Genomic DNA, 56,255 nt, shown 5'->3' on the forward strand with positions numbered 1-56,255 from the left:
GGCGCTGCGGGTGCCGCAGCGGCTGACCGTCATGCAGGCCACGCTGTGGCTCGCCGCGACCGTCCTGTTCACCACGCTCTCGCTCGTGCTCCAGCCCGAGCGTGCGCTGAGCACGGGCCTCGCCGTCGGCATCGCCGGCCTCGTGGCCTGCGGCATCGCCTTCCTGCTCACCGACTTCGTGATGCGGCCGGTCTCCGCGCAGGCCCTCGACGGGCTGCCGTACGACGATCGCCCGCGGGGCGCCGGGGTCGGCGGCCGGATGGTGCTCTTCTGGTGCCTGGGCACCGGCGCCCCCGTGGTCGGGATGGTCGTGGCCTCGATCGTCGCCGCCGCCGGTGACGACGACTCCCGCTCCCGGCTGCCCTACACGGTGCTCGCGATCGGTGCCGTCGTGCTGGTCTTCGGTCTGCTGACCACCGTGCTCAACGCCCGTTCGGTCGTGGCCCCGGTCGTCTCGGTGCGCGACGCGTTGCTCGACGTCGAGCGCGGTGACCTCGACCGCGAGGTGGTGGTCTTCGACGGCACCGAGCTCGGGTCGCTGCAGGCCGGCTTCAATGCGATGGTCTCCGGCCTGCGGGAGCGTGAGCACCTGCGCGACCTGTTCGGGCGGCACGTCGGCCACGACGTCGCCCGCGCCGCCGCGGACGACGGCGTCGCGCTGGGTGGCGAGGTGCGGGTCGTCTCGGTGCTCTTCGTCGACCTGGTCGGGTCCACGTCGTACGCCGCCGAGCACGACCCCGCGGAGGTCGTCGACACCCTCAACCGGTTCTTCGGGGTGGTCGTCGAGGAGGTCGACCGGCAGCGCGGCCTGGTCAACAAGTTCATCGGCGACGCGGTGCTCGCGGTCTTCGGGGCACCGGTCGACCACCCCGATCATGCCGCCGCTGCGCTCGCCGCCGCGCGCACGATGGCCGACCGGCTGGCCGCCGAGGTGCCCGAGATCGGCGTCGGCATCGGCGTCGCGACCGGCGAGGCTGTGGCCGGCAACGTCGGCAGCGCCAGTCGACTGGAGTACACCGTGATCGGCGACGCGGTGAACAGCGCGGCGCGGCTGACCGACCTCGCCAAGCAGGTGCCCGGGCAGGTGCTGGTCGCCGCGCAGACCGTCGAGGCGGCGCATCCCGACGAGACCGCGCACTGGCGCGCGCACGAGCCGGTGGTGCTGCGCGGCCGGACCTCCCCGACCGAGACCGCGATCCGCACCCCGTGAAACGCCGAGGGGTCACAGATTCCCGCGTTTTCGCGGCGTGTCGGTGAACGATCGACCACTCGTCGACGCTCCGCCCGGTCAGCTGACGGTCGTCGCCGGTGGCGCGACCCCCGGCAGGTCGGAGAGGCCCGGGATCGGGTCGGCCGACGTGCCGGGTAGTCCGACGGGCAGCCGATCACGACCCTCGACCGCCTGGCCCCACCAGGTGCCCGCGACGACGATCGCAGAGCCGAGCAGCACCAAGGAGGTCAACGTCTCCCCGCCGACCGCGGCGGCGCAGGCGACTGCCCACACCGGCTCGGTGCCGAGCAGCAGGCTGGCCCGCGAGGCCGAGGTCTGCTGCACCCCCCAGGTCTGGGCGAGGAACGCGAAGACGCTGCAGCCCAGGGCGAGGTGCAGCACGCAGGCCCAGGCCAGCGGCGAGCCGCCACCTCCGCCGGGGCCGGCGTCCCCGAGCGACGCGATGCCGAGCGGAGCGAAGACGAGGGTGCCGACGCCGAGCTGGACCGTGGTGAGCGACAGCGGCCGGACGCTGTCCCGTGACGCGAGCCGGCCGACCAGGACCACGTGCCCGGCGCGCACCACGGCCGCTGACAGCACCAGCAGGTCGCCGGAGCGGGGGCCGGACCAGCCGTCGCCGCTCATCAACAGCGCCACCCCGACCACCGACACCCCGCAGGCGGCGTAGAAGGACGGGGGCAGCCGACGTCCCAGGACGACCGCCTCCAGGCCCGGGGTCATCAGGATCGTGAGGCTGATCAGGACGCCGGCGCTCGCGGCCGTGGTGCCCGCCACGCCCCAGGTCTCCAGGGCCAGGATCGCGGCTTGGGTGACGCCGAGCAGGACGCCGAGCCGCCACTCGGTGGCGGTGGGCCGGCCCCGGTGGGTGGTCCGGAGCAGCATCACGCAGGCGGCGAACGCCAGGCCGTAGCGGCCGAGCAGCACCACCGGGACGGCGAGGTCCTCGGTGGCGACCTTCGCCGCCAGGTAGCTCGACCCCCAGACGGCGGCGACGCCGAGGAGGGTCAGGTCGACGGTGCGGGTGCTCACGACGCACCAGCCTGGTCGCCCGGGACGGTTCAACCAAGGACCAGTCTCTGAAGAAACAATTCAGTATCGCTACATTGAGTTGCGTGGACGAACGGCAGCTGCGCATCCTGCGCGAGCTCGAGGCGCTCGGCAGCCTGCGTGCGGTCGCCGAGGCGCTGCACGTGACGCCGTCCGCGGTGACCCAGCAACTGCAGGCGCTTCAGCGCGGCGTCGGCGTACCGCTCACCGAGCGTCGGGGCAGGACCTTGGGCCTGACCGAGGCCGGATCGGCGCTCGCGGCCGCCGCGGTCGACGTCCACGTCGCACTCGCCCGAGCTCGGGAGGTCGCCCGCGGGGCCACCGACCGGCCCCGCGGCGAGGTGTCGGTCTCCGGCTTCAACAGCATCGCCCTCACGCTCTTCCCCGCTCTGGTGCAGCGGTTCGGCCGCGGTGAGCCGGTGGCGGTGCGGCTCTTCGACGAGGACGTCGCGCAGGAGGCGTTCCCCCGGCTGGCGGGCCGCTACGACCTGGTGCTGGCGCACCGGCTCGACCACACCCCGGCCTGGCCGGGCACGGTGCGCGTCACTGCGCTGCTGCACGAGCCGCTGGACGTCGCGCTGCCTCCGGAGCATCCGTTGGCGGCGAAGCGGCGGCTGTCGCCCTCCGACGTCGCCGACCAGCCGTGGATCAGCACCCACGAGGGCTTCCCCGTCGTCGCCACGGTCGACGCGATCGCCGCCGCCGCCGGGCACCCGGTCGACATCGTGCACCGGGTCAACGAGTTCTCGGTCGCGGCCGAGCTGGTCCGCGCGGGCTGCGGGGTCGCGCTGGTCCCGCGCTGGACCGTGCCGCGCCCGCGTGGTGTGGTGCTGCGTCCCCTGGCGCGGATCCCCGCGCGCCGCCACGTCGACGTGCTGTGCCGGCCCGAGCAGCTCACCCGGGCAGCGGTCCGGGCCGTGCTCGCGCAGCTGCGGGTGCTCGCCGACGACCTGCGCGAGCGCTCCGAGGTGGGTGAGGCCGACGCCTGATCCGTGCAGCCCCGACCGCTCAGGCCGAGGCGACCTCGGCGTCCATCTCCGCGAGGTAGTCGCGCTTGACCCGGCGCCACGCCTCGTCGGTCATCGTGCGCCGCCAGTACGGCGAGCAGGACATGTCGGCGCGCGCCACCCGGCGGTCGACCAGGAGGTGGCGGCGGATCGCGCGAACCTCGTCGGCCTCCCCGTGCACGAACACGTGCACCCGGCCCGGAGGGAACACCAGGCCGCGCAGCGCCTCCGCCAGCAGGTCGGCGTCGGCGTCGTCGCCGCGACGGTGCAGCCACGCCACGTCGAGCCGGCCCGGACTGGGCAACGGCACCTCGTGCTCGGGCCCGTCGCAGACCAGCCGGACCACGGCCGGTGCCCCCTCGGGCAGCGCCTCCAGGGAGGCGGCGATCGCGGGCAGCGCGGACTCGTCGCCGACCAGCAGGTGCCAGTCGGCCTCGGGGTCGGGTCGGTAGCCGCTCGACGGCCCCTCGAGCACCAGCACGTCACCGGGCTTCGCGGCCGCCGCCCAGCGGCCCGCGACACCGTCGTCGCCGTGCACGACGAAGTCGAGGGTCAGCTCGCCGGCACCCTCGTCCCAGCGCCGCACCGTGTAGCGGCGGCGCGCCGGCCACTGCTCACGGGGGTGCTGCTCACGCACGGCGGCGGGCTCGAAGACCGGACCGTACGGCGCGCCGGCGGGCGCGAAGGCGAGGTTGACGTAGGCGTCGGTGCCGGTGGGCGTCGCGAACCCGTCGAGGCCGCTGCCGCCGAGCACCACCCGGACCAGCGCCGGGGTCAGCCGCTGCGTGCGCAGCACCGTGCCGTGCATCTCCACCTCCAGGCGTCTCGGGTTAGGTGCACCTAACCTAGCGGGCGGGTGTCGTCGGGACCGAACCGCGCACCCCCTCCTAGGCTGCGCTCATGACCTCGCTGCTGAACGCGCCGCCCACCTCCCGGCCCCGCTCGATCGCCCGCCGCGCGCTCGGTGCGGTGCTGGTCTTCGCCGGCGTCAGCCACCTGACCTTCGCTCGGGAGGAGTTCTCCGCCCAGGTGCCCGGCTGGTTCCCGGTCGACGACGACCCGGTCGTGCTGGTCTCCGGCGTCGCGGAGATCAGCCTCGGCGCCGCCCTGCTGGCCTGGAGCCGCGGCCGGGTGCCGGTCGGGCTGGTGGTCGCGGCGTTCTTCGTCGCGATCTTCCCGGGCAACATCGCCCAGTACGTCGAGGGCAACGACGGCTTCGGCCTCGACACCGACACCAAACGCCTGGTGCGGCTGTTCTTCCAGCCGCTGCTGGTCGTCTGGGCGCTGTGGGCCACCGCCGCCTGGCGGGACCGCCCGCGGCGCTGAGCGGGCGGGGCGGGGGCCTCAGGCCACCACGTCGGGCCACCCGGCGGCCAGGTAGTCGATGAAGGCCGGGCCGACGGCCTCCTCGCGCAGCTGCTCGCGGGTGAGCGGCACCGGCCGGGCCACGAACGCGTCGTCGGCGAGCACCCGCGCGGCGAAGTCGTGGTGGCGGATCGCGCCCATCCCGACGGTGACCAGGTCGGCGCCCTGCTCGAGGCACCACCGGGCGTCCGCGGCCGAGAGCACCTTGCCGGCCACCCCGAGCCTGGTCCCACCGCGGGGCAGGTCGGTGAAGTGCTCGATCAGCAAGCCCGGGGCCCCGCCGCGGGGCCTCATGAAGACGTCCCACAACGACATGTCGAGGTAGTCGAGCAGGCCGGAGGCCAGCACCAGACGGGCCGTCTCGCGTCCCTCCTCGAGCGTGATGCCGTTGCCCTCGGGTGTCAGCCGCAGCCCGACCTGGAACTCCGGACCGGTGGCCGCGCGGATGCCCTCGAGCACCTCGACGACGACCCGCTGCCGGTGCTCGAGGGAGCCGCCGTAGCCGTCGGTGCGCTGGTTGCGCGCGTCGAGGAACTGCCCGAGCAGGTAGCCGTGGGCGCCGTGCACCTCCACGCCGTCGAAGCCGGCGCGCTCGGCGCGAACGGCGGCGGCCACGTAGTCGGCGACCAGCTGCTCGACCTCGCCGGTGGTCATGGCGACCGCGTCCTTGGCCGGGTCGTCCCAGGGGCACTGGTTGGGGCGGCCGGTCAGTGCCGGGTCGGCGCGCCGGCCGCCGTGGTGCAACTGCACCGACGAGACCGTGCCGGTGGCGCGGAGCCGCTCGGCCAGCCGGGTGAGGCCGGGCAGGTGGAGGTCGGAGGCGATCCCGAGCTGGCCGGGCCAGGGCTGGCCGGCCGGTGCGACGTACGCCGCCGCGGTCATCACGAGGCCGAACCCGCCTCGCCCACGGGCCTCCAGCCAGGCCGTCTCGTCCTCCGAGAGCGTGCCGTCGGGGTTGCTCTGGGTGTTGGTCAGCGGCGCCAGGGCGAGCCGGTTGCCCCAGGCGGGGCCGTGGGTCAGGGACAGCGGGTCGGAGAGGGAGGTCACCAGGCCATTGTCCGGCTCGGCCCCAGGGCACGGCGCGGGGCCGGCCTCTCGGGTGGTTTCCGGCGCGCGCTGCCGGATCATGCAAGCAGGCATGGATCGCCGCGGAGAAGGGCATGACCAGCCCGTGACCCCGTCCATCCCCTGCTCCGCTGTCGCTCGACACCGCTCGGCCCGCCGTCTTCTGGCGATCGGTCTGGTCGCCCTGCTCGCGACGCCGCTGCTCGCGGCCTGCACGGGTGACGACCCGGATCCCGATGGGGCGGAGGCCGAGGGCACGGCCGCGACGGCGCCCTCGCCGGCGCCGCTGGAGGAGTTGTGGCTCAGCGGCAGGGTCTCCGATGCCACCAGCCTGACGCTGCGACCGGGGCCGGCCGACGCCTCGATCCTCGTGCTCAGTGACGATCGTGACCGGGTGGTGGGCCTGGACGCCGAGACCGGCGAGCAGCGATGGCAGTGGAGCTCGAGTCCCGACCGGGTCTGCCAGACCTCGCCGCGGGTCAACCGCGCCGGAGTGCTCGCCGTGCTCACCGACCGTGGGCCGGGGGACTGCACGCAGGTGGTCGCGCTCGACACCACGACCGGGGAGGAGACCTGGCGTCGGCGGGTGCCCGGCCGGCCGCCGTACCTGTCGGCCAGCGCGGTCGCCGTGAGCCGGCGCACGGTGCTGGTGGAGGCGTTCTGCGACGAGGTCCTCCGGTACGCCGCCGGCAGCGGCCGCAGCCTCGACACGCTCGCCCCGAGGGACCGCAAGTGCGCGATGGAGTCCGCGCTCGGCGACGGTCTGGTGGCGGTCATGAACGACCCCGAGACCGCGTCGACGCCCGACGACCACGGCACCGGCTGGATCCCGGCGACGACCGATCGGGTGACGCGCGACCTCTACGACGCCGACACCGGCCGGCTGCTCTGGCGGGCACCGATGTCCAACGCAGGGGGAAGCATCGACCAGGTGGTCTCCACCGACCCGCTGGTCCTGGTCTGGACCCGGCGTGGGCAGCAGGTCGGGCAGGTCTTCGACCGCCGCGGCCGGCCCCGTGCCGTGGTCGGGCTCAGGATGCCCGGCCAGACGGGAGGGCTGGTGGCGGTCGGCGAGCACGACGGGGTCCTCGCCGTGCAGCACACGAGCCTGGTCGGGTCGAGCGCGCCCCGCCCCTACGCCACGACCACCTACGCCTACGACGTCGCGACCGGGGAGGAACTGTGGCGCCAGGAGCCGGAGCTGGGGGTGCCGGCCGGGGTGGTCGACGGCAGCGTGGTGTTCGCCCGCGTCGTCCAGGTGCTCGATCCGGACGCCGCGACCGGCCGGCGTTACGAGATGTGGCTGACCGCGCGCGACCTCGCCGCACCCGAGGGTGCTGCGGGTGCGGTGCGCACGCTGGGCTCGGTGGCCGTGCGAGGTGCCGCCTCGACGGTGGTCGGACTCGCCGGCGACGCCCTCCTGCTCGCCGACGACGAAGGAGTCCACGCCGTGCCGGTGGACGGGGACGGCGAGGAGCGCGTCTACGCCGCGCCGGCCGACCCACGATCCGTCCCGGAGTCGGAGTGGGCCGAGGGTGAGGTGCGTCCCGAGGACGCGCGCGACGTCTGTCGGGCGGTCGACCGGGAGACGCTGGCCGGGCTCGGCTTCCGGGCGCTGGAGCTGCCGGCGCCGGTGGACTGCTCCTGGAGGGAGCTCCACCACCCGCGGTACCTCACCCGGGTGCTCGACGTCCACGTGACGGTGCTCGAACCGGGGCCCGAGCCGGGCGCCGAGGAGATCGTCGGCGCCACCGAACGGGCGCAGCGGTACGCCGAGTCGGTGGTGCAGGGTTTCGCCGACGACGAGGGCTCCGGCCGGGAGCGCAGCACCGGTTGGTCCGTGGACGCGGGCGTCGAGGGAGGTCCGGGTGAGGTCACCTGGTCGGCCCTGGCCCTCAGGTACGGCCTCGAGAGCGTCGCCGTGACCCGCTGGCGCAACGTGGTCGTCCAGGTGAGGGCCGGGCAGGAGGTCGATGTCGAGGAGCGGCGTCCGGCGAGCGTCCCGGGCTCGGCTCTGTCCTGGGGGGTCCGGGCCGCCGTCGACGACGTCCTCCGCGAGCTGGGTGCCGAGGACCCTGCCGCGCCGTCCCCGGTCGTCGCTCCGTGGACGGAGGTGCCCGACGTGTGCACCGTGCTCGGGGCCGAGGCCGAGGCGCTGGTCGGTTCCGGCGGCCAGGACACCTCCCCCAGGATCCAGGATCCGGCCCCCGCGTCGTACTGCCAGTGGGGAGCCCGACTCGGGTCGCCCTCGGTCAAGGCGGCGGTGCAGCTGTTCGCCGACGACCCGCTCGACGGCGCGGCCGCCTCCGAGGTCGCCGCCGAGCGGTTCGGCCTGGCCGCCCGTGGTCGGAGGGTGCCCGGGTTGGGCGACCGCGCGGTCGTCCGCGCCGACGGCTTCGGTGGCCAGAACCCTGCGCTCGGACTCCTCGTGCGCGACCAGAACGCGGTGATCCAGGTCGACTTCTGGCGGGTGCCGGGCATCGCCGACGAGCGGGACGCGGTCGCCCGGGCGACGGCGATGGCCCGGCGCCTGCTGCGCGAGCTGCGGGGCTGACCCGTCCCGGGCCAGCCTCCGCGCCCGGTGGCAATCTTTGGATCCGGTGAGGATCTCGGGCGTCGGGGTCGTCGGGTCTGGCGGCCGACGTGGCGGGCGTCACATCCTCTCCTCCTCGACCCACCGAGGAGGACCCATGACCGTGACGAACGCGCGACCGGAGGCGACGACAGGAGCGGAGCGGCCCCGCTGGCGGCTGATCGGGCCCGGGCTGGTGGTGGCGGCCACCGGAGTCGGCGCCGCCGACCTGGTCGCGACGATGATCGCCGGCAGCAAGTACGGCTACGCGCTGCTCTGGGCGGTGGTCGTCGGCTGCCTGATGAAGGTGGTCCTCGTCGAGGGCGCCGGACGCTACAGCCTGGCGACCGGCCGCACGATCTACGAGGGATGGAGCAGTCTCGGCCGCTGGACCCACGTCTACTTCGCGCCCTACCTGGTGATCTGGGGCTTCGTCTACGGCGCGGCTGCGATGGCCGGCACCGGTCTGGCCCTGCATGCCCTCTTCCCGGCGCTCGGCGTCATCGCCTGGGGCATCGTCTCGGGCGTGATCGGGCTGGTCCTGGTCTGGTCGGGCCGGTACGCGCTGTTCGAGAAGACGCTGAGCGTGCTGGTGCTCCTGATGTTCGTCTCGATGGTCGTCGCCGCCGCGGTGACCCTGCCGAACCTGCCCGACCTGGCGGCCGGCCTGGCGCCGCGCATCCCCGACGGCGCGATGCTCAACGTGCTGAGCGTGGCCGGGGGCGTGGGCGGCACGATCACCCTCGCGGCGTACGGCTACTGGCTGCGCGAGAAGGGCTGGAGCACGCCCGCGTTCATGCGGGTGCCTGGTCGGTGGTCGCCGCCGGGCACGCACAGCGACTCCGGCTGGACCCGGTGGAGGGTCCCGACGCCTCGGTGCCTCGAGAGGACCTCGAGCAGGTGCTGGACGTGCTCCTCGACAACGCGACCCGCTATGCCGGCGAGGGCGCGACGGTCGTCGTCACCGCGCAGGTGCGCGGCGACGAGGCCGTCGTCCGCGTCGAGGACGACGGGCCGGGCGTGCCCGACGACGACTGGGACCGGGTCACCGAGCGGTTCTGGCGTGGGTCCAGTGCCGAACCCGGGTCGGGCCTGGGACTGTCGATCGCCGCGGCTCTCACGGCCGCGCGCGGCGGCGAGCTCCGGCTCGGCCCCCGGCCGGGCGGCGGCACCCTGGCCGAGGTGCGGCTCCCGGTGCCCGAGCGCCCCGGCATCGGGCCGTCGGTCGCCCCGCCAGGCGGCTCGGGGGTGTCGCCGTGAGCGCCCGGTGTGGCCGCCGGGCCGTGCTCGGCGGGATCGTGGGCGCGGTGGCGGCCGGCCTGGTGGCGGCCGGCTGCGCCGCCGACGAGCGGCGTCTTCGGGTGGCGGCCGGCGACCCGGGCGGGATCTACGCGGCGTTCGGCGGGCTGCTCGCACCGCGCCTGGAGGCGCGAGTGGGTGGGTTGCGCGTCGAGGTGCAGCAGACCGCCGGCTCGGTGGACAACCTGGGCCGGTTGCGGGCCGGCGAGGCCGACGTGGGCCTGGCGCTCGCGGACAGCATCGGCGCGGCCGAGGCCGGCGCCGGCGTGCTGGCCCTGGCCCGCACCTACGAGAACTACCTTCAGCTGCTGGTGCGGGTCGACTCGGGCATCGAGGAGCTGGCCGAGCTGCGGGGGCGGGCGGTGGTCCTCGGGGCCGCCGGGTCCGGCGCGGCGTTGAGCGGTGCGGTCCTCCTCCGTGCGGCCGGTCTCGGTGCCGGTGCCGTCGAGGTCCGGCACGCCTCGCTCGGGGACTCGCTCGCCGCGCTCGGCGCCGGGGAGGTCGCTGCTGTCCTGTGGTCGGGCGGCCTGCCCACCCCGGCGGTCGCCGCGCTGCACCGGGATCGCCCGCTGCGGATGATCGACCTCGGTGACCGGGTCGCGGCCATGCGCTCGCTGTCCGGCTACGAGTACCGCGCCCGGCGGGTCCCCGAGGTCGGGTACGGCGGCGGCGCGGCGCGCACGGTCGGCGTACCCAACCTGCTGCTGGCGCGGCCCGGGCTGCCCGGTGACCTGGCCGGCGCCGTGGTCGAGACCCTCACCCGGGACGCGGCGGCGCTGGTGCCGGAGTATGCGCTGGGGGTGCAGTACCTCGCGCCGCCCACGATGATCCGCACCGGCGCCGTGGACCTGCACCCCGGTGCCGTCGCGGCGTACCGGCGGCTCCACGGGTGAGCCCGCGGGGCGGACCACCGGGCGGCCGGGACGGGCTCGCGAGGCCCGGGCGAACAGCACAGCCCCCGCCGTCTCCGGCGGGGGCTGTCCTCGCAGGTGGAAGCCCTGCGTGCTCGTGGGCAGGGGCGGGGTCGAACCGCCGACCTTCCACTTTTCAGGCGGACGCTCGTACCAACTGAGCTACCTGCCCGAGCGACCGACACCTTACAGGAGCGGTCGGGCAGGGCCGAATCCGGTGGCCGATGTGGTTTGGAGGCGGGTCGGCGGGCCCCCTATGCTGTGCGGGCAGTCCGGCCCCCATCGTCTAGCGGCCCAGGACCCCGCCCTTTCACGGCGGTAGCACGGGTTCGAATCCCGTTGGGGGTACGACGTCCACGCGTGTGGGTGGCCTCGATCGGCCCCCGGACGGCTCGATTGGGAGTCGTCGGCATCCGTGGGTTAGAGTTCCATCGCTCCGCACGAGTCGTGTGAAGCACGAGGCCCCGTAGCGCAGTTGGTTAGCGCGCCGCCCTGTCACGGCGGAGGCCGCGGGTTCGAGTCCCGTCGGGGTCGCCAGCCAAACAGCGCCCCGGACCACCAGGTCCGGGGCGCTGTTCGCATTTCGCCGAGTCGGCGCGTGTGCGGGCGTGGGGGCGCGGCCGACGGTCAGCTCACCGGCCGTGGGTGAGAATGGCCGGGTGCCGATCGACCCCGCCGCCGTGGACAGCGAACGCTTCGACGCCCTCGTCGACCGGGCGCTCGACCAGATCCCCGACGAGCTCGCGGCGCTGGTGCGCAACGTCGTCGTCCTGGTCGAGGAGGAGCCGCCCGAGGGCGAGCCCGACGACCTGCTCGGGCTCTACGACGGGGTGGCGCTGACCCACCGCGACAGCACCCAGCCGGTGGTCCTCCCCGATCGCATCTTCATCTTCCGCGGTCCGCTGCTCGACATGTGCTCGACCGAGGAGGAGCTGGTCGAGGAGGTGCGGATCACCGTCGTCCACGAGATCGCGCACCACTTCGGCATCGACGACGATCGCCTGCACGAGCTGGGCTACGCGTGAGAAGCGCGTCGATCACCGGATATCCGGCGGTCCTCCGCCCGCCTCAGCCCAGCCAGAACCCCAACGCACAGGCCGCGGGCGCCAGCAGCAGCGTGAGAGCGGCGTACGCCGTGCCGACCCGCGGGCCGCGCTCGACGGCCTGCACCGCGAACGCCGAGTAGGTGGTGAACCCGCCGCAGAACCCGACGCCGAGCAGAGCGGTCGCCGACTCCGAGAGCGACAGCGCCGTGAGCACCCCCAGCACGAACGAGCCAGCGACGTTGACCAGCAGAGTGCCCCAGGGCAGCTCGCGGTCGAGCCGGGTGGCGACCAGGAACCGCGACGACGCGCCCACGGCGGCGCCGAGCGCCACCAGCAGGCCGCTCACTCGTCACCGCCCTCGACCGCGAACTCGGCGCGCTCACCGGCAGTGGCCAGGCGCGAGGCCAGCGCCACCGCGGCGAGGCAGGCGACCAGCGTGCCGAAGAGGTACGCCGCGGCGACCGCGGCCTGCCCGTCGTGCAGCAGCGCGCGCGACTGCTCCGACCACGCGGAGAGCGTGGTGAACCCGCCGAGGAGCCCGGGGCCGAGGCCGACCGCGAGCACCTGACGCTCGCGGACCGCCGCGAGCAACGGCAGCAGGGCCAGCAGCAGCGAGCCGGCGAGGTTGATCGCGAACGTGGTCCACGGGAAGCCGGAGCCGTCCGGGACGGCCTCGCCCAGCCACCAGCGGGCCAGGGCCCCGAGCGCACCACCGACCGCGACCGCCGCGACCAGCCGCGGCGGCGCGGGGCGCGCGGCCCTCACGACACGTTGCTCTGGGAGACGCTGCCCTCGGGGCGCCCGAGCTCGGGTCGCCAGGCGCTCGGCTGCTCGCCCTGGCTCTGCCGGACCAGCTCGCCGAGGAACCAGCGCTGGAAGTGTCGCTGCTCGGCGGTGCGCGCGAGCGAGAGCAGCCGCTCCTGGCGGCAGAAGTCGTCGGCCAGGTCGAGCAGGTCGACGAACCGGTCGATGGTGGTGGCCGCATCACGCGGCATCGCGATGCGCAGGTCGGTGGTGGGCCGGCCCTCGACGAGCGCGGACTCGATCTGGGAGACGCCGATGCCGTCGCGCAGCGACCGCTCGAGCGACCCGAAGAGGTCGGAGAGGCTCTTCGCGAGCGGGTAGTCGCTCTCGTGGGCCAACGCCAGCAGCCGCACCTCACGACGCAGCTCGCGGTAGTGGCGCTGGAACTCCAGATAGGTGCGCAGCGGGACGCCGAGGATCTGGGCCTCGAAGTGGTCTTCGCCGGCCGGCTGCGCCTCGCGCGCGTCGGCGCCGGTGATCACGCCCTCGACGCCGTCGTCCTCGGCGAACTCGGCGGCGGGGTTGAACCAGACCGTCTTGCCGTCGTCCTCGACGTCGGCTCCCCAGGCCTTCGAGCAGCGCGCCACGATGGATAGGCCGCGGCCGAAGGTGAGCAGCAGGTCGTCCTCGTCGTCGTGGTTGTGCGGGAGGGCCGGCGGCTCGACGGAGGCGTCGCGCACCTCGACCCGGGGGTGCTCACGGGTGCCGCGCACCCGCACGGTGATCGGCGGCTCGCCGTGGAGCAGCGCGTTGGTGACCAGCTCGGAGACGCCGAGCTCGGCGCACTCGATGAGGTCGGTGCGGTCGATGTCGGTGCAGGTGGTGACCACCCAGCGGCGTGCGTCCTGCACGCCGCGGGGCCCAGGGCCAAGGGACAGGGCCGGCCGGTTCAACGGCAACGGAGAACTCCAGAACATGCGAGTTGGCGGGCGGTCTCGGAAGGAGTACCCGGCGCCCCCGAGCGACAAACCTGGTCGACCGACACCCTGATCGTTCACCTTTCTACCGTCTCGGTCGGGGCGCGGCCAGCAGCCGCGCTGACCGGCGGGTCGGATTCCGGGCATCGGTGCAGGTCAGCGCCGGGTCCCAGACCGATCAGCGGGCTCGCGCTCGCTGCCCGTCGCCGCCGGACCGCCCGCCTGGAGCCGCCCGGAGAGCGGCGTACGTCACGCTCGCCGCAGGTGTGTCGCAGGTGCATTCGGGCACCGGAGCCCCGGGCCGGGAGAATGCCTGGCGACCAGCCACCCGCGGCCATCAGGAGGTTCCCCGTGGCAGCCGCACAGTCAGCCGCACAGGGCAGCACCGACCGGTTCGCCGAGCGACGCAGCGACCGGCACCAGGTCGTCGTGGTCGGCTCCGGCTTCGGTGGGCTGTTCGGCACCAAGGCGCTCCGCCGGGCCGACGTCGACGTCACCATGGTCGCCAAGACCACCCACCACCTGTTCCAGCCGCTGCTCTACCAGGTGGCCACCGGTATCCTCTCCGAGGGCGAGATCGCGCCGCCGACCCGCGAGGTGCTCAGCGGCCAGCGCAACGCGCAGGTGCTGCTCGGCGAGGTCACCGGCATCGACCTGGACCGCCGCACCGTCACCTCCCAGGTGCTCGGCCGCGAGACCGTGACGCCCTACGACTCGCTGATCGTGGCGGCGGGCGCCGGGCAGTCCTACTTCGGCAACGACCGGTTCGCCGAGTTCGCGCCGGGCATGAAGAGCATCGACGACGCCCTCGAGCTGCGCGGCCGGATCTTCGGTGCGTTCGAGCTGGCCGAGCTGGGTGCCAGCCGCGGCGAGAACGTCGACCACCTGCTCACGTTCGTGGTCGTCGGCGCCGGACCCACCGGCGTCGAGATGGCCGGACAGATCGCGGAGCTCGCCCACCGCACCCTGCGCCGCGACTTCCGGGCGATCAACACCCGCGAGGCCCGGGTGGTGCTGATCGACGCCGCCCCCCAGGTGCTGCCGCCGTTCGGCGCGAAGCTGGGCGAGAAGACCAAGCGCGAGCTGGAGAAGCTCGGGGTCGAGGTGGTGCTCGGCGCGATGGTCACCGACCTCGACGAGCGCGGCCTCGAGATGAAGTTCAAGGACGGCCGGGTCGAGCGGCTCGAGGCGGTCACCAAGATCTGGGCCGCCGGTGTCCAGGGCAGCCCGCTCGGCAAGCTCCTCGCCGAGCAGTGCGGCGCCCCGCTGGACCGCGCCGGCCGGATCGGCGTCAACCCCGACCTGACGCTGCCGGGCTATCCCGAGGTGTTCGTGGTCGGCGACATGATCTCGCTCGACAACCTCCCCGGTGTGGCGCAGGTGGCCATCCAGGGCGCGAAGTACGCCGCGAAGACGATCGTGGGCCGGCTCGAGGGCAAGCCCCCCAAGGAGCCGTTCAAGTACTTCGACCGCGGCTCGATGGCGATCATCAGCCGGTTCCGTGCGGTGGCGCTGATCGGCAAGCTGCGGGTCACCGGCTTCCTGGCCTGGCTGATGTGGCTGGCCCTGCACCTGATCTACATCACCGGCTTCAAGAGCCGGGTCACCGCCCTGATGCACTGGGCGGTCTCGTTCATCGGCCGCGGCCGCTCCGAGCGCACCACCACCGAGCAGCAGATCTTCGCCCGGGCCGCGCTGGCCCGGCTCGACCACGGCGCCGCCGACCTGGTCTCCGACCCCGGCGCGTACGACGCGCAGGCCGACGCCGCGGAGCGCTCCCGGCGCGAGGAGCTCGAGGCGACCGCGCGCGAGGAGGCCCGGCTCACCGACGCCCGCGAGCGCGGCACCCGCACCGCCTCCGAGCGCGTCTGAGACCGTCGTACCGCGACGGACACAACGCTCCGGCGCTCGGCGGTCCCCCGCGGGAGGCCGGGTGCCGGCGCGGGCTTGGGTCCGTCGAGTTCCGAGCCTGTCCTGCTCCTACTCGAAGCGGGACGGCGCCCCGGACCTGCCGGCCTTGTTCTCGGCGTGCTTGTCGAAGTCGGGGCGCGCCCACTTGGGCAGGATGAAGATGCCCTCGGCCTCGACCGTGGGTCCGTCGGCGTCGGCCAGGTGACCCTTGACGATGGTCTTGACCCCCTCGACCCGGTCGATCCAGGCCTCGCCGCGCAGGTCTCCGAGCGGCGTGCCGCGGCGGTACCGCAGCGTCAGCGTGCCGGTCATGCCGGGCTTGCCGCCGGCCGCGGCGGCCTCGCCGAGCAGCTGGTCGAGCAGCAGCGCCGACACGCCACCGTGCACGAGGCCGGGTGGGCCTTCGTACGCCGCGCCGAGGTGGAAGCTGGACCAGGCCCGGCCGGCGGGGTCGTTCTCGATGGTCAGCGGCGGCGCGACCGCGTTGCGGAGACCGACCACGGCGTTGCCCCAGGGCCGGCTGGTGCCGTCGGAGTTGAACCGCACGCCGAACGAGGCGGGGATCTGCTCCTTGCGCAGCCGGGCGGTGGCCTCGGCGATCGCGGCCCGCGCCTGCTCGACGTCCTCGCCGTCGACGGTGCTGCGGATCGTCGCGTCGATGAGCTCGCGCACCTCCTGCGCGAGAGCCCCGTAGAGGTCTCGCTGCCGCTCGACCTCCGCGGTGGGCAGCTCCTCGTGCACGTAGTCACTCACCGCGCGAGCATAGGCCAGGACGGTCGGCGGGCCCGACGAGACGGTCCCGCTGGTTCGGAGGCGGCCGCCGGTCGCTCACTCGGGGCGGTAGTGGCGCAGCACCGCCATGAACGCGTGCGGGTCGACGACGGAGGAGTCGATCACGAACGGGCTCATGCCGCGGCGCAGGAACAGCACCTTCCAGCCGCGCCGCCCGGGCTCGCCGACGACCTCCACCGGGGTGTAGCGGCTGGTCAGGTCGAACAGGAACCGGCCGCCGCCACGGTGCACCTCCAGCATGCCGCCGCGCACGACGAGCCGGGTCACTCCGGTGCTGGCGAGCACTCCCCACACGACCAGGGTCAGCACGCCCAGGGTGACCGCGAGCGCGATGTTCAGCTCGGTGCGCTCGGCGTACGCCGCCCAGCCGGCCACGGCGGTCGCGGCCAGGCAGGCGAGCAGCAGCACGGCGGTGAGGCGGCGGACGCCGGTGCGAGGGGCGAACTCGACGACCGGCGGGACGCTCGTGGACGGCCCCGCGTCTCCTGCTGCGATGTCGCCCGCGATGTCGCCCGCGATGTCGGAGGAGGTCTCGGCCTGCTCGGCGGGCGGGGTGGCTTCGCGGTCGACGAACGACGAGGCGAGCATCGCCCGGGCCACGTCGGGCGCCACCGGTCCGGGTCGGGGCGCCGGCGGGTCGGCGGCCTCGGGCCGGCCGGAGCGGCGCGGCTGGCGCGGCTGGCGCGGCCGGGGCCTCGGTGGGGCCGGCGCTGCCGGGGTCGGCGCGTCGAGGGCCTCGACCACGGCACGAGCGGGGTCGGCCGCTGGGGTGGTGGTCAGTGGGGTCACCGCTGCTGGGGTGGCGGCCGGGGGTGCTGGCGGTTCCTCGGCCGGGGCGGGGGGCTCGGCTGCCGTGCCATCGTCGTCGGCAGCCGCGTCGGGTGCGGGTGGACCGGCGAGCTCGGCGAGCACCGCGCGGCCGGCGTCGAGGTGACCGGCCGGAGCAGGCTCGGTCGGCTCCTCGGTGTGTGGCCGGCTGGTCGGTTCCGGACCGCCGTCGGCGGCCTGGTCGCCGCCACCGCCTTCGGCCGGGAGGTCGGGTCGGCCCCGGAGGCGGTCAGCCGCGGCCTGCTCCCGGCGGCGGGCGGACGCGGTCAGCACCGGCTCGAAGTCGGGCGGGGTGACCGGCTCCGCCGGGCGGGGTGGGGCGACGCCGAGGGCCTCCTCGACGACCTGCTCCACGACGGTGGGCTCTGCGTCGTCCGCGACGAACGACTCGTCGAAGAGCGGGTCGACCGGGGCCTCCACGACCAGAGGGGTCGCGGGCCCCGGTGGCTCGGCGGTCTCCTCAGGCGGGCCCGGCACTGCCTCGTCCGCGGACTCACCGGCCGGCGCGGCCGGCTCCTCGGCTCGCCCGGTGCGGCTCAACCAGCGGTCGAACAGGTCGGCGGCCGGCTGCCCGGGCTGCCCGGGCTGCTCGGGCTGCTCGGGTCCGCTGGGCTCCATAGCGGTAGAAGGTACGCCCGACGGGCCGCGGTCGTCGGCCCTCTCGCCAGTCGGCGCGTGGCCGGCGGCGCCGACGCGTCGATCGTTCCTCGCGACACGGCGTGTCCGCGGGAATCAGTGACGGGTCGGCGAGCCCAACGCGGCCGTGAGGGCGCGCACCTGGTCCAGCGGCGCGTCGTACCCCGGGAAGTAGACGCAGACCCGCTCGGCCACGTCGCCGAACCGCCGCCGGATCTCGGCCGCGCACTCCTCGGGGGTGCCCCGGACCGCGAGCGTGGCCAGCATCAGATCGTCGACCAGCGCGAACATCTCGGCGAACCGGCCCTCCTTCGAGAGCCGGTTCAGCTCGGGCTGCACCGCCTCCCACCCCTCCACCTCGAGCACCGAGCGGTAGGCGGGGGTCGAGCCGTAGAACGCCAGCAGGGCCCGGACCCCCGCGTCCGCTGCCTCCTGCTCCGCCGCGGTGCGCCCCATCGCGACGATCGCCTGCGGCGCGATCTGCAGGTCGCCCGGCTCGCGGCCGGCCCGGTCCAGGCCCTCGGCGACGGCGGGCAGCGTCCGCTCGCGGAAGTGCCGATGACTGTGGAACGGCATCACCAGCAGCCCGTCGGCCACCTCCGCCGCGGTGCGGGTCATCACCGGCCCCAGCGCGCCCAGCAGCACCGGCGGGACGCCGTACGGGTTCGGGCCCGGCACGAACGTGGGCGGCATCAGCGTGTGCCGGGTGAACTCGCCGCGGAAGTCCAGCGGGGTGCCGTGCTGCCACGACCCGAGGATCGCCTTGACCGCGGCCACGATCTCGCGCATCCGCGCCGCCGGCTGCGACCAGGTGGCGCCGTAGCGGTTCTCGATGTGCGGGCGGATCTGCGAGCCGAGCCCCAGCCGGAAGCGCCCCCGGGAGAGCAGGTGCAGGTCGTACGCCGTGTGGGCCAGGTGCATCGGGCTGCGCGGGATCGCGATCGCCACGTTCGTCATCAGGTCGGTGTCGGTGACCGCGGCCGCGGCGGCCAGGGGGAGGAACACGTCGTGCGGCCCCTCGAAGGTGAACAGCCCGGCGACCCCGGTGTCGGCCAGCTCGCGGGCCCGGGCGGCGGCCTGGTCGGGTCGCCCGTCGAGCTGCACGTCGGTGAGCAGGGGGGAGCCGGGCGGTCGCGTGGACAGCGGGCCGGGCTCAGGGCCGGGCTGGGGATCGGGCAACTCGACACCTCCGTCGGGGCAGGTGCGCGGGGCACCGCGCCCCGAGCATGACGGCCGTTCCCCGGCCGCGCGACCCTCGTCCCGGTCGATGGAGCGGGTCGTGTGCCTGTGGACGCGTCAGGGCGCGTTCTCGGGCACACGACCCCGCGCGACGCCGGGCGCCCCTTCCGCTCGCGGAGGGCCGATGCTAGTTTCGGCGGTCAGTAGAACGTGTTTCAGTTCTGGCGATGCCGGACCAGGGAGGACTCATGACCGCTCGTGCTGTCGAGCGCACCGTCGTCGACGAGCCCGGGGTCGGGTCGAGCGCCGGGCCGCGTGAGCTGCCCACCTCGATCGTCGAGCGGATGACGCTGGTCTTCGACGCGTTCGCCGACCCCCGCGGCCGGCTGACCCTGGAGCAGATCGCCCGGGCCACCCACCTGCCCCGCTCCACCGCACACCGCATCGTCGACCAGCTGGTGCGGCTGCAGTGGCTAGACCACAGCGCCCTCGGCTACGGGCTCGGCCGGCGCTCCCGCGAGCTCGCCCGCGGCGACGGCGGCCAGATCGAGCTGCGCGGCGCCGCCGCGCCGCACCTGCACGAGCTGATGCTGCGCACCGGCCTGGTCGTGCATCTGGCTGTGCTCGACGGCCCCGAGGTGGTCTACCTCGACAAGGTCGGCGGCCGCTTCGCCGCCGCGGTCCCGTCGCGGGTGGGCGGCCGGGCGCCGGCGCACGCCACCGCGCTCGGCAAGGCGATGCTGGCCTGGCTCGACGGCGAGCACGTCGACGCGCTGGTCGGCCCGCACCTCGGGCGGCGTACGCCGCACACGATCGGCGAGCTCGCCGCGCTGCACCACGAGCTGCGTCGGGTCCGGGAGCGCAAGGGCCTGGCCTTCGAGCGGGGCGAGAGCTTCCCCGACATCGCGTGCGCGGCCGTCGCGGTGCGCGGCGCGGACGGGCCGGTGGCCGCCGTGTCGGTGGTGGGCGACGCCAGGGCGCCGCTCGAGCGGGCGGCTCCGGTGCTGGTCGAGGCGGCGCGCCGGGTGCGCTGCGAGATGTTCGGTGACGACGCGCCACTCCCGCCGCGGCGGCTGCGCGCGGTCGGCCGCCCCGGGCGCTGAGCTCGGAGGTCGCGAGCCCTGGGCGGGCTCAGCCTCCGGGGAGCCGGGCGGGGGCGGTGCCGGGCGCTCCGGCGGGGATCGGCACCCCGGTCTCGCGCAGCCGGCCGGCGCGGCGCAGGGCGTGCACGACCAGGGCGGCGACGAGGGCGCCGATGGTGCCGAGGGTGAGGTCGCCCAGCGTGTCGGTGTAGGCGTGGCGGCGCTCGGAGGAGTTGGCCAGGAACGCGGCGTACTCGGCGAGCTCCCACACGATCGCGCCGGTGGCCCCGACCGCGAGCGCGCGCTCGATGGTGGCGCCGAGCCCGGCGGTCCAGTGCTGGGTGAGGATCAACGCGGCCGCGGCGAGCAGGCCGGTGTTCATGAGGTGCATCCAGTCGTCGAACCAGACGATCGCGTCGTAGAGGTCGAGCCGGTTGCCGAGGATGTCGGTGAAGCAGGTGACCGTGATCAGCAGGTCCGCCAGCCAGGGGAAGCCCTTGCCGCTGCGCCAGCCGAAGGCCCACAGCAGCGGGAGCATGAACGACAGCAGCGGGTAGGCGACCGCGCGGGCGCCGGCGCCCTTGCCCTCGAGGTTGCCCCACTCGGGGTTGAGCAGCACCATCGCGAGCATCAGCACCAGTGCGCTCTTGCCCGCGACGTCGAGATGTCGGACGAGGGCGCCGGCGGGTTGGCCGGTGGTTGCGCTGCTGCTCACCTCTCGATGGTAGTGCGCGGAGGTCGCTGCTCGGGCCGGCTCCCCCGGATGGGCCGGGATCGGCTCTTGCCACGAGGCGAGAACTTGTTCTAGTTTGGACACGTGTCCAGTCACGTGTCCGTCGCGCCCCGCCAGGGCCTCAACGCCCGGCAGACCGAGACCGTCGAGCGGCTGCTGACCGCCGGCGTCGAGGAGCTCGCCGCGGTCGGTCACGAGGCGCTGACGATCCGCACCGTCGCCGCCCGCGCCGGGGTCTCGACCGCGACGGCCTACACCTACCTCGCCTCCAAGAACCACCTCTACGCCGAGCTGTTCTGGCGCCACCTGCGCACCCACCCGATGCCCGCCACACCCGCCGGCGTCGACGCGACCCAGCGGCTCACCGAGCTGGTCAGGTTCATGGCCCGGCTGCTCTCGGACTCCCCCGAGCTGGCCGCCGCCGCCACCCGCTCGCTGCTGGCCACCGACCCCGACGTCGACCGGCTGCGGGCCCAGATCGGGGCCGAGTTCGTCGCCCGGTTCCGCACCGCCCTCGGCGACGACACCCCGGCGGACACCCGCCCGGCCGTGCTGGAGGCCCTGCAGCTGGCCTTCTCCGGCGCGATGCTCCAGGCCGGCATGGGCTTCTACAGCTATCTCGAGATGGGCGAGCGGCTCGCCGACGTCGTCGCCGCCGTGATGAAGGGGAACGCATGACCCTCACCGACCAGCACGCCGCCCTCGAGCCGCTCGTGTTCGACCCCTACGACTACGCCGTCCAGGACGATCCCTACCCCGTCTACGCGCGGCTGCGCGCCGAGGCGCCGCTCTACTACAACCCCACCCACGACTTCTGGGCGCTCAGCCGGCACGCCGACATCGCCGCGGCGGTCCGCGACGACGACACCTTCTCCAACGCGATGGGGGTCTCGCTCGACAAGAGCGCGTGGAACAAGGACGCCCACCGGGTGATGTCGTTCCTCGCGATGGACCCGCCGCGTCAGGTGCGGCTGCGCTCGCTGGTCTCCCGGGCCTTCACCCCACGCCGGGTGCGCGAGCTGGAGCCGCAGGTGCAGGCCCTCGCCGACCGCTACCTCGACGCGGCGCTGGCCTCCGCCCCCGAGTTCGACTGGATCACCGAGTTCGCCGGCCGGCTCCCGATGGACGTCATCTCCGAGATGATGGGCGTGCCCGAGGCCGACCGCGACGAGGTACGCCGCCTCGCCGACCTCGTCGTGCACCGCGAGGACGGCGTCTTCGACGTGCCGGCCGCCGGCATGGAGGCGGCGCTCACCCTGGTCGGCTACTACGCCGAGATGCTCGCCCAGCGCAAGCGGCAGCCGACCGAGGACCTCACCTCCGCGCTGCTGGCCGCGGAGATCGACGGCGACCGGCTCGAGGACTCCGAGATCATCGCGTTCCTGTTCTTGATGGTGGTCGCCGGCAACGAGACCACCACCAAGCTGCTCGGCAACGCGCTGTTCCACCTCGCCGCGCACCCCGACCAGCTGCGCCACGTCTTCGCCGACCCCGGCGACCCAGCCCCGGCGGTCTCGCCGTGGATCGAGGAGACCCTGCGCCACGACACCTCCAGCCAGATGGTGGCCCGCCACCTCAAGCGGGACCTCGCCCTGCACGGCGTGGTCGCTCCCGCCGGGTCCAAGCTCCTGCTGCTCCTGGGGTCGGCCAACCGCGACGAGTCGGTTTTCGCCGACCCGACCCGCTTCGACGTGCACCGCCCCAAGGACGAGCTCGGCCGGATCCTCAGCTTCGGCGGCGGCCGCCACTTCTGCCTCGGCGCCAACCTCGCCCGGCTCGAGGCGCGGGTCGCGCTCGACGAGCTGGTGCGGCGGGTGTCGTGGTTCGAGGTCGACCGCGACCGGGCCGTGCGGGTCCACTCCACCAGCGTGCGCGGGTTCGCCTCGCTGCCGATCTCGGTGGTGGTGCGCTGATGGTCTCGGCAGGCTCGACCACCGGGGGCGGTTCGGCCACCGGGGGCGGCAAGTACGCCCGTCCCGAACGCCGCCCCGCGGTGATCACCGGCGCGTCGTCGGGCATCGGCGCGGCCACCGCGCTGACCTTCGCGGCCGCGGGCTACCCGGTCGCGCTCGGCGCCCGGCGTACCGACAGGTGCGAGGAGCTCGCCTCCCGGATCCGCGAGGACGGCGGCGAGGCGGTCGTCGCCCACCTCGACCTCACCGACCCCGACTCGGCCAAGGCCTTCGCCGAGGAGGTCACCGCCGCGCTCGGCGACATCGAGACGGTGGTGTCCAACGCCGGCGCGGTCGCCCCCGGCACCACCTACGAGGTCGACACCGAGCGGTTCGCCCGCGAGCTCGACCTCACGGTGGTCGGCGCGCACCGCCTGGTCCGGGCCTTCGTGCCCGGCATGGTCGAGCGGCGCCGCGGCGACCTGGTCTTCGTCTCCTCCGACGTCGCGGTCCGGGCCCGCCCGTTCATGTCGGCCTACGCCGCGGGCAAGTGGGGCCTGGAGGGCATGGCCCACGCCCTGCAGATGGAACTCGAGGGCACCGGCGTGCGCGCCAGCATCGTGCGGCCCGGCCCCACCTGGAGCGAGATGGGCTCCGACTGGGACCCCGACGAGGCCGCGTTCGTGCTCGAGCAGTGGGTGCGCTTCGGGCTCGCCCGCCACCCGCACTTCATGAAGCCCCAGGCGATCGCCGACGCGATCGCCGCGGTCGTCGCGGCCCCCCGCGGCGTCCACCTGAACCTGATCGAGGTCAGCCCCGAAGCCCCCGTCCAGTCCGTGGAGGACCGATGACAGTCTCGACAAGCTCGACCACCGATGGCGGGTCGGCCGCCGATCTCACCGCGATCCCCGAGGTCTCCTACGCGGTGCCCGACGACGGCCACGGCCACCTCGCCGAGCTGCGCACCGACCCGATCGGCCTGCTCGAGCGGGTCCGCGCCGAGTGCGGCGACATCGGCCGCTTCCGGCTGGCCGACCGTGACGTCGTGATGGTCTCCGGCGCGGTCGCCAACGAGCAGTTCTTCCGGGCGCCCGACGAGACCCTCGACCAGGCCGCGGCGTACCCGTTCATGACCCCGATCTTCGGCAAGGGCGTGGTCTTCGACGCCTCGCCCGAGGAGCGCCAGCAGATGCTGAAGAACCAGGCGCTGCGCGGCGACATGATGCGCGGCCACGCCACCACGATCGAGGCCGAGATCCGGCGGATGGTCGCCGGCTGGGGGGAGGAGGGCGAGATCGACCTGCTCGACTTCTTCGCCGAGCTGACGATCTACACCACCTCGGCGTGCCTGATCGGCAAGCCGTTCCGCGAGGAGCTCGACGGCCGGTTCGCCAGGCACTACCACGACCTGGAGAAGGGCACCGACGCGATGGCGTACGTCGACGCCTACGCCGACCTCCCGTCGTTCCGGCAGCGCGACGCGGCGCGGGTCGAGCTGGTCGCGCTGGTGCAGGCGATCATCGACAAGCGGGTGGCGCGCGGGCCGGTGCCGAAGGAGGAGCGCGACCTGCTCGACGTGCTGATCTCGATCGGCATGGAGTCCGACTACATCACCGGCATCTTCATCTCGATGATGTTCGCCGGCCACCACACCACCTCCGGCACCGCCTCCTGGGCGCTGATCGAGCTGATGCGCCACCCCGACGCGATGGGCGAGGTGATCGCCGAGCTCGACGAGCTGTACGCCGACGGGTCGGAGGTCTCCTTCCAGGCGCTGCGCTCGATCCCGCGGCTGGAGGCGGTGCTGAAGGAGACGCTGCGCCTGCACCCGCCGCTGATCGTGCTGCTGCGGGTCGTCGCCGAGCAGATCGAGCTGGGCGGCCACCCGATCCCCGTCGGCACGATGGTCGCGGCGAGCCCGCGGGTCTCGAACCGGATCGGCACCGACTTCCCCGACCCGGAGGCGTTCGACCCGGGCCGCTACATCGACCCCCGCCAGGAGGACCTCGCCAACCGCTGGACCTGGATCCCGTTCGGCGCCGGCCGGCACCGCTGCGTCGGCAACGCGTTCGCGATGATGCAGATGAAGGCGATCTTCTCGGTGCTGCTGCGCGACTACTCCTTCGAGATGGCCCAGCCCTCGGAGAGCTACCGCGACGACGTGTCGAAGATGGTCATCCAGCTCGAGCAGCCCTGCCGGGTGCGCTACCGCCGGCGGGTCTCGGCAAGCTCGACCACCGGGGCGGCAAGCTCGCCCTCCGCGGCGGTGGTCGAGCCCGCGTCCTCGGCGGCCGAGGCTGCCGAGACCCCGCCCGCCGGCTGCCCGGCGCACGCCCCCGGGAACGGCGCGTGAGATGCGCGTCGTCGCCGACCTCGACCTCTGCCAGGGCCACCAGATGTGCACCGGGGAGGCGCCCGACGTCTTCGGCTTCGACGCCGACGCCGACCGGGTCGTTGTCCTGCAGGAGAACCCCGACGAGTCGCTGCGCCCGCAGGTGGACGCAGCCGTGAAGTACTGCCCAGCGATGGCGCTGGCGATCAAGGAGGACTGATGGTCTCGACAGGCTCGACCACCGCAAGCGCAGGCTCGACCACCGGCGGCTCGACCCCGGCCGACACGTTCACCCGCGCCGAGCTCGAGGAGTTCTGGGGCCGCTGGCAGGAGGCCAACCGGGTGGCCGAGCGCGACCAGGACTGGGGCCCGCTCGCCGACTTCTACGCCGAGGACGCGACGTACGGCTGGATGTACACCCCCGACGAGCACTTCATGGCCGTGGGCCGCGAGGAGATCCGTCGCTACGCGCTCGGCACCGAGATGGCCGGTCTCGACGGCTGGCACTACGACTACATGGCCACGGTCATGGACGAGAAGACCGGCATGGTCGTCGGGTTCTGGAAGCAGAAGGCCGGGATCACCGACGACGCCACCGGCGAGGAGTACCAGATCCTCGGCATCGGCGGCAGCTGGTTCGGCGTCGGCCGTGGACCCGAAGGCCTGCACCTGGCCTGGCAGCGCGACTGGTTCGACCTGGGGTCGACCGCCCACACGTTCCTGGCGATCCTCAAGTCGGGCAAGGCACCGCAGGGGCTGCAGGACCGGATGTCGCTCAACGGCATGGAGCAGCCCGGCCACTACCGGCTGCGCGACCTGCCGTCGTCGGTGTGGCCGCCCCCGGTCGAGGCCGGACGGTTCGTCACCCAGGGCGCCGCGCACACCGCCCAGGAGACGCCGGCGTGACCGCGCCGCTCGCGAGCCCACCGGCGCAGCTGCTGGTCGACGGCAAGCTGCTGCCGGCGAGCGACGGCGCGACGTACCCGATCCTCAACCCGGCGACCGGGGCCGAGATCGGCCGGGCGCCCGACGCCACCGCTGCCGACGTGGACGCCGCGATCGCCGCCGCCCGGCGCGCCTTCGACGAGACCGGCTGGTCGACCGACGTCGCGCTGCGGGTGCGCTGCCTGCGCCAGCTGCACGCCGCGCTGGTCGAGGAAGGGGAGGCGTTCCGCGCGCTGACCACGGCCGAGGTCGGCATGCCCGGGTTCATGATGGGCGCGGCCGGCTTCGACGTGCCGGTCGAGGGCCTGGCCTGGGTGGCCGACCTGGCCGAGCGCTACGACTACGAGACCGACCTCGGGGTGGCCGCGCCGATGGGCATCGCGACCCGCCGCACCGTGCGCCGCGAGGCGGTCGGTGTGGTCGCGGCGATCACGCCGTGGAACGTGCCGAACCAGATCAACCTGGCCAAGGTCGGCCCCGCCCTGGCCGCCGGCTGCAGCGTGGTGCTCAAGCCGGCCCCCGACACTCCGTGGGTGGCCTGCGAGCTGGGCCGGCTGGTGGCGGAGCGCACCGACATCCCGGCCGGGGTGCTCAACGTCGTCACGCCGTCGTCGAACGAGGTCGCGGCGGCGCTGACCAGCGATCCGCGGGTCGACATGGTCTCGTTCACCGGCTCCACCGCCACCGGCCGGGCGATCATGGCCGCCGCCGCACCCACCCTGAAGCGGGTCTTCCTCGAGCTCGGCGGCAAGTCGGCCGCGATCGTGCTCGACGACGCCGACGTGGCGGCGAGCGCCGCGGCCACCGCGTTCACGGCCTGCATCCACGCCGGCCAGGGCTGCGCGCTCACCACCCGGCTGGTGGTGCCGCGCGACCGCTTCGACGAGGCGGTCGAGTCGGCCGCCGCCACCATGGCCTCGATCGGTGTCGCCGACCCGGCCGACCCGGGCGCGATCTGCGGGCCGGTGATCTCGGCCGCGCAGCGCGACCGAGTCGAGTCCTACCTGCGGCTGGCTCGTGAGGAGGGGCACCGGATCGCCACCGGCGGCCGGGTGCTCGACGATCGCGACGGGTTCTGGGTCGAGCCGACCGTGGTCGCGCTGCCCGACAACTCCTCGCGGCTGGCCCAGGAGGAGATCTTCGGCCCGGTGCTCGTGGTGATCCCGCACGACGGCGACGACGACGCGGTCCGCATCGCCAACGACTCGGCGTACGGCCTCTCGGGGTCGGTCGAGTCCGGTGACGTCGAGCGCGCCAAGGCGGTCGCCCGCCGGATCCGCACCGGCACGCTCGCGGTCAACGGCGGGGTGTGGTTCAGCCCCGACGCGCCGTTCGGCGGCTACAAGCAGTCCGGGCTGGGTCGTGAGATGGGCGTCGCCGGCTTCGAGGAGTACCTCGAGACCAAGACCATCGCGGAGCCCGCGTGAGAGGCGGGCATGCACTCCCGCCGGTCGAGCCGGAGGCGCCCCGGCGCCGACGAGTCGAGACCCCGTGAGGCGAGCGCCGACCGCAACCACGCAGCCCCGCCCCGCAACGAGATAGGACACCGATGAGCAGGTTCGAGAGCAAGGTCGCCGTGGTCACCGGCGCGGCGCAGGGCATCGGCGAGGCCTACGCCCGGGCGCTCGCCGCCGAGGGGGCCGCGGTGGTGGTCGCCGACCTCAACGAGGACGCCGGCGGCAAGGTCGCGGCGTCCATCGAGGAGGCCGGCGGCCGGGCGATCTTCGTGCGCACCGACGTCGCCTCCCACGAGTCGGCGGCCGCGATGGTCGACCGGGCCGTCGCCGAGCTCGGCGGCATCGACCTGCTGGTCAACAACGCCGCGATCTACGGCGACATGGCCTTCGACCTCCTGATCAGCGTCGACTGGGACTACTACCGCCGGTTCATGAGCGTGAACATGGACGGCGCGCTGGTGATGACCCGCGCGGTCTACCCGCAGATGCAGCGGCGCGGCGGCGGCGCGATCGTGAACCAGAGCTCCACCGCGGCCTACCTCTACTCCGGCTTCTACGGCCTGGCCAAGGTCGGCGTGAACGGGCTGACCCAGCAGCTGGCCCACGAGCTGGGCGGCATGGGCATCCGGGTCAACGCGATCGCCCCCGGCCCCACCGACACCGCCGCCACCCGCACCCAGGCCGGCGACGCCGCCAAGGACCTCGTGAAGGGCCTGGCGATCAAGCGGATGGGCCAGCCCGAGGACATGGTCGGCGCCTGCCTGTTCCTGCTCTCCGACGAGGCGTCCTGGGTCACCGGCCAGATCGTCGCGGTCGACGGCGGCCAGGTGTTCCGTCCGTGACGCTGCGCAGGGTCGGGTTCGTCGGGCTCGGCAACATCGGCAGGCCGATGGCGCTGCGCCTGGCCGAGGCGGCGCAGCGCGGCGAGCTCGAGCTGAGCGTGTACGACGTCGCGCCCGGGCCGGTGGCCGAGCTCGAGGCGGCGGGGGCGAAGGCGGCCGGCAGTGTGGCCGAGCTGGCCGGCCGGGTCGACGTGCTCTGCGTGATGGTGCGCGACGACGACCAGGTGCGCGAGGTGCTCGGCGAGGCGCTCGGCGTCGCGGGCGACCGGTTGACGGTGGCGATCCACTCCACGGTGGCGCCGGCGACGCCGGCGGCGTTGGCCGACACGGCGGCGCGACACGGGGTGAAGGTGGTCGACGCGCCGGTGAGCGGCGGCTCGATGGGTGCGGCGGCGGGCACGCTGGCGATCATGGTCGGCGGCACCGACGAGGCGTTCGAGGCGGCGCGTCCGGCGCTGGAGCTGATGGGGTCGAAGGTGGTGCACGCGGGCCCGATCGGTGCCGGCACCAGCTTCAAGCTGGCCCGCAACCTGATGCACTTCGTCGCGTTCACCGCCGCCACCGAGGCGCAGCGGCTCGCCGAGGCCGCGGGCCTGGACCTCAAGGCGCTCGGCGAGGTGGTGCGCCACACCGACGCGATCACCGGCGGACCGGGCGCGATCATGCACCGAGACACCGCGGCACCGCTGGACCCCGACGACTTCTGGTTCGCCGTGTTCGACCACGTGCGGGCGCTCGGCGAGAAGGACCTGGGGTTCGCCGTCGACCTCGCCGACCGGCTCGGCGTCGACGTCCCCCTGGCTCGCGAGGCGCTGGCCCGGCTCGCCCCCGGCCTGGGCCTGCCCACTACCGAGGAGCACTCATGAGCGACGCCCCAGACACCGGCACCGACAAGTTCGCCGACCTGCCCGAGGCCCGCCGCCGGGGCCTGCGGAAGATGGAGCAGGTCTACGGCTTCGACCTGACCGACGGCGACGGCGACTTCTTCCGCTACACCGCGGACCACCTCTTCGCCGACATCTGGCAGCGGCCAGGCCTCTCCGACCGGGACCGCCGGCTGCTGCTGATCGGCATGCTCGTGGCCGACGGCGCCGCCGACGTGCTCGGCATCCAGGTGCCCGCGGCGTACGCCAACGGCGAGCTCGACGACGACGCCCTGCGCGAGATCGTCGTGTTCGTCTCCCACTACGCCGGCTGGCCGAACGGCGCCCGGCTCAACTCGATCGTCGAGGAGACGATCGCGAAGGCCCGCCGGGCCCGGGAGCGCTGACGCGAGGGCGCGCGGCGCTGGATCCGCAGCCCGTCGTGGCCGAGGAACCCTAGTCTGTGCTCCTGTGAAGGTGAAGGATCCGTCCGGTCAGACCTGGCGCGTGACCCGCCGCTGGGTGCCGTGGCGCCGCCGGCTCAAGGGCGTGCTCGACTCGATGCCGTCCGGTCCGGGCGGCTTGGGCGACGACCCGGTCAGCCTGGTGATCGGCCTGGTCTTCCTCGTGATCATGCTGCCGTTCCTGATCCTCGGCGTCGTCGCGCTGATCGAGTTGCTCTCGCTCCTGCTCGTCCTGCCGTTCGCCCTGCTCGCCCGCGTGCTGTTCGGGCGGCACTGGACCGTGGAGGCCCGTCGCGGCTTCACGATCTGGTACGACGAGCCGGCCGGCGACTGGCAGGCCAGCGGGCTGCGCATCCACGCGCTCGCCGACGAGATCCGTCGCGGACAGCTGCCCCCGGCGTCGGTGTCCGGCGAGGCGGCGGCCTGATCGTCCTCGCCGACTCGAGGGGAGTGATCGCGGGGGTTCACCGTCGCAGTGACCTTTTGATAGAAGGGTCGTTGAGAATGTGTGATCCGGACCACTCTCGGAGGAACGATGGCCACGATCCCGCCGCTCACCCGATCTCTGCCGGCGCGCCGCCCGCACCGACTCCGCAGGCAACGCCCGGTGCGAGGGCTGCGGCTCGCGGCCTCGGCGCTGCTGGTGCTCGCCCTCGCCGCGTGCGGCTCCCAGCTCGAACCCGAGACCGTGGCCCAGGCCGGTGGCGCGCCCGTCGGTGGCGCGGGCGTCCCCGGCGAGGAGGGCCTGGCCGCCGACGGCTCGGTGCCCGGCGGTGACGACACTGTCCCCGGGGGAGCCGCCCCGGGAAGCACCTCGACGGGACCGGGCGGCACCGCATCCGGAGGTGACGCCGGCGCGGACACCGGTGGCGGCGGCACCGAGGGCAGCGGTGAGAACGCGGCCGACGGCGGGGTCGAGGCGGGCAGCTGCGACGGGTTCGAGAACACCACCGGCATCACCGACGACAAGATCGTGCTGGCCAACATCTCCGACATCTCCGGCCCGGTCCCCGGCATCTTCGAGTCCGCCCAGCAGGCCACCCGCGCCTACGCGGCGTACTTCAACTCCGGCGGCGACATCTGCGGCCGCAAGCTCGAGGTGCTCGCGCTCGACAGCCGCTCCGACGCCGGCGGCGACCAGCAGGCCTACGCGAAGGCCTGCGACGGGGCGTTCGCGGCGGTCGGCTCGATGTCGGCCTTCGACTCCGGCGGCGCCGGAACCGCGGAGTCCTGCGGCCTGCCCGACATCCGCTCCACCGCGGTCACTCCCGAGCGCAACGGCTGCGCCACCTGCTTCTCCGCGCAGTCCGTCAGCCCGAACCTGGTGCCCAGCTCGATGCCGAAGTACTGGCTGGGCAAGGCGAAGCAGGCCACCCAGCACGTCGGGCTGGTCTACATCAACGTCGGCGCGGCCGCGGTCAACGCCCAGAGCTGGCAGAAGGCCTGGACCGAGGCGGGCTGGAAGATCGACTACTTCGAGGGCATCGACGTCTCGGAGTTCAACTACGCCCCCTACGTGCAGCAGATGAAGGACAAGGGCATCGAGATGGTCGTCTACACGGGGCCCTACCAGAACACCATCAAGCTGCAGCAGGCCATGAAGCAGCAGGGCTTCGAGCCCGAGATCTTCCTCCAGGACGCCACCATCTATGACGCCAACTACGTCGAGCAGGCCGGCGCCGACGGCGACGGCGCCTACGTCTACTCCACCACCGCGCTCTTCGACGACATGAGCATCGAGGAGATGAAGCTCTACCGCTCCTGGCTCGATCAGGTCAGCCCCGGCGCGGTGCCGAACTACTACGGCCTCTACGCCTGGTCCGCGGCCCGGCTCTTCGTGCAGCAGGCGGTCGCCCTCGGCGGGCGCCTGGACCGCAAGAGCCTGGTCGAGGGCTTGAGCAAGGTGAGGAACTGGACCGGCAACGGCCTGCATGCCCCCCAGCAGGTCGGCGCGAAGACCACCACGAACTGCGTCTCGATCATCCGACTCGAGGGCGGCACGTGGTCGCAGGTCTCGCCCGGCGGCTTCCTGTGCGGCCCGCTGATCGACAGCGGGGTCGGTGGTTAGTCGCCGACCCGTCACCGATTCCCGCCGTTTCGCGGCGTGTCGGGGAAGGATCGACGGCTCGACCGCCAACCTGCGCTCAGGCGGTGGTGCCCGGTAGCAGCCGGGCACCCGCCGGCAGCCGGGTCGACACCCGGGAGTCACGGCCCACCAGGGGGATCGCGTCGGGGTCGGCCAGGTCGACGTCCGAGCCGCCCACGTCGGCGCCGTCGAGCAGCTCGCAACCGGAGTCGACGACGGTACGCCGCACCCTGGCCCCGGCGCGCACCACGGTGTCGGCGAACAGCACGCTCTCCTCGACCACGGCCCCCGCCTCCACCACCACCCCCGGCCCGAGCACGCTGCGGCGTACCGTGCCGGCCACGTCGCAGCCCGGGCTGAGCAGCGCGTCGGCGAGCACCGCACCGTCGGCGACCCGGGCGGGCTGGCGCTGCGGATGCTGGGAGCGCAGCGGCCAGGACCGGTCGAAGAGTCCGGTGTCGCCCCCGATCAGCTCCAGGTGCGCGTTGAGGTAGTGGTGCGGTTGGCCCAGGTCGCGCCAGTAGCCGTCGAGCCGGTGCGCGTGCACGCTGCCCCGCTCGACCAGGCGCGGCAGCAGGTGGTCGCCGAAGTCGTCGAGCCCGGAGTCGTCGTCGTGTCCCTCGGGCCCGCCGGAGCCGGCGAGCTCGCGGTGCAGCTCCTCGAGCACCTCGACCAGCACCCGCGCGTCGTACGCCGTGACCTCGGCGGCGATGACCGACGAGGCCGGCCGCTCGGGCTTGTAGTCGATCGCGGTGACCCGGCCGCCGCCGTCGACCTGCACGACCGCGTGGTCGCCGGGCTCGTCGGCGAAGGTGCCGGCCAGGTCGTAGGTCACCACGGTCGCCTCCGCGCCGTGCTCGAGATGGGTGGCGACCACGTCGCGGTAGTCCATCCGGTAGGCGTGGTCGGCGCTCATCACCAGCACCACGTCGGCGCCGTCGCGGCGGATGTCGTCACGCAGCGCATAGAGCTCGTCGGCGTTGCCGGCGTTCATGCCGTCGTCGTGGGTCGAGCCCGAGCCCTGCTGCGGCACCAGCAGTCGCAGTCCGCCGTAGGTGCGGTCGAGATCCCACGGCCGGCCGTTGCGGGCCAGCTCCTCCAGCGTGGAGGCCTGGTACTGCAGGGTGAGCCACACATCCTGGATGCCGGAGTTGGTCAGGTTCGACAGCGCGAAGTCGAGCAGCTGGTGGCTGCCCGCGAACGGCAGCGCCGGCTTGGCGCGTTCGATGGTGAGCACGTCCATCCGGCCGCCGGCACCGCCGGCCTGGACGATGGCGAGGACCCGGGGCAGGCGCATGCCGGGTGGTACCCGTGGAGCGGGCGCCCGATGCCCCGACGCGTCAGGCGACCGGTGGCGTGGTCAGGAGAGGTACGCCGTGAGCGCGTCGGCCAGGCCGCGCCGCGCCTCGGTGACGTCGAGATAGACCGAGAGGTGCTGCTCGGTGTGCAGCCCGCGGATCGCGCCGGGAAGCAGGTTGGTGACCCGGGCCAGCCGGGCGGGGTCGACCTCGAGCCCCTCGAAGGAGGCCTGGCACATCTGGCGCCACTCGGCGTCCCAGGCGGCGATCGCCTTCGCTGTCCGGGGGAACGACTGCTCCAGCTCGTCCCGATCGCGGGGGAGGGCCAGGCGCAGGTGGTAGAGCGCCCGCGAGCCCGGCAGGTCGAGGGCCTCCCAGAGCATGTCGACGACGCTGCTGACCCGCTCGGCGAGGTCGCGGCTGCGGGGGGCGTCGGCGACGGCCTTCTCGAGGTGGCCGCGCGAGGCGATGTAGTCGAGCACCGCCGCCCACAGTCCGTCGACGTCGCCGAACTGGTGCTGCACGGTGCCCCAGGTGACCCCGGCCTCGCGGGCCACCAGGTTCGCGCTCACCGACTCGGGCCCGCCGGTGGCCAGGCAGCGGACGGCGACCTTGAGCAGCTGCTGCCGGGTCTCACGGCCGCGCCGGTTGAGCCGGGTGCCCTTCGCGCTCAACGTCACGCGCGCATCGTACCGACGTCACCGGGTTCGCCGCGGCCGGTCGGCGCCGGGCGAGGCGCTGGTCAGGAGAGCCCGAGCCGCTGCCCGTGCCGGCCGAGGAACGCCTCGACCTCGTCGGGTGCCTTGTCGGGCAGGCCCCAGATCACGTCGGTGACGCCGTGGTCGGCCCAGGCGGCCAGGTCGTCGGGGCTGGGCTTCCTGGCGACGAGGACGGCGACCTCGGGCGCGCCGGCGCGGCCCGCCTCCGCCCAGGCCCGGTGCAGGTCGGCGACCTTGGCGAGCACGTCCTGCTCGATCGGGGTGGTCATCCAGCCGTCGGCGTTCTCGGAGATCCAGCGGAACGTCTTGGGGCCGCCGCCGGCGCCGATCAGCAGCGGGATGTGCGGCTGCACCGGCTTGGGCCACGCCCACGAGGCGCCGAAGTTGACGAACTCGCCGGAGTAGGAGGCCTCGTCCTGGGTCCACAGCGCGCGCATCGCCTCGACGTACTCGCGCAGGACGGTACGCCGCTTGCCCGCCGGCACGTGGTGGTCGGCGAGCTCGTCGGTGTTCCACCCGAAGCCGGCGCCGAGGGTGACCCGGCCGCCGGAGAGGTGGTCGAGGGTGGCGATGGTCTTCGCCAACGTGATCGGGTCGGACTCGACCGGCAGCGCCACCGCGGTGGAGAGCCGGATGGTGCTGGTGACCGCGGCGACGGTCGCCAGCGAGACCCAGGGGTCGAGCGTGCGCAGGTAGCGCTCGTCGGGCAGCGACTCGTCGCCGGTGCCGGGGTGCGCGGCCTCGCGCTTGACCGGGATGTGGGTGTGCTCGGGCACGTAGAAGGTGTGGAAGCCCGCCTCCTCCGCAGCCCGCGCGGCAGCGGCGGGGGTGATCCCGCGGTCGGAGGTGAACAGGACGATCCCGTGGCGCATGAGGGTCATAGTAGCCTCGATGAGAGTTGCTGCCCAGGGTTGCGCGCCGTTCCCCGGGGTGCGTCATGCGAAGTGGTCGCCACCGCGACCAGTTCGTATGACCTCCCGCGGGACGTCATGCGCGATGGCTGCCCGAGCGACCAGGCCCTATGGCGTCCCGAGCGGACGACGTCAGCCGCCGGACACCCCGACCGACTCGACCGCCACCTGCTTGGCCCAGCGGTAGTCGGCCTTGCCGGCAGGGGAGCGCACCACCTGCGGCAGCCGCAGCACCGCCTTCGGCACCTTGTAGCGCGCCACGTGCCGGCCGCACTCGGCCAGCAGCTCGTCGTCGGTGACCGCCTGGTGACCGGCCTCGAGCTGCACGATCGCGACCACCTCGCTGCCCCACCGCTGCGAGGGGCGGCCGGCCACGACGACGTCGCGGACCGCCGGGTGGGCCGCCATCGCCCGCTCGACCTCCTCGACGAAGATCTTCTCCCCGCCGGAGTTCACCGTGACCCCGTCGCGGCCGAGCAGCCGGATCCGTCCGTCGTCGAGCAGCTCGGCCCGGTCGCCGGGCACCGACCACCGCTCGCCGTCGATCACCGGGAACGTGGCCGCGGTCTTCGCGGCGTCGCCGAGGTAGCCCAGCGGCACCCGGCCGCCCTGCGCCAGCCACCCCGCGCCCTCGCCCGGCCCCAGCCGCCGGGTCCGCAGGTCGTCGACGACCGCGGTCGCCCGCACCGGGCTGAACTCCGCGGTGCCGGCCTCCATGCCCTTCAGCGACATCGAGCTCATCTGCAACCCGGTCTCCGACGCCCCGGCGGCGTCCATCACCAGGATGTGCGGCAGTGCGGTGAGGATCCGGTCGCGCACCCCCGGTGTGAGCGGGGCCCCGCCGTTGTTGAACGCCGCCAGGCCGGACAGGTCGTGGCCGCCCCGCTCGACCTCCTCGATCAGCGGCAGCGCCACCGCGTCGCCGACCACCGGGATGCTGACCACCCGCTCCCGCGCGGCGGTGCGCAGCGCGTCCGCCGGGTCGAGACGGCGTACGTCGTCGGGGAAGACGATCGCCCCGCCGCCGGTGAAGGTGTGGAAGGTCGACCACTGGGCGGCGCCGTGCATCAGCGGCGGGATCATCAGCAGCCGCATGCCACCGCCCTGGGTGCGGGCGTGTTCGGCGATCGCGGCGTACGACGCGTGCGGCTCGTCGGTGCCGAAGGGCGTCCCGCCCATCGAGGTCACGTAGATGTCGTCGTTGCGCCACAGCACGCCCTTGGGCATGCCGGTGGTGCCGCCGGTGTAGAGCACGAACAGGTCGTCGCCGCTGGGCGTGGGCATCCCGCCGGCCGGGGCGGGTGTCGCGGTGACCTCCTCGTAGTCGACCGCACCCGGAAGCAGGTCGTGGCCGGAGTCGTCGGCGACCTGGATCAGCACGGTCAGGTCGGGCAGCCGGTCGCGGACCGCGGCCACCTGTGGAGCGAACTCGGCGGCGTAGACCAGCGCCCGGGTGCGGGCGTCGGTGAGAAGGTAGAGCAGCTCCTCCTCGACGTAGCGGAAGTTCACGTTGAACGGCGCGACCCGGGCCCGGTAGCCGGCCACCATCGCCTCGAGGTACTCGTTGCCGTTGCGCAGGTAGAGCCCGAGGTGGTCCTGCCCGGACTCGTGCCCGGCCAGCCCGGCCCGCTCCGCGTGACACCCCAGTCCGCGCTCGACCAGGTGATGGGCCACGCCGTCGATGCGGGCGTCCATGTCGCGGTAGGTGAGTCGGACGTCTCGCCAGACCACCGCCTCGTGCTCGGGCACTGCTTCGGCGACGGTGCGGAACACCGTCGACAGGTTGAAGCCGCCAGGGGTGGGTGCCTCGGTCATCGCGGTCCTCCGGGGGTGACGGGGGCCACATTGAACCATCCATGGGAACGGTCGCCAAGGGCTGCCGGGCGAGCCGCTCGGCATTGTCCTAGAGGGCGGGATGAGTCCGTTGACGCACGTCAGACCGGCTCCTAGTGTGCGCCTGGTCACACGTCCGGGGGAGCGGACCGCAACCAGTCACCAAGGGGAGCAGATGAGCGACACCGTCCAGCAGGTCCTGCGCGAGCGGGCCGCCGACCACAGCACCGGGCTCAAGCACGCCGACCAGGAGTGGAGCTGGGCCGAGTACGTCGCCGAGGCCTCGCGCCGCGCCAACCTGCTGCTCGGTCGGCACCGCGGCGCCGGCGACGGCAGCGACCTGCACGTCGGCGTACTCCTGGCGAACACCCCCGAGATGGTGCTCGCGCTCGGCGCCGGCGCCCTCGGCGGCTACGTCACCGCCGGCATCAACGAGACCCGCCGCGGGCCGGCGCTGGCCCGCGACGTGCTCAAGGCCGACTGCCGGGTGCTGCTCACCGACGACGAGCACCTTCCGCTCCTCGACGGGCTCGAGCTGCCCGGCGTCGAGGTGGTCAACACCGACTCCGCCGACTGGGCGGCCGCGGTCGCCGAGCAGCCGGCCGAGGTCGCCGAACCGCGCCAGGTCGACGCGTTCGACCCGTTCATGCTGATCTTCACCTCGGGCACCAGCGGCGACCCCAAGGCCGTGAAGGTCAGCAACTTCATGGTGGTGATGTCGGGGGCCAACCTCACCGACCGGTTCGGCCTCGGCGCCGACGACGTCTGCTACCTCTCGATGCCGCTGTTCCACTCCAACGCGGTGCTCAGCGGCTACGCGGTGGCGGCCTACAGCGGGGCCGCGATGGCGCTGGCCCGGCGGTTCAGTGCCTCCCACTTCCTCGACGACGTCCGCCGCTACGGCGCGACGTACGTCAACTACGTCGGCAAGCCGCTCGCCTACGTGCTGGCCACGCCCCGCCGCCCCGACGACGCCGACAACCCGCTGAAGTTCGCCTTCGGCAACGAGGCGTCCGAGCGCGACATCGACGAGTTCGCGGAGCGGTTCGGCTGCCGGGTGGTCGACGCGTTCGGGTCCACCGAGACCGCGATCATCATCCAGCGCGTCGACGGCACCCCGAAGGGCTCGATCGGCCAGCCCTGGGACAGCGTCGCCGTCTTCAACCGGTCGACCGGAGAGGAGTGCCCGCGGGCGGAGTTCGACGAGCACGGCCGGGTCACCAACCTCGACGAGGCGGTGGGCGAGCTGGTCAACACCCAGGGTGCCGGGTTCTTCGCCGGCTACTACAACGACGAGGAGGCCACCTCCGAGCGGCTGTCCGGTGGCATGTTCTGGTCCGGCGACCTGGCCTACCGCGACAAGGACGGCTTCGTGTTCCTCGCGGGCCGCACCAGCGACTGGCTGCGCGTCGACGGCGAGAACCTCGCGGCCGCCCCCATCGAGGGCATCCTGATGCGGCACCCCGCGGTCAACCGGGTCGCGGTCTACGCCGTGCCCGACGAGCGGGTCGGCGACCAGCTGGTCGCCGCGATCGTGCTCAACGACGAGCCCGCGCTCGACCCCGCCGGCTTCGAGTTGTTCCTCGCCGAGCAGCCCGACCTCTCGCCGAAGGCGTGGCCGCGCTACGTCCGGCTCGCCACCGACCTGCCGAGCACCGCCACCAACAAGGTGCTCAAGCGCGAGCTGGTGGCCCAGGGCCTCGACGTCGACGACCTGCTGTGGGAGCGCGCCGAGCGCGGCACGTCGTACGCCGTGCGCGGGGCGCCGGTCGGCGTCTGAGCGCCGCGACACCGCTTGATGTGTCGTTCGCTGTCACCTGCTGGTGGCAGTGAACGACACATCAGGGTCAGACCGGGGTGATCGGCAGCGCCCGCCGCGGCTCGAACTCGAACGACGAGCCCGTGCTGAATCGGGTCACCGCGACCTCGGACGCCTCGGGAGCGGGCTCGGGTCGGCGCACCACCCGCAGCGTCCAGTCGTCGTCGGCGCCCTCGACCTCCACGTCCAGGTGCGGGTCGAGCGCCCGCACGATCGCCTGGAGGGGGCGCGTCCGGCCCGGCCCGCAGAGCGCGACCCAGGCGCCGTCGTCGTGCGCGGCCGACCGTCGGACCCGCAGCAGGTCGCCCTCGGCCGAGCTGTCGACGTACGCCGCGGGGTTGAGCAGGGGGTGCAGCTGCAAAAGGCGCAGCGCACCGGCCTCGTCTCGGTCGACGCCGAGGGCGCGGGCGATCCGCTCGGCGCCGATGCCGGCGACCCCGACCAGCTGCTTCTCGCAGATCTCGGCGAGCTGGGTGTCGTCGCCGGCCCGCTGGGCCACCGCGAGCACGAACGACAGGTTGAGCAGGTGCATCTGCAGGCACACCTCGTCGGCGATCCGGACCAGCGCCGAGTGGGAGAACGCACCGAAGTCGACGTCGGCGACGAGCGGGCCGGAGTAGTCGGACTGCCCGTCGTCGGCGGGGTCGATCGGGTCGAGCTCGACGGTGGCCGCCCGCGTGCGCACGATCTCGTGGAAAGCCGGCAACGGCTCCACGGGAGGGTGCGACTCGTCGATGACGACGGTCCAGGCGCAGTGCGGGTGCCGGTCGGCGGGCGTGCGCGGGGGCCGGTGGACCGGCCGCACCTGCGCCTTCGGGTTGGTGGCGACCGCGGTGGCGTCGAAGGTGGGGTCCTCGATGTCGTGGCACATCGAGCGCACGTAGTCCTCGCCCATCGGCTCGACGTCCATCAGCGCGCCGCAGTGGTCGAGCCGGAACTCGCCGCGCCACGGGTCGTGCACGGTGTAGCGGAAATCCATGAACTGCGGCGGCGCGCCGATGTCGAGCTGCAATCCCTTGAAGATCGTCACGACGTCGGTGCCCTCGTAGCCCAGCGCGCGCTGCATCCGCCGGGTGTAGATCTGGCTGGAGCCGGCCCACTCCTCGATCGCGATCTGGGCCATCTGCTCGCGCCCGAACGCCGAGATGCACCAGGCCATGCCGGAGCGGTCGATCAGCTGGCCCATGAGAAGCAGCTCGGGCACCAGCGTCGCCAGGTCGGCTCGGGACAGGTCGCGGTAGTGGCTCATCGGTTCCTCGGGTCGGGGTGGGTCGGATCGCGGTCATCGCTGTAACGCGGTGTCCGGGCATCTTCTGCGGCGTCCTGACACCGCCCTAGTTACCCGGACACCGCGTTACAGTTCCGCGGTGGGAGCGAGGTGCCGCCGCAGGAACGCCACCTGGTGGGCCACGGCCGGCCCGAACCAGTCCTTGCCGGGCCACACGTCGAAGTGGTCGCAGGGGTAGTGGCGCACCTCGGCGCGCGCCTGGAACGCGGCCTTCGCGGCGGCCTGGGGAGGGGCGGAACGGTCGAGATCGGCGATCTGCACCAGGACCGGGCAGCGCACCCGCTCGGCGTCCTTGATCGGGCGGTGCCCACCGAGCTCGAGCCCGACGCTCGCGTCGATCTCGTTGCGCCAGGTGGGCCCGGCCAGGGCCAGGTAGTCCTCGTAGCAGCCGGGCAGGGTCAGCGCGCCGAGCTCGCCGGGGCGGGCGACCACCGGCATCATCACCGGCCGGCCGCGGCGCCCGGAGATCCGGCTGCGGACCCCGGCGGCGGTCGACCGCAGCATCGCCGAGGGCTTGTGGCTGGCCAGCGCGTGCCGGCCGGCGGCGACCCCGTCGACCAGCGGGGTCAGCGACACGACGGCGACGACATCGTCGCGGTCGGCCGCTGCCGACAGCACGTGCCCGCCGGCCAGCGACACCCCCCACAGCACCAGCCGGCCGCCGTCGACGCCCGGCAGGGTCGCGGCCGCCCGCATCGCGGCGAGGTAGTCCTCGAGCTGGCCCGCCATCGACACGGTCTGCCGGGGAGTGCCGTCGCTGGCGCCGAACCCGCGGTAGTCGAAGGCGAGCACGTCGAGCCCGGCCTCGGCCAGCGCCTCGGCGAACGGCTGCAGGCCGGAGTCCTTGGTGCCGGCCAGGCCGTGCGCCATCACCACGCACGGCCGCCCCGCGGCGCTCGCCAGGGAGTCGTCGGTGGCCGCGAAGTGCCAGCCGTCGCACTCGACGCCGCCGGAGGAGAACCGCACGGTCCGGTACGCCGGGTGCGCGCCGTCGGCGCGCGGGCGCGGCGCCGGCTGGGTCTGCTGGGTCATCGGGGGGTCCTCTCGGCGGCGGGGGTCTCGGCGGGCGGTTCCTGGGGAGCCGAGGAGCGAGGCTTCTCGAAGGGGTCGGCCGCCGGGCTGGCCTCGACCGGGGCGTGGGCCTCGGCGGGCTCGGCCTCCGGGGCGAGGCGGCCGTAGATGGTGCGCAGCCAGACGGTCACGACCCCCTCGACCAGGTGGTCGTGGCTCAGCGGCCCCCCGAGGGCGAGCCGCTCCAGCGCGCGGTCGTTGAGCTCGAGCAGCACGCTGGCGAGCACCTCGGCGTCCGGGCCGCCGGGGGCGCGGCCGGCATCGCGCTCGGCGATGATCATGCCGGCGACCGCGGGCACGAACGAGTGCCGGTCGGACTCCCACAGCGCGCGCACTGCCGTGCTGGTGGCCCGGGCCTCGAGCATCGCTCGGTAGACGTGGCGGTGCCGCTCCCAGGCGCGGAACAGGTCGCGCACGGTGCGTTCGATGCGGGCCGCGGGAGGGCCGTCGCCGACCAGCACCCCGGTCGCGGCGAACGCGGCGTCGTACATCTCCTCCATCAGCGCGGCGACGGCGGCGGCCTTGTTCTCGAAGTAGAAGTAGAACGCCGACCTGGTCACCCCCGCGCGGCGGGAGATCTCGGCGATGTTGATCGACTCGAGACTCGAGTCGAGCAGCAGCTCGTCGAGGGAGGTGAGCAGGGCGGCGCGCCGCTGGTCGCCGCGGGCGGCCAGGGCGGTGCCCGACCGGTCGAGGCCGCTCACCGCACCGGACCGGCCGACGCGGCCGGCACGGCCTCGGCCGGCGCCCCCTCGGCCGACCCTCCGGCCGTGCCCTCGGCACCCACCGCGTCGCCGACAGCCGCGCCGACAGCCGCGCCGGCCGGTGTTCCGGCGCGGCCGGCCAGCTGCGGAGTGCTCTGCCGCCTCGCCCGGCGCCGGCCCCGCGGGATCTCGCGGGTGCGCAGGTCGTGCTCGTAGAGGAAGTAGTCGAGCTGGTGGGTGTGCCGGGGGCGGTCGAGCATGTGCCCCATGTAGAGCTCGTCGTCGGCCCGGATCGTGTGGTGCATCTGCTCGACCGGCGGCGGGAGGTACTGCCCCACGGCGTACGCCGCGATCAGCCGCGCCTGGGCTTCCACGAACGGGAAGAGCGTCGGCGTGGCCTGCGCGAAGCCGGCGAACATCAGGTCGTCGAGACCGGGTTTGAAGATCCGCTTGTAGAGGTCGATCCGGTTCTCCGGCGCGCTGAGGAACTCGGGGTCGAAGAACGGGAACGTGAGGTTGTAGCCGGTGGCGTAGACGATCACGTCGAAGCCGCCGCTGGTGCCGTCCTCGAAGTGCACGGTCTCCCCGTCGAGGCGAGCGACGTTGCCCTTGGCGGTGACGTCGCCGGACTTCAGCCGCAGTGGCAGCTCGGTGGACTGGGTGGGGTGGGCCTCGAAGAACCGGTGGTTGGGCGCCGGCAGGCCGTAGAGCCGAGGGTCGGAGCCGGTGAACCGCTGACCCCACTGGGCGACCTTGCGCTGCCAGGCCAGCGGCACGTGCGGGTAGGTGCGGTAGTTCATGTCGGCGGCCTTGCCGTACATCAGCTTCGGCACGATCCACGCGCTGCTGCGGGTCGAGAGCGTCACCTCGTTGCGCAGGATCCGTGAGGACAGCTCGACGGTGATGTCGGCGGCGCTGTTGCCGAGCCCGACGACGAGGATCCGCTTGTCCATCAGGTGCAGCGGCTGCCAGGGGTCGACGTAGTGGTGGGAGTGGATCGACTCGCCGGTGAACTCTCCGGGGAAGTCGGCCATCCGCGGGTCCCAGTGGTGGCCGTTGGCGACGACGAGCAGGTCGAACCGGCGCACTCCGGTGCGCTCGGTCTCGAGCTCCCATCCGCCGTCGGGGAGCCGCTCGGCACGCACGACGCCGTTCTCGAACTCGATACGCTCGCGGATGCCGAACGCGTCGGCGTAGTCGTCGAGGTAGTCCTTGATCAGCGTGTGGTGGGGGAAGTCGGGGTAGTGCTCGGGCATCGGGTAGTCGCGGAACGACAGCTGGTGCTTGGAGGTGTCGATGTGCAGCGACCGGTAGGCGCTGCTGTGCCCGTTGGGGTTGCCGAACGCCCAGTTGCCGCCGACCCGGTCGGAGGCCTCGAAGCAGGTGAACGGGACGCCGTAGTCGCCGAGCATCTTGCTGACGGTCAGGCCGCTGATGCCGGCCCCGATCACCGCGGTGGTGGGTCGGGCCGCGGGGCTGGTGGCGGTCGCCATGGCGTCGTCCTCTCCCGGGGGCCGCTCCGGCCCGCTGAGACTTTCGGCTGCGGGAACTTCTCGCAGACGGTTCAATGTGATGTGGGTCACCGGCGACGCTAGGGCCGGGGTTGACACGTGTCAACCGCTCGACCCGCAGACCGGGCGTCGAGGAGAGGGACCCACCATGACGGACACGTCACCGGCCGAGGCCGGACCAACGAGTACGACGGGCAGGACGCCGGGCGGCCGGGTCGCGGTCGTCGTGGGCGGGGCGTCCGGCATCGGCGCGGCCACGGTCGCGGCCCTGCGCGACGACGGCTGCACGGTCGTGGTCGCCGACCTCGAGAGCGCGCTCGGCGAGGCGGCCGGGGACCGGGACGGCGTGGCCGTAGACGTCACCGACGAGGCCTCGGTCGAGGCCCTGTTCGCCGGTGTCCTCGAGCGCGAGGGCCGCCTCGACGTGGTGGTCAACAGCGCAGGCGTCAGCACCCTCGCGCAGGTGGTCGACCACCCGGTCGACGAGTTCCGGCGGGTCCTCGACGTCTGCCTGACCGGCGCGTTCTGCGTGATCAAGCACGCCGCGCAGCGGATGACCGCCGGCGGCGTGGTGATCTCGCTCGCCTCGCTCAACGCCCGTCAGCCCGGCGCCGGCATGGCGGCGTACTGCTCCGCGAAGGCCGGCCTGGCCATGCTCACCGAGGTCGCCGCGCTCGAGCTCGGCCCGCGCGGCATCCGGGTCAACGCGATCGCCCCCGGCCTGGTGATCACCCCGCTCACCGCTCCGGCGATGGACATCCCGGGTGTGCGCGACGACTACCTGGCCAACACCCCGCTGGGGCGGCCGGGCCGGCCCGAGGAGGTCGCCGACGCCGCGGTCTTCATCAGCCGCGCGGAGTGGCTGACCGGCGAGGTGATGGACCTCAACGGCGGCGCCCACCTGCAGCGCTACCCCGACCTGGTCGGCCACGTCACCCGGGCCTTCGGATGAGCCTCGCGGCGCCCGCTCGGCCGGAGGTGCTCCCCGAGCTCGCCTGCTACGGGCTCGCCGGCCACTCGGCGGCGCCGGCCGACGTGCTCGAGGAGGCCCGGCTCGCCGAGTCGCTCGGGCTGGGCTCGATGTTCCTCTCCGAGCGGTTCAACACCAAGGACGCCGGGGTGCTGGCCGGGGCGGTCGCCGCGGCCACCACCACGCTCGGCATCGCCACCGCCGCGACCAACCACAACACCCGGCACCCCCTGGTCACCGCCACGATGGCCACGACCATGCACCGGCTCTCCGGTGGCCGCTACGCGCTCGGGCTGGGTCGTGGGTTCGCGGCGCTGTTCGACGTGATGGGGCTGCCCCGGGTCACCGGTGCCCAGCTGCGCGACGTCATCGGCATCTACCGCCGGCTCTGGCACGGCGAGGCGGTGCTCGGCCACGAGGGCCCGGCGGGCCGCTTCCCCTACCTCTCCCAGGACAGCGCCTTCGACGAGGACATCCCGGTGCTGATGATGGCGATCGGCGACCGGTCGCTCGACCTGGCCGGCGAGGTCGCCGACGGCGTCGTCCTCCACACGTTCTTCACCGACGAGACGCTGGCCCGAGCGGTCGGCCGCATCCGCGACTCGGCCGAGCGGGCCGGCCGCGACCCGGCGTCGGTGCGGGTGTGGTCGGTGCTCGCGACCGTCGAGGAGTCCGTGCCCGAGGAGCAGCGGCTGCGCAAGCTGGTCGGCCGGCTGGCGACCTATCTGCAGGGGTACGGCGAGGTGCTGGTGCGGGCGAACGGCTGGGACGTCGCGGTGCTCGAGCGCTTCCGGTCCGACCCGCTCGTGCACGGCTACCCGGGCGCGTTCGACGCGGTCGGCACCGTCGACGAGCTCGAGCAGCTGCGCGATCGCCTGCTGCCGGCCGAGTGGCTGGCCGCGTCGGCCACCGGCTCGGCCGAGCAGTGCGCCGGGCGCGTGGCCGACCAGCTGGCGGCCGGCGCCGACAGCGTGGTGCTGCACGGCGCCACCCCGGCCGAGCTGGCGCCGGTGCTCGACGCGTGGCGGGTCCGGCGCGGCGACCACGCCCCGGACCGCCTGGACCGGCTGCCCACCAACCCCGGGAGGACCCCGTGAACGCCGCCTCCACCCCCGCCACCGGCCAGCCGTCCCGCGTCGAGCCGTCCGCGGTGGTCGAGCCGCCGTCGGTGGCCGAGCCGCTGTCGGTGGTCGAGCCGCCGTCGGTGGTCGAGCCCTTCGAGACGCCTCGTTCCTCGGCTCCTCAGGAACCACCTGCCGAGACCCTCCCCCCGCTCGCGACGGCCGACGAGCTCGACGCCGCGTGGCTGACCTCGGCGCTGGGGCACCCCGTCACCGACGCGAGCGTGGAGCGGGTCGGCGCCGGCCAGATCGGCGCCTGCTTCCGGGCCCGGCTGTCGGGGCCCGGCGTCGAGGCCGGGCAGCTCCCGGCCAGCGTGCTGGTGAAGCTGCCCAGCGAGGACCCGGGGTCCCGGGCGATCCTCGCGGGCGTCTACCGCACCGAGGTCGGCTTCTACCGCGAGGTCGCCGACACCGTCGCCGTCGCCGTCCCGGCCTGCCTCGCCGCGACCGAGGTCAGCGACGACGGGCGGTTCACGCTGGTGCTGGAGGACCTCGCGCCGGCGGTGCCGGGCGACCAGCTGGCCGGCGCGCACCCGGACCAGGTGGCGGGCGCGGCGGTCAACCTGGCCGGGCTGCACGGCCCCCGCTGGTGTGACGAGACGCTGTTCGAGACGCCCTGGCTGACCCGTCACGACGCGGAGGGGGCGCGGGCGCTGGCGGAGTTCTACCTGCCCGCGGTCGAGCAGTTCCTCGACAACGTCGGCCACCTGATCTCCGCCGACGCGGCGGCGACCGTACGCCGCACGGTGCCGGTCGTGGGGGAGTGGTCGCTGGCCGGCTCCGCACGGTTCGGGCTGGTGCACGGCGACTACCGGCTCGACAACCTGATGTTCGACCCGGCGCCGCCACCGGGCGCACCGGCGGTCCACGCGGTCGACTGGCAGACGCTCAGCGTGGGGCTGCCCGCCCACGACCTGGCCTACCTGGTCGGCACCAGCCTGTCCGTCGACGCCAGGCGAGCCACCGAGCGCGACCTGGTTGCGGCCTACCATCGCGCCCTGCGCGCCCACGGCGTCCGCGGCTACTCGGCGTCCGCGTGCTGGGAGGACTACCGGCTCTCGATGCTGCAGGGGGTGCTCACCTCGGTCTTCGGCTGCGCCTACGGCGCCCGCACCGACCGCGGTGACGCGATGTTCGCCGTCATGGTCGAGCGCAGCACCGCCGCCATGCGCGACCTGGACACCCTCGCGCTCGTCTGACGTGGCGGGTGAACGGCTCCCGCTGGCGTACGGAACTCGGCCCCGAGCGGTAGCTCCGCACGCCCACGCTGACGGCGGGGACGACCCTCACCGCCGCCAGCTTGTCGCTGTTGCCCCGGATCGGCCCGACCACGGATAGCCTTCGCTCATGCTCGCACCCCCGGCCAGCGTCAACGAGGCGACGGCCCGCGCCGACGAGATCGCGCGCGACGTCCTCGCCCCGATGGCCTCCCGCACCGACCAGGGGGTCTGGCCGGTCGAGGGGATCGCGGCCCTCAAGGAGGCCGGGCTCGCCGGCCTGGTGGTCCCTCGCGAGCACGGCGGCGCGGGCCTGGGGCTGCGCGCCGTGGCCGGAGTCTGTGAGTCGCTGGGCTTGGCCTGCGCCAGCACGGCGCTGTGCTTCGGCATGCACCTGGTCGCCACCGCGGTGCTCGCCGCGAAGGCGACTCCGCGACAGACCGAGCTCTATCTCGAGCCGATCGCGGCCGGTGAGCACCTGACCACGCTCGCGCTGTCCGAGACCGGCACCGGGTCGCAGTTCTGGCTGCCGCAGACGAAGCTGACGACCACCGGTGACGGCTGGCGGGTCGAGGGTCAGAAGTCGTTCGTCACCAACGGCGGTCAGGCCGACTCCTACGTCGTCTCCACGATGGCCGCCGACCCTGACGCACCCTTGGGCGAGTTCTCGTGCGTGATCGTGCCCGTCGGCTCCCAGGGTCTGCGCTTCACCGGACAGTGGGAGGGCGTCGGCATGCGCGGCAACTCCTCGCTCACCGCCGAGCTCGAGGGTGTCGAGGTCGACGCCGATCATCTGCTCGGGGCGCCCGGCGACCAGATCTGGTACGTCTTCGAGATGGTCGCGCCGAACTTCCTCACCGCGATGGCCGGGGTCTACCTCGGCGTGGCGCAGGCCTCGCTCGAGGAGGCCACCGCCCACCTCAGCGCCCGCCGACACAGCCACAGCGGCCGCAGCCTGGCCAGCGAGCCGGTGCTCCAGCACCGCATCGGTGGCCTGTGGGCCGAGGTGCAGGCGACCCGGCGGCTCGTCTACTGGGCCGCGGAGGAGGCCGAGGTCGGTGGCCCCGAGGCGCTGCCGGCCCTGGCCGCGGCCAAGGCCACCGCGGGCGACACGGCCGTGGCGGTCGCCAACGAGGCGATGACGCTGCTCGGTGGGATGGGCTACCGCGACCGCTCGCCCGTCGAGCGGCACCTGCGCGACGCCCGCGCCGCTCACGTGATGAGCCCCACCACCGACATCCTGCGCACCTGGACCGGGCGCGCGGTCCTCGGCCTGCCGCTGCTCGGCACCTGACCGGCGCCCACGTCGATGAGAGACACGCCCTAGATGCCCACCCTGCTCCTGGTCGGGCAGGCCGCCGACGCCCGGCTCGGCCTCGACGACCTGCCGATGCGCCGACGCCTGGTCGAGCCGCACGCCCTCGACCAGGTCCCTGAGGTCGAGCCCGGCCACGAGGTGGTCGCCGTCCTGGTCGGCTCTGCGATCCCCGAGTCGCCGGTCGGCGTGGTGCAGCGAGTCCACCAGCGCTGGCCCCGCGCCCGGGTGGCGATCGTCGTCGACGGCGAGGAGCGGCTCGAGGAGCTGCGACGCCAGACGACGTACGCACCCGGCATCCCGCTCGAGCTCGCCCTGGTGAACCTGGCCTCGCCGACCGTCAGCGCCGAGCTGGCCGACCTGACCCAGGCGGCGGTGGGGGGCCACGAGTACGACCAGATGCTCGCCGCGGTCGGCAAGCGGGCCAGTGCGCCGCAGCCCCAGCTGTTGGTCCGGGCCACGCTCGGCACGCTGCTGGAGAACGCGCCCCTGGGCGTTCTGGTCGCCGACGTCGACGGCCGGCTGCTGGCTTGGAACCATGCCGCCGAGGACCTCCTCGAGCTGGAGCCGGAGACGGTCGGAGCCCTGGTGCCGACGCTGTTCACCGAGCCCGACTCGCTGGCTGAGGTCTTCGACCGCGCGTCGGCAGGCGCTCGTGAGGTCGGTGCCGACGACGTCCGCACCATGCAGGGCAGCGGCGGCACCTGGCTCGACGTGGGGATCGCGCCGAGCCGTCTCGCCGACGGTCGGGACGCCGTGCTGCTGCTGCTGCAGGACGTCACCTCCCGGCACGCGGCCGAGGAGCAGCGCGACCGCCTCGGCGCGCAGCTGGAGCTGATCGCCGGCGTCTCCGAGGCCCTGCTCAGCACGCTCGAGCCGGACGCTGCCCTGCGCGGACTCGCCGAGGAGGTCGTGCCGACGCTCGCCGACTGGGTGACCATCCAGGTCCACGACGACCGGGCGGTCACCCAGCGGGTGGTCCTCCACCACCGTGACCCGGCGTTCCAGGAACTGGCGAACCTGGTCGGCGCGCGACTGCCGCAGGGGGTCTCGGAGTCCACCCCGTCGCGGCGGATCGCCCGCGGCGAGGAGCCGATCCTGATCGAGGAGCTGAGCGCGGCACAGCTGGCCGAGTTCGTGCCCGATCCCGACCTGCGGCGCCTGCTCGACGACATGGGGGTCCACAGCGCGATCGCCGTGCCGTTGCCGGGGCGCGACTCCGTGCTCGGGTCGATGGTGCTGGTGAACCGGGAGGGGTCGCCCGCGTTCGGTCCCGCGGAGCTCCGGGTGGCCCGCGAGCTCGGACGCCGTGCCGGCAGCGCCCTGGAGACCATGCAGCTCTACGGCCGGCAGCGCGCACTGGCCGAGGAGCTGCAGCGCAGCATGCTCACCGAGCCACCTCGCCCGGGCCACACCGAGATCGCGGTCCGCTACCTGCCCGCGGCGGACGAGGCACAGGTCGGGGGCGACTGGTACGACTCGTTCCTCCAGCAGGACGGCAGCACCGTCGTGGTCATCGGTGACGTCGTCGGCCACGACTTCCGCGCCGCCGCCGCGATGGGGCAGCTGCGCGGGCTGCTGCGCGGCATCGGCTACATCAGCGGCTCCGGCCCGGCCGACCTGCTGTCCTCCCTCGACGAGACCATGGCGGGGCTCGACATCGACACCACCGCCTCCGCCGTGGTCGCCCAGATCGCGCCGCCGGGAGCCCCGGGCGAGCCCCGCGAGCTGTGCTGGTCCAACGCCGGCCACCCGCCGCCGGTCCTGATCCCCGCCGAGGGCGACCCGGTCGTGCTCGCGGTGGAGGAGGCCGACCTGGTGCTCGGCGTCATCCCCGGCATCGACCGCAGCGACCACCCGCTGCAGCTCTCGCCGGGCGACACGGTGGTGCTCTACACCGACGGTCTGATCGAGCGTCGCGACCAGGACTTCGACGAGGGGCTCGCGGCGCTGGTGGCCGCCGCCACCGAGCTGCGCGACCGGCCGGTCGAGGACCTCTGCGACGAGCTGCTGGCCAGGCTGCTCGACGTCGACCACGAGGACGACGTGGCCGTGGTGGCGGTGCGGGTGCTGGTGCCGAAGCCGCAGCTGCGTCCCTGACCCCAGCAGGTCCTACGGCGCAGGGGCGAGGACGGTCCGGGTGGTCATGGTGACCTCGGAGCGGTCCTCGCTGACGGCGGCGGTCGCCTCGAGCAGCGCGATCTCGCCGAGCCGGCGCGGGTGGGTGCCGCCACAGGCGACGTGCGCGGTGCCGCCGGGCAGCGCGCAGACCCACTCTCGCCGGTCGGTGAGCAGCGGCCCTTCGACGAGGATCTGCACCGGGGTGTTGGTCGCGAGCCAGTCGGCCAGGGTCCGGTTCACCTGGTCGACCACCTCGTCGAGCCGCTCGAGGAGCTGGTCGGTGGCGAAGCCGCGCTTGCGCAGCGACTTGCCCAGGCGATAGCGGTCGACCGCGCCGCTGACCTCGTGGTGGGTGTGCGTGCAGGCGGCCCGGTCCAGGTCGTGGAACCCCCGAGGGTCCAGGGGGCCCGCCTTGCGCCACAGCTCGTGGGTGGCCTGGTTCAGCGCGTAGGCCATCAGGTGCGACCCGGTGTGGGCGGCGCTGAGCGCCCGGCGCCGGCGCCCGTCGACGACCAGCGTCACGGTGCTCCCGGTCAGGTCGCGCACTCCGGGTGCGTCGGCGACCAGGTGCGCCACGTCGAAGTCGACCTCGGCCTCGTCGCGGCGTACGTCGACCTGGTCGTCGACCAGGAGCGGGCCGCCGGGGCGGCGCGCGGTGGTGAGGGCGCGCAGCACCGGCAGCCGGCCGGCGGGGGTCTCGAGCCACCCGCGGTCGTCGGGCTGGTCGGGCCACAGCGGGTCGAGGGGGTGGAAGGGGGTGGCCTCGGTGAAGAGCAGGAGCCGGCCGCCGTCGTCGACCCGCGAGTCTTCGACCACCGCGCGGACGGTGCTCGTCTCGAGGGTGGATCCGGCCGGGAAGGTGACGACGGTGCTCATGCCGGCTCCGAGCCTACGGCGCTCCGGCCCGCTCGTCCGCGGGATCGACCGTCCGGCGCAGTGATCCCGGGCGCCCGGCGCTCCGGGGACCGCGGGCCCTTCCGCGGGAAGATCGCGCGCTCCTAGCGTCCGGGTGTGGGCGGCGAGCGCGGAGCTGGGAGCCGGGGGACCGTCGTGAACCGGCCCGCTGGTGCCGGAAGGGCGCCGCTGGTCGCGATCGGGTTCGCGTTCGCCTTCGTCTGCGCCGCCGTGGTCGCCGCCGCCGGCCTCGGCCTGGGCGTCCCCCACCTGCGCAAGGAGGGCGTCGGGGTGGCCGGCGTGCTCGGTGTCGCCGCACTGGTCGCCGGCCTCGCGCTCGCGGCGTACTCGGCGTGGTGGCTGCTGGCCCGGCTGCGGAGGCGCTGGTGGCCGCTCGCCGTGCCGCTGCTGCTGGTCGCGACCTACCTGGCGTTCTGGACCGTGGGGCAGGGGTTCACCGCCGGACTGCCGCCTCGGCCGGCGTTGGGCGACCGGACGCCCGCCGACCTCGGGCTCGCCTACGAGGACGTCCGGCTGCCGACCGCCGACGGGGTCGACCTCGCCGGCTGGTGGGTGCCGTCGGAGAACGGCGGGGCGGTCGTGCTGCTCCACGGTGCGGGCTCGACCCGCACGGCGGTGCTCGACGAGGCCGGGGTGCTGGCCGACGCCGGCTGGGGCGTGCTGCTGCTCGACGCCCGCGGCCACGGCGAGAGCGAGGGGTCCGGCATGGACTTCGGCTGGTGGGGCGAGAGCGATGTCGCCGCGGCGCTCGACTTCGTCGCCGCCCAGGCCGGGGTCTCCGCCGAGCGGATCGGGCTGCTGGGGCTGTCGATGGGCGGTGAGGAGGCGATCGGGGCCGCCGGCGCCGACGACCGGGTGCGTGCGGTGGTGGCCGAGGGTGCGACCAACCGGGTGGCCGCGGACAAGGAGTACCTCGTCGACGAGCACGGCGCCCGCGGCAGCCTGCAGGTGGCCATCGACCGGCTGACCTACGCGGTGGCGGGGCTGCTCTCCGACGCCCCGCGGCCGCGGCCGTTGCGCGACTCGCTGGTGGACGCGGCCGAGCGGGGCGTCCGGTTCCTGCTGCTCACCGCCGGTGAGGTGCCCGAGGAGGGCTGGGCCGCGGACCGCTTGGAGCGCGCGGCCCCCTCGGCGGTCGAGGTGTGGACCGTGGAGGGCGCCGACCACGTCGGCGGCCTCGACCGTGCCCCGGAGAAGTGGGCCGCCCGGGTGCTGGGCTTCCTCGACGAGGTGTTGCCGACCCGTCGATGATTCCCGCAGACATGCCGTGTCGCGAGGAACGATCGACGGGTCGGCGGACCCGCGCGGCTACTCGGGCGTGGACACCCACTGCACGAGCTGCCAGATCAACCCGTTGTCGTCGGCGAACTGGCAGAACCGCTCGCCCCACGGCTCGGTCTCGGGAGGAGTGACGACCTTCGCGCCGGTGGCGGCGATGCGTGCGAACTCGGCGTCGAGGTCGTCGACGACGAAGGCGAGCAGCAGGCCCTGACCGGCGGGCCCGGCGATCTCCTTCGGCTTGAACGAGGCCAGACCCACCCGCAGGAACACCAGGTTGACCCCGGCGGTGGGGTGCTGGAGCGAGACGAACCCGTCCGCGGACATGCCGGGAGTGAACCCGAACAGGACGGCGAAGCCGGCCGATGCCTCGACGTCGGCGACGTTGAGGGAGATGGCGGTGTCGGTGATGTGCATGGGCGTCCTTCCGTTCGAACGACTCTGTACGCCGTACAACGTACGTCGTTATGAGAAGATTCCCCGCATGGAGACGCCGTGCCGAGACCGCTGATCGACCTGCTCTGGCGCGACCACCCGCAGGCGCCCGCCGGAGGCAGTCGCGGGCCGCGGGCGCGCGTGACCACCGGCGCGGTCGTCGACGCCGCGGCCCGGATCGCCGACGCCGACGGCCTGTCCGCCGTCACCATCCGGCGGCTCGCCGGCGAGCTCGACGTCTCGACGATGTCGGTCTACACCCACGTGAACTCCCGCGACGACCTGCTCGTCCTGATGGCCGACGCGGCACACGCCAGGATGGACCGCCCGGCGTACGGCCGGCTCGGCTGGCGCTCGCGGGTACGCCGGGTGGCCGAGGCCAACCTGGCCCTGCTGCAGGCGCACCCCTGGCTGCACGAGGTGGTCGACGACCGCACCGCGCTCGGGCCCGGGACGATCGCGAAGTACGACCACGAGCTGCAGGCCCTGACGCCGCTGCGGCTGGAGCCGGTGACCTGCGACGCGGCGCTCACGTTCGTGCTCGACTTCGCCCGGGCCGGCGCCCGCGCGCTGCAGCCACGCCCGGGCGCGGCCGAGCTGGCCGAGCACTGGGGGGAGTGGAGCCCCCGGCTCGCGGCGTACCTCGGCGCGGACCATCCGCTCGCCCAGACCGTCGGCGCCGCCGCCGGTGCGGCGATGGGGGCGCCGTCCAGCCCGTCGCTGGCCTGGGAGTTCGGCCTGGCCCGGGTGCTCGACGGCCTCGCCGCCCTGGCGCCGAGCTGAGCGACCTCAGCCCGCGGTGCCCCGCAGCGTGACCGGGCCACTGCCGCGCCGACCCTGCAGGACGCCCAGCCCGGCGACCAGGCAGACCCCCGCGAGGGTCAGGCTGGTGGCGCGGAACGCGACCAGGTCGGCCCCGTAGACCGCGAGCAGCGCGACGCTCGCCGCCGAGCCGACCGCGAAGCCGAGGTAGCGCAGCAGCTGGTTGAACGCCATCGCGCTGCCGGTCTCGGTGGCGGGCACCTGCGGCACGATCAGCGTCGCCAGCGACGAGAACGTGAACCCGCTGCCGAGCCCGCCGACCGCCATCACGACCAGGGCCTGCCACAGGTGGTTGTGGGCGACCGCAAGCAGCACCATCGACGAGGCGAACACCGCACAGCCGGTCGGCAGCAGGACGTGCGGGCCCCGGCGGCGGGCGATCCGCAGCGCCACCCGGCTGCCTGCGACGCTGGTCAGGGCGTAGGGCAGCAGCACCAGGCCGGCCGCCGAGACGCCGAGGTCGAGCCCCCACCCGCGACTGCCGTCGGCGCGGACCAGCAGCACGACCAGGGTGAGCAGGCCGTACATCCCGACGCCGAGCGTGAACGCGACACCGTTGGGGCCGAGCACACCGGGCCTCGAGGCGAGAGCGAGGTCGACCAGCGGCTGGCCACCCCGACGAGTCACCCGCCGGGTCTGCGCGACCCATGCCGCGACCAGCACCACACCGGTCGCGGCGAGGCTCACGGTCGCCGGCGACGTCCAGCCCCAGTGGTCGCCCTGGCTCACGGCCAGCAGCACCGACACCATGCCGACGGCGACCAGGGCGACGCCGGTGAGGTCGACCTGCTGCGACTCACCGTGTGCCTGGTGCGGGAGGAAGCGGAGCGCGAGCGCGAACGTCGCCGCGACCAGGGCCGCGCCGAACCAGTAGGCGCCCGCCACTCCGGCGTGCTCGGCGACCAGCGCGGTGACCGGATAGCCGAGGCCCGCGCCGGCGACCGTGGCCACCGAGAGGAGGGAGAGTCGCGAGGAGAGCCGCTCTCCCCGCCACAGGTCGCGGGCGACCGCCAACGTGAGCGGCGCGAGGGCCAGCCCCACGCCCTGCAGAGCGCGGCCGACCAGCAGCCCGCCGATGCCGGTGGGCAGCGCGGAGAGGACCAGGCCGACCAGGACCGCGGCGAGCCCGCCCAGCACCACCGGCCGGCGGAGCCGTCCGCTGCCCCAGCGGCCCAGGGCCGGGGTGGTGGCCGCCGCGGCCAGCATGGTCGCGGTCAGCACCCACTGCGCCGTGCTGAGCGGCACGGCGTACGACGTCGCGATGCTGGGCACCAGTGGCGCCCCGAGGCTGCTCACCACGGCGGTGACCGTGGTGATGGCGGCGAGGGTGGCGAGGATCCAGCGGTCCTTGGCATCGCTCGGCACGGGGCCAGTCTCCCGGGCGGAGGCCCCCGGACTCCCCACGGGGCCGCGCTCAGCCGCTCAGAACGGCGCCAGGATCCGGTCGACGAGGACCCCCGTCGCGACCAGCGGAAGGGGCGCGGTCACCGCGAGCACGCCGACGGTGGAGAGCACCCGGCCTGACCGACGCTCACCGAGCATCAGCCCGGCGACCATAACGGCCGCGACGGCTGCGGCGAGGAGCCCCGGTGACCCGACGAGGAGCGCGTCACCGGGGCCGCTGAAGCAGAGGAAGTCGTTCTCGCCGCAGCTGGCGTTCAGCACCGCGTAGCCGAGCACGGCGAACCCCGCCGCCACCAGCCCGAGCAGCACCACCCCGACCGCGCACACGACGCGCCGCAGCTGCGGGTGGATGGCGACGAATCGGGAGGCGAGCCCCACCCAGGCGAGCAGCCCACCGAGCGCCGCGACCAGGGTGGCACGGGGCTTCATGTCCCAACCCCACTCGTCCCGGTCGGAGTAGTGTCCGCCCCACCTGCGGGGCCGCTGCAGGTCGTCGGCGAGCGCCCAGCCGGTGAGATAGGCGAGCACCGCGAGCGCCGCGAGGCCCAGGCCTGCGGCGATGGCCCACCGCTGCGCGGAGGTGAATCGCAGAGGTCGCGCCCCGATGAACGGCCGCTCGGGCAGCTGCGTCTGGTCCATGTCTCCGACGCTAGGAGCCGCCCGGGCCGCGCGCGTGAGCCCCGCTACTCAACCGGTACGCCGGGCCGGCCGGCCCGGCGTACGACTCAGGTGAACTCGGGTGGCTGCCCGGTCGTCTCGAGCACCGACAGCCACAGGTCGCCCTGCGGGTCAACGTGGTTGCGGTGGCTGACCGCCAGCGGCATCGGGATGTGCACGAACCGGCGGCGCCGGCGGCCGACGAGCACTTCGGTGCGTCCGGCCATCGCGGCGTGCACCGCCGCGTGGGCGAGCCGGAGACAGTAGGCGCTGTCGAACGGGTTCGCGGGCACGCTGCGGATGGAGTAGCTCGGGTCGAAGTAGCGCACGTTGTGCTCGAGGCCGTGGCTGTCGAAGTCCTCGACGATCTTGCGGCGCAGCAGCCGGCCGATGTCGCCGAACCGCACGTTGCCCGAGGCGTCCTGGCCGGGCGGCTCGGTCTCGATGTGCTGTTGACCGGCTCCCTCGGCGACCACCACGACCGCGTGCCCGCGGGTGCGGACGCGTTCGCGCAGGTGGGTCAGGAACCCGTCGGGCCCGTCGAGGGCGAACGGCACCTCGGGGATCAGCACGTAGTCGACGTCGTCCTTGGCCAGCGTGGCGTAGCAGGCGATGAAGCCGGAGTGGCGGCCCATCAGCTTGACCAGCCCGATGCCGCCGGGCGCGGAGCGGGCCTCGACGCTGGCGGACTGGATCGACTTGGTCGCCTCGGCCAGGGCGGTCTGGAACCCGAAGCTCTGGTCGATGTGCGGGATGTCGTTGTCGATGGTCTTGGGGATGCCGACGACGGCGACCTTGAGGCCGCGTTCGGTCACGACGCGGACGATCTCCATGGCGCCGTGGATGGTGCCGTCGCCGCCGATCACGAACAGGATGTTGATGTTGAGCCGCTCGAGGGCGTCAACCATCTCCTCGGGGTCCTGGCCGCCGCGGGAGGTGCCGAGGATGGTGCCGCCCTCGTCGTCGATGCGCTGCACGTTCTCGGGCGTGAGGTCGACGACGTCGTCCCCGAAGCGGGGGATCATGCCGCGGTAGCCGTTGCGGAACCCCATGATCCGGGTGACGCCGTAGTGGCGCGACAGCTCGAGCACCAGCGAGCGGATCACGTCGTTGAGCCCCGGGCAGAGCCCGCCGCAGGTGACGATGCCGACCCGGGTCTTCGCCGGGTCGAAGTAGATCTTCTTCCGCGGCCCGCCGGGCTCCAGGCTGGGCAGCTGGTCGATCGGCACGCCGCGCGAGCCGGCCAGCCCGACGGTGTCGTCGAAGAGGATGCGGTCCTCCTCCATGACGGAGTGCTGCGTGGTCTGCCGCGACATCAGCGCGTCGGCGAGCGGGGAGTCGACCCGGCAGGGACCGAGCGTGCGGACCACGAGGTCCTCGGCGGTGACCATGCCCGACATCAGCGGACCTCCGCCGTCTGGGTGCGGCGTACGACGGCGGCGTCTGCCCGGCGACTCGGCTGCCCGGTGGGCTCGGCTTGCTGTTCGGCTCGGATCACGGGTTCACGCTATCGGTGCTCCGGGGCGTCCGCTGCGCGATG

The 56,255-nt window shown here is 73.9% G+C and carries 52 protein-coding genes, 3 tRNA genes and 1 pseudogene (1 of these 56 only partly in view); 32 read left to right on the plus strand and 24 right to left on the minus strand.

All coding sequences use genetic code 11. The features are described from left to right. Positions 1-1,210: the 3' portion of an adenylate/guanylate cyclase domain-containing protein gene (locus tag D6B71_RS13880; RefSeq protein WP_121256049.1), read on the plus strand. The gene continues 335 nt to the left of window position 1, outside the view; the window shows 1,210 of its 1,545 coding nt (coding positions 336-1,545); its start codon lies beyond the left edge, outside the window; it ends in the stop codon at positions 1,208-1,210. Between the two features lie 78 nt (positions 1,211-1,288). On the opposite strand, the gene D6B71_RS13885 is transcribed toward D6B71_RS13880, so the two are convergent. Then, entirely contained in the window at positions 1,289-2,260 is a 972-nt protein-coding gene (locus D6B71_RS13885; RefSeq protein ID WP_121256050.1) for a DMT family transporter, read from the minus strand. A gap of 83 nt (positions 2,261-2,343) precedes the next feature. On the opposite strand from D6B71_RS13885, the gene D6B71_RS13890 reads away from it, so the two are divergent. Further along, positions 2,344-3,267: a LysR family transcriptional regulator gene (locus tag D6B71_RS13890; protein ID WP_121256052.1), complete on the plus strand. Its 924-nt coding sequence runs from the start codon at positions 2,344-2,346 to the stop codon at positions 3,265-3,267. Between the two features lie 19 nt (positions 3,268-3,286). On the opposite strand, the gene D6B71_RS13895 is transcribed toward D6B71_RS13890, so the two are convergent. Then, the gene (locus tag D6B71_RS13895) at positions 3,287-4,093 is read right to left on the minus strand and encodes a siderophore-interacting protein (protein ID WP_121256054.1); all 807 of its coding nucleotides are present in this window, start codon (positions 4,091-4,093) and stop codon (positions 3,287-3,289) included. A gap of 92 nt (positions 4,094-4,185) precedes the next feature. On the opposite strand from D6B71_RS13895, the gene D6B71_RS13900 reads away from it, so the two are divergent. Then, positions 4,186-4,611, plus strand: coding sequence for a DoxX family protein (locus D6B71_RS13900; RefSeq protein WP_121256056.1), 426 nt, complete (start codon positions 4,186-4,188; stop codon positions 4,609-4,611). An 18-nt stretch (positions 4,612-4,629) separates the two neighbouring features. Here the strand turns inward: D6B71_RS13900 and D6B71_RS13905 are convergent, their stop codons facing one another. Further along, positions 4,630-5,697: an NADH:flavin oxidoreductase gene (locus D6B71_RS13905; protein ID WP_121256058.1), complete on the minus strand. Its 1,068-nt coding sequence runs from the start codon at positions 5,695-5,697 to the stop codon at positions 4,630-4,632. Between the two features lie 124 nt (positions 5,698-5,821). Between D6B71_RS13905 and D6B71_RS13910 the strand changes: the two genes are divergently transcribed. The 4 genes and pseudogenes from D6B71_RS13910 to D6B71_RS13925 all read left to right on the plus strand — a co-directional run bounded on the left by D6B71_RS13910 (position 5,822) and on the right by D6B71_RS13925 (position 10,479). Then, a complete protein-coding gene (locus D6B71_RS13910; protein WP_164519671.1) occupies positions 5,822-8,269 on the plus strand; it encodes an outer membrane protein assembly factor BamB family protein in 2,448 nt (815 codons plus the stop codon). Positions 8,270-8,405: 136 nt separating this feature from the next. Next, positions 8,406-9,068, plus strand: a pseudogene (locus D6B71_RS13915) (Nramp family divalent metal transporter); the annotation flags it as partial. Positions 9,069-9,163: 95 nt separating this feature from the next. Further along, a complete protein-coding gene (locus D6B71_RS22820) occupies positions 9,164-9,547 on the plus strand; it encodes a sensor histidine kinase (RefSeq protein WP_164519672.1) in 384 nt (127 codons plus the stop codon). Next, positions 9,544-10,479, plus strand: coding sequence for a TAXI family TRAP transporter solute-binding subunit (locus D6B71_RS13925; RefSeq protein WP_121256064.1), 936 nt, complete (start codon positions 9,544-9,546; stop codon positions 10,477-10,479). The genes D6B71_RS22820 and D6B71_RS13925 overlap by 4 nt, the downstream gene beginning before the upstream one ends. 116 nt (positions 10,480-10,595) lie before the next feature. Here the strand turns inward: D6B71_RS13925 and D6B71_RS13930 are convergent. Next, positions 10,596-10,669: transfer RNA gene (locus tag D6B71_RS13930), tRNA-Phe, on the minus strand. 103 nt (positions 10,670-10,772) lie between these two features. Between D6B71_RS13930 and D6B71_RS13935 the strand changes: the two genes are divergently transcribed. From D6B71_RS13935 to D6B71_RS13945, 3 genes are all read left to right on the plus strand, one after another. After that, positions 10,773-10,845 (plus strand) — tRNA-Glu (locus D6B71_RS13935). Between the two features lie 112 nt (positions 10,846-10,957). Further along, a tRNA-Asp gene (locus tag D6B71_RS13940) sits at positions 10,958-11,034 on the plus strand. Positions 11,035-11,156: 122 nt separating this feature from the next. Next, positions 11,157-11,522: a metallopeptidase family protein gene (locus D6B71_RS13945; protein ID WP_206051766.1), complete on the plus strand. Its 366-nt coding sequence runs from the start codon at positions 11,157-11,159 to the stop codon at positions 11,520-11,522. A gap of 43 nt (positions 11,523-11,565) precedes the next feature. Here D6B71_RS13945 and D6B71_RS13950 read toward each other — a convergent pair whose 3' ends face one another. Genes D6B71_RS13950 through D6B71_RS13960 form a run of 3 tightly spaced genes read right to left on the minus strand, consistent with a single transcriptional unit; the run spans position 11,566 to position 13,198 of the window. Further along, the gene (locus tag D6B71_RS13950) at positions 11,566-11,889 is read right to left on the minus strand and encodes a fluoride efflux transporter FluC (RefSeq protein ID WP_121256066.1); all 324 of its coding nucleotides are present in this window, start codon (positions 11,887-11,889) and stop codon (positions 11,566-11,568) included. Continuing rightward, positions 11,886-12,308: a fluoride efflux transporter FluC gene (locus tag D6B71_RS13955; RefSeq protein WP_164519673.1), complete on the minus strand. Its 423-nt coding sequence runs from the start codon at positions 12,306-12,308 to the stop codon at positions 11,886-11,888. The genes D6B71_RS13950 and D6B71_RS13955 overlap by 4 nt, the downstream gene beginning before the upstream one ends. Further along, entirely contained in the window at positions 12,305-13,198 is an 894-nt protein-coding gene (locus D6B71_RS13960) for an ATP-binding protein (RefSeq protein ID WP_240641415.1), read from the minus strand. The genes D6B71_RS13955 and D6B71_RS13960 overlap by 4 nt, the downstream gene beginning before the upstream one ends. Positions 13,199-13,615: 417 nt before the next feature. On the opposite strand from D6B71_RS13960, the gene D6B71_RS13965 reads away from it, so the two are divergent. Continuing rightward, positions 13,616-15,136, plus strand: a complete 1,521-nt coding sequence (locus D6B71_RS13965; RefSeq protein ID WP_240641416.1) for an NAD(P)/FAD-dependent oxidoreductase — start codon at positions 13,616-13,618, stop codon at positions 15,134-15,136. 108 nt (positions 15,137-15,244) lie between these two features. On the opposite strand, the gene D6B71_RS13970 is transcribed toward D6B71_RS13965, so the two are convergent. The 3 genes from D6B71_RS13970 to D6B71_RS13980 form a co-directional block, all read right to left on the minus strand. Then, positions 15,245-15,928 (minus strand): PaaI family thioesterase, encoded by a 684-nt coding sequence (locus D6B71_RS13970; protein WP_121256070.1) that lies wholly within the window; start codon positions 15,926-15,928, stop codon positions 15,245-15,247. Between the two features lie 75 nt (positions 15,929-16,003). Further along, on the minus strand, positions 16,004-17,413 hold the full coding sequence (locus D6B71_RS13975) for a hypothetical protein (protein ID WP_121256072.1): 1,410 nt from the start codon (positions 17,411-17,413) through the stop codon (positions 16,004-16,006). Positions 17,414-17,527: 114 nt separating this feature from the next. Then, the gene (locus D6B71_RS13980; RefSeq protein WP_206051767.1) at positions 17,528-18,610 is read right to left on the minus strand and encodes a TIGR03617 family F420-dependent LLM class oxidoreductase; all 1,083 of its coding nucleotides are present in this window, start codon (positions 18,608-18,610) and stop codon (positions 17,528-17,530) included. Positions 18,611-18,858: 248 nt separating this feature from the next. On the opposite strand from D6B71_RS13980, the gene D6B71_RS13985 reads away from it, so the two are divergent. Further along, the gene (locus tag D6B71_RS13985; RefSeq protein WP_121256074.1) at positions 18,859-19,713 is read left to right on the plus strand and encodes an IclR family transcriptional regulator; all 855 of its coding nucleotides are present in this window, start codon (positions 18,859-18,861) and stop codon (positions 19,711-19,713) included. Between the two features lie 28 nt (positions 19,714-19,741). On the opposite strand, the gene D6B71_RS13990 is transcribed toward D6B71_RS13985, so the two are convergent. Next, complete coding sequence (locus D6B71_RS13990) at positions 19,742-20,407, minus strand: DUF2238 domain-containing protein (RefSeq protein ID WP_121256076.1); 666 nt, start codon at positions 20,405-20,407, stop codon at positions 19,742-19,744. 102 nt (positions 20,408-20,509) lie between these two features. On the opposite strand from D6B71_RS13990, the gene D6B71_RS13995 reads away from it, so the two are divergent. From D6B71_RS13995 to D6B71_RS14050, 12 genes are all read left to right on the plus strand, one after another. Continuing rightward, positions 20,510-21,103, plus strand: a complete 594-nt coding sequence (locus tag D6B71_RS13995) for a TetR/AcrR family transcriptional regulator (protein ID WP_121256078.1) — start codon at positions 20,510-20,512, stop codon at positions 21,101-21,103. Then, positions 21,100-22,338 (plus strand): cytochrome P450, encoded by a 1,239-nt coding sequence (locus D6B71_RS14000; RefSeq protein ID WP_121256080.1) that lies wholly within the window; start codon positions 21,100-21,102, stop codon positions 22,336-22,338. The genes D6B71_RS13995 and D6B71_RS14000 overlap by 4 nt, the downstream gene beginning before the upstream one ends. After that, entirely contained in the window at positions 22,338-23,168 is an 831-nt protein-coding gene (locus tag D6B71_RS14005; protein ID WP_121256082.1) for an SDR family oxidoreductase, read from the plus strand. Before D6B71_RS14000 ends, D6B71_RS14005 begins: the two co-directional genes overlap by 1 nt. Continuing rightward, positions 23,165-24,670: a cytochrome P450 gene (locus D6B71_RS14010; RefSeq protein ID WP_121256084.1), complete on the plus strand. Its 1,506-nt coding sequence runs from the start codon at positions 23,165-23,167 to the stop codon at positions 24,668-24,670. The genes D6B71_RS14005 and D6B71_RS14010 overlap by 4 nt, the downstream gene beginning before the upstream one ends. Before the next feature lies 1 nt (position 24,671). Then, positions 24,672-24,869, plus strand: a complete 198-nt coding sequence (locus D6B71_RS14015; RefSeq protein ID WP_121256085.1) for a ferredoxin — start codon at positions 24,672-24,674, stop codon at positions 24,867-24,869. Continuing rightward, the gene (locus D6B71_RS14020; protein WP_206051768.1) at positions 24,869-25,555 is read left to right on the plus strand and encodes a nuclear transport factor 2 family protein; all 687 of its coding nucleotides are present in this window, start codon (positions 24,869-24,871) and stop codon (positions 25,553-25,555) included. Before D6B71_RS14015 ends, D6B71_RS14020 begins: the two co-directional genes overlap by 1 nt. Continuing rightward, the gene (locus D6B71_RS14025; protein ID WP_121256087.1) at positions 25,552-27,021 is read left to right on the plus strand and encodes an aldehyde dehydrogenase; all 1,470 of its coding nucleotides are present in this window, start codon (positions 25,552-25,554) and stop codon (positions 27,019-27,021) included. The genes D6B71_RS14020 and D6B71_RS14025 overlap by 4 nt, the downstream gene beginning before the upstream one ends. A gap of 122 nt (positions 27,022-27,143) precedes the next feature. Continuing rightward, a complete protein-coding gene (locus tag D6B71_RS14030) occupies positions 27,144-27,893 on the plus strand; it encodes an SDR family oxidoreductase (RefSeq protein WP_121256089.1) in 750 nt (249 codons plus the stop codon). Beyond that, positions 27,890-28,759, plus strand: coding sequence for an NAD(P)-dependent oxidoreductase (locus D6B71_RS14035; RefSeq protein WP_240641417.1), 870 nt, complete (start codon positions 27,890-27,892; stop codon positions 28,757-28,759). Before D6B71_RS14030 ends, D6B71_RS14035 begins: the two co-directional genes overlap by 4 nt. Beyond that, on the plus strand, positions 28,756-29,163 hold the full coding sequence (locus D6B71_RS14040; RefSeq protein ID WP_121256091.1) for a carboxymuconolactone decarboxylase family protein: 408 nt from the start codon (positions 28,756-28,758) through the stop codon (positions 29,161-29,163). The genes D6B71_RS14035 and D6B71_RS14040 overlap by 4 nt, the downstream gene beginning before the upstream one ends. Positions 29,164-29,263: 100 nt before the next feature. Further along, on the plus strand, positions 29,264-29,647 hold the full coding sequence (locus tag D6B71_RS14045) for a hypothetical protein (protein ID WP_126688275.1): 384 nt from the start codon (positions 29,264-29,266) through the stop codon (positions 29,645-29,647). A 108-nt stretch (positions 29,648-29,755) separates the two neighbouring features. Further along, a complete protein-coding gene (locus D6B71_RS14050) occupies positions 29,756-31,288 on the plus strand; it encodes an ABC transporter substrate-binding protein (RefSeq protein ID WP_126688276.1) in 1,533 nt (510 codons plus the stop codon). Between the two features lie 76 nt (positions 31,289-31,364). Here the strand turns inward: D6B71_RS14050 and D6B71_RS14055 are convergent, their stop codons facing one another. The 4 genes from D6B71_RS14055 to D6B71_RS14070 all read right to left on the minus strand — a co-directional run bounded on the left by D6B71_RS14055 (position 31,365) and on the right by D6B71_RS14070 (position 36,049). Continuing rightward, on the minus strand, positions 31,365-32,603 hold the full coding sequence (locus D6B71_RS14055) for a glucose-1-phosphate adenylyltransferase family protein (RefSeq protein WP_121256097.1): 1,239 nt from the start codon (positions 32,601-32,603) through the stop codon (positions 31,365-31,367). Between the two features lie 63 nt (positions 32,604-32,666). Next, the gene (locus tag D6B71_RS14060) at positions 32,667-33,284 is read right to left on the minus strand and encodes a TetR/AcrR family transcriptional regulator (RefSeq protein ID WP_121256099.1); all 618 of its coding nucleotides are present in this window, start codon (positions 33,282-33,284) and stop codon (positions 32,667-32,669) included. A 62-nt stretch (positions 33,285-33,346) separates the two neighbouring features. Next, positions 33,347-34,195, minus strand: a complete 849-nt coding sequence (locus D6B71_RS14065; RefSeq protein WP_121256194.1) for an LLM class F420-dependent oxidoreductase — start codon at positions 34,193-34,195, stop codon at positions 33,347-33,349. Positions 34,196-34,366: 171 nt separating this feature from the next. After that, entirely contained in the window at positions 34,367-36,049 is a 1,683-nt protein-coding gene (locus D6B71_RS14070; RefSeq protein WP_121256101.1) for an acyl-CoA synthetase, read from the minus strand. 193 nt (positions 36,050-36,242) lie between these two features. Here D6B71_RS14070 and fadD1 point away from each other — a divergent pair, with 193 nt between their 5' ends. Next, positions 36,243-37,847, plus strand: coding sequence for a fatty-acid--CoA ligase FadD1 (gene fadD1, locus D6B71_RS14075; protein WP_121256103.1), 1,605 nt, complete (start codon positions 36,243-36,245; stop codon positions 37,845-37,847). A gap of 67 nt (positions 37,848-37,914) precedes the next feature. Here fadD1 and D6B71_RS14080 read toward each other — a convergent pair whose 3' ends face one another. The 4 genes from D6B71_RS14080 to D6B71_RS14095 form a co-directional block, all read right to left on the minus strand. Then, a complete protein-coding gene (locus D6B71_RS14080; protein ID WP_121256105.1) occupies positions 37,915-39,135 on the minus strand; it encodes a hypothetical protein in 1,221 nt (406 codons plus the stop codon). Positions 39,136-39,240: 105 nt separating this feature from the next. Continuing rightward, positions 39,241-40,206: an alpha/beta hydrolase gene (locus tag D6B71_RS14085; RefSeq protein WP_121256107.1), complete on the minus strand. Its 966-nt coding sequence runs from the start codon at positions 40,204-40,206 to the stop codon at positions 39,241-39,243. Further along, on the minus strand, positions 40,203-40,949 hold the full coding sequence (locus D6B71_RS14090) for a TetR/AcrR family transcriptional regulator (RefSeq protein WP_206051769.1): 747 nt from the start codon (positions 40,947-40,949) through the stop codon (positions 40,203-40,205). Before D6B71_RS14090 ends, D6B71_RS14085 begins: the two co-directional genes overlap by 4 nt. Beyond that, positions 40,946-42,442 (minus strand): flavin-containing monooxygenase, encoded by a 1,497-nt coding sequence (locus D6B71_RS14095; protein WP_121256109.1) that lies wholly within the window; start codon positions 42,440-42,442, stop codon positions 40,946-40,948. The genes D6B71_RS14090 and D6B71_RS14095 overlap by 4 nt, the downstream gene beginning before the upstream one ends. Positions 42,443-42,608: 166 nt before the next feature. On the opposite strand from D6B71_RS14095, the gene D6B71_RS14100 reads away from it, so the two are divergent. The 5 genes from D6B71_RS14100 to D6B71_RS14120 all read left to right on the plus strand — a co-directional run bounded on the left by D6B71_RS14100 (position 42,609) and on the right by D6B71_RS14120 (position 49,183). After that, entirely contained in the window at positions 42,609-43,412 is an 804-nt protein-coding gene (locus D6B71_RS14100; protein WP_121256111.1) for an SDR family NAD(P)-dependent oxidoreductase, read from the plus strand. Next, on the plus strand, positions 43,409-44,527 hold the full coding sequence (locus D6B71_RS14105) for a TIGR03857 family LLM class F420-dependent oxidoreductase (RefSeq protein WP_121256113.1): 1,119 nt from the start codon (positions 43,409-43,411) through the stop codon (positions 44,525-44,527). The genes D6B71_RS14100 and D6B71_RS14105 overlap by 4 nt, the downstream gene beginning before the upstream one ends. After that, positions 44,524-45,750: a phosphotransferase gene (locus tag D6B71_RS14110; protein WP_206051770.1), complete on the plus strand. Its 1,227-nt coding sequence runs from the start codon at positions 44,524-44,526 to the stop codon at positions 45,748-45,750. The genes D6B71_RS14105 and D6B71_RS14110 overlap by 4 nt, the downstream gene beginning before the upstream one ends. A gap of 148 nt (positions 45,751-45,898) precedes the next feature. Then, entirely contained in the window at positions 45,899-47,062 is a 1,164-nt protein-coding gene (locus tag D6B71_RS14115) for an acyl-CoA dehydrogenase family protein (protein WP_121256115.1), read from the plus strand. Positions 47,063-47,095: 33 nt separating this feature from the next. Next, positions 47,096-49,183, plus strand: coding sequence for a GAF domain-containing SpoIIE family protein phosphatase (locus tag D6B71_RS14120; RefSeq protein WP_121256117.1), 2,088 nt, complete (start codon positions 47,096-47,098; stop codon positions 49,181-49,183). A gap of 12 nt (positions 49,184-49,195) precedes the next feature. Here the strand turns inward: D6B71_RS14120 and D6B71_RS14125 are convergent, their stop codons facing one another. After that, positions 49,196-50,080, minus strand: coding sequence for an alanyl-tRNA editing protein (locus D6B71_RS14125; RefSeq protein WP_126688277.1), 885 nt, complete (start codon positions 50,078-50,080; stop codon positions 49,196-49,198). Positions 50,081-50,254: 174 nt separating this feature from the next. On the opposite strand from D6B71_RS14125, the gene D6B71_RS14135 reads away from it, so the two are divergent. After that, entirely contained in the window at positions 50,255-51,370 is a 1,116-nt protein-coding gene (locus D6B71_RS14135) for an alpha/beta hydrolase (RefSeq protein WP_164519674.1), read from the plus strand. A gap of 57 nt (positions 51,371-51,427) precedes the next feature. Here D6B71_RS14135 and D6B71_RS14140 read toward each other — a convergent pair whose 3' ends face one another. Then, positions 51,428-51,814 (minus strand): VOC family protein, encoded by a 387-nt coding sequence (locus tag D6B71_RS14140; protein WP_121256125.1) that lies wholly within the window; start codon positions 51,812-51,814, stop codon positions 51,428-51,430. A gap of 78 nt (positions 51,815-51,892) precedes the next feature. Between D6B71_RS14140 and D6B71_RS14145 the strand changes: the two genes are divergently transcribed. Beyond that, positions 51,893-52,615, plus strand: a complete 723-nt coding sequence (locus D6B71_RS14145) for a TetR/AcrR family transcriptional regulator (protein ID WP_121256127.1) — start codon at positions 51,893-51,895, stop codon at positions 52,613-52,615. A gap of 6 nt (positions 52,616-52,621) precedes the next feature. On the opposite strand, the gene D6B71_RS14150 is transcribed toward D6B71_RS14145, so the two are convergent. The 3 genes from D6B71_RS14150 to D6B71_RS14160 all read right to left on the minus strand — a co-directional run bounded on the left by D6B71_RS14150 (position 52,622) and on the right by D6B71_RS14160 (position 56,115). Then, complete coding sequence (locus tag D6B71_RS14150; protein ID WP_164519675.1) at positions 52,622-54,019, minus strand: MFS transporter; 1,398 nt, start codon at positions 54,017-54,019, stop codon at positions 52,622-52,624. Between the two features lie 57 nt (positions 54,020-54,076). After that, positions 54,077-54,697: a hypothetical protein gene (locus tag D6B71_RS14155; protein ID WP_121256131.1), complete on the minus strand. Its 621-nt coding sequence runs from the start codon at positions 54,695-54,697 to the stop codon at positions 54,077-54,079. Positions 54,698-54,783: 86 nt separating this feature from the next. Beyond that, a complete protein-coding gene (locus tag D6B71_RS14160) occupies positions 54,784-56,115 on the minus strand; it encodes an ATP-dependent 6-phosphofructokinase (protein ID WP_121256133.1) in 1,332 nt (443 codons plus the stop codon). Positions 56,116-56,255 lie beyond the last annotated feature (140 nt).

Source organism: Nocardioides ferulae (assembly GCF_003660455.1).
Lineage (GTDB): Bacteria > Actinomycetota > Actinomycetes > Propionibacteriales > Nocardioidaceae > Nocardioides > Nocardioides ferulae.

Bases quoted from the DNA above. Each gene is read 5' to 3' on its own strand.
- D6B71_RS13895 (WP_121256054.1), bottom strand. From the start codon at position 4,093: ATGCACGGCACGGTGCTGCGCACGCAGCGGCTGACCCCGGCGCTGGTC.
- D6B71_RS13900 (WP_121256056.1), top strand. From the start codon at position 4,186: ATGACCTCGCTGCTGAACGCGCCGCCCACCTCCCGGCCCCGCTCGATC.
- D6B71_RS13975 (WP_121256072.1), bottom strand. From the start codon at position 17,413: ATGGAGCCCAGCGGACCCGAGCAGCCCGAGCAGCCCGGGCAGCCCGGG.
- D6B71_RS13985 (WP_121256074.1), top strand. From the start codon at position 18,859: ATGACCGCTCGTGCTGTCGAGCGCACCGTCGTCGACGAGCCCGGGGTC.
- D6B71_RS14000 (WP_121256080.1), top strand. From the start codon at position 21,100: ATGACCCTCACCGACCAGCACGCCGCCCTCGAGCCGCTCGTGTTCGAC.
- D6B71_RS14005 (WP_121256082.1), top strand. From the start codon at position 22,338: ATGGTCTCGGCAGGCTCGACCACCGGGGGCGGTTCGGCCACCGGGGGC.
- D6B71_RS14010 (WP_121256084.1), top strand. From the start codon at position 23,165: ATGACAGTCTCGACAAGCTCGACCACCGATGGCGGGTCGGCCGCCGAT.
- D6B71_RS14015 (WP_121256085.1), top strand. From the start codon at position 24,672: ATGCGCGTCGTCGCCGACCTCGACCTCTGCCAGGGCCACCAGATGTGC.
- D6B71_RS14020 (WP_206051768.1), top strand. From the start codon at position 24,869: ATGGTCTCGACAGGCTCGACCACCGCAAGCGCAGGCTCGACCACCGGC.
- D6B71_RS14030 (WP_121256089.1), top strand. From the start codon at position 27,144: ATGAGCAGGTTCGAGAGCAAGGTCGCCGTGGTCACCGGCGCGGCGCAG.
- D6B71_RS14040 (WP_121256091.1), top strand. From the start codon at position 28,756: ATGAGCGACGCCCCAGACACCGGCACCGACAAGTTCGCCGACCTGCCC.
- D6B71_RS14050 (WP_126688276.1), top strand. From the start codon at position 29,756: ATGGCCACGATCCCGCCGCTCACCCGATCTCTGCCGGCGCGCCGCCCG.
- D6B71_RS14055 (WP_121256097.1), bottom strand. From the start codon at position 32,603: ATGCGCCTGCCCCGGGTCCTCGCCATCGTCCAGGCCGGCGGTGCCGGC.
- D6B71_RS14065 (WP_121256194.1), bottom strand. From the start codon at position 34,195: ATGCGCCACGGGATCGTCCTGTTCACCTCCGACCGCGGGATCACCCCC.
- D6B71_RS14070 (WP_121256101.1), bottom strand. From the start codon at position 36,049: ATGACCGAGGCACCCACCCCTGGCGGCTTCAACCTGTCGACGGTGTTC.
- fadD1 (WP_121256103.1), top strand. From the start codon at position 36,243: ATGAGCGACACCGTCCAGCAGGTCCTGCGCGAGCGGGCCGCCGACCAC.
- D6B71_RS14080 (WP_121256105.1), bottom strand. From the start codon at position 39,135: ATGAGCCACTACCGCGACCTGTCCCGAGCCGACCTGGCGACGCTGGTG.
- D6B71_RS14085 (WP_121256107.1), bottom strand. From the start codon at position 40,206: ATGACCCAGCAGACCCAGCCGGCGCCGCGCCCGCGCGCCGACGGCGCG.
- D6B71_RS14095 (WP_121256109.1), bottom strand. From the start codon at position 42,442: ATGGCGACCGCCACCAGCCCCGCGGCCCGACCCACCACCGCGGTGATC.
- D6B71_RS14100 (WP_121256111.1), top strand. From the start codon at position 42,609: ATGACGGACACGTCACCGGCCGAGGCCGGACCAACGAGTACGACGGGC.
- D6B71_RS14105 (WP_121256113.1), top strand. From the start codon at position 43,409: ATGAGCCTCGCGGCGCCCGCTCGGCCGGAGGTGCTCCCCGAGCTCGCC.
- D6B71_RS14115 (WP_121256115.1), top strand. From the start codon at position 45,899: ATGCTCGCACCCCCGGCCAGCGTCAACGAGGCGACGGCCCGCGCCGAC.
- D6B71_RS14120 (WP_121256117.1), top strand. From the start codon at position 47,096: ATGCCCACCCTGCTCCTGGTCGGGCAGGCCGCCGACGCCCGGCTCGGC.
- D6B71_RS14125 (WP_126688277.1), bottom strand. From the start codon at position 50,080: ATGAGCACCGTCGTCACCTTCCCGGCCGGATCCACCCTCGAGACGAGC.
- D6B71_RS14140 (WP_121256125.1), bottom strand. From the start codon at position 51,814: ATGCACATCACCGACACCGCCATCTCCCTCAACGTCGCCGACGTCGAG.
- D6B71_RS14155 (WP_121256131.1), bottom strand. From the start codon at position 54,697: ATGGACCAGACGCAGCTGCCCGAGCGGCCGTTCATCGGGGCGCGACCT.
- D6B71_RS14160 (WP_121256133.1), bottom strand. From the start codon at position 56,115: ATGTCGGGCATGGTCACCGCCGAGGACCTCGTGGTCCGCACGCTCGGT.